61 protein-coding genes, 3 tRNA genes and 5 pseudogenes (2 of these 69 running past the window's edge) are annotated in these 57,308 nt (G+C 35.9%); 43 read left to right on the top strand and 26 right to left on the bottom strand.

The window, feature by feature from the left end; translation table 11 throughout:
• The 6 genes from AAGD76_RS05490 to radA all read left to right on the top strand — a co-directional run.
• Window positions 1–411, top strand: the 3' portion of a protein-coding gene (locus AAGD76_RS05490) for a CADD family putative folate metabolism protein (protein WP_155969607.1). The gene continues 246 nt to the left of window position 1, outside the view; only the last 411 of its 657 coding nucleotides appear in the window; its start codon lies beyond the left edge, outside the window; it ends in the stop codon at window positions 409–411.
• A gap of 39 nt (window positions 412–450) precedes the next feature.
• On the top strand, window positions 451–837 hold the full coding sequence (locus AAGD76_RS05495) for a dihydroneopterin aldolase (protein WP_007548841.1): 387 nt from the start codon (window positions 451–453) through the stop codon (window positions 835–837).
• On the top strand, window positions 834–2,114 hold the full coding sequence (gene folP / locus AAGD76_RS05500; protein WP_341820506.1) for a dihydropteroate synthase: 1,281 nt from the start codon (window positions 834–836) through the stop codon (window positions 2,112–2,114). Before AAGD76_RS05495 ends, folP begins: the two co-directional genes overlap by 4 nt.
• Window positions 2,111–2,590, top strand: coding sequence for a dihydrofolate reductase (locus tag AAGD76_RS05505; protein WP_341820507.1), 480 nt, complete (start codon window positions 2,111–2,113; stop codon window positions 2,588–2,590). Before folP ends, AAGD76_RS05505 begins: the two co-directional genes overlap by 4 nt.
• A gap of 1 nt (window position 2,591) precedes the next feature.
• The gene (locus tag AAGD76_RS05510) at window positions 2,592–3,347 is read left to right on the top strand and encodes a putative folate metabolism gamma-glutamate ligase (RefSeq protein ID WP_264329633.1); all 756 of its coding nucleotides are present in this window, start codon (window positions 2,592–2,594) and stop codon (window positions 3,345–3,347) included.
• Window positions 3,348–4,246: 899 nt separating this feature from the next.
• A complete protein-coding gene (radA, locus tag AAGD76_RS05515; RefSeq protein WP_264723993.1) occupies window positions 4,247–5,590 on the top strand; it encodes a DNA repair protein RadA in 1,344 nt (447 codons plus the stop codon).
• Here radA and ftsY read toward each other — a convergent pair.
• The gene (ftsY, locus tag AAGD76_RS05520) at window positions 5,577–6,488 is read right to left on the bottom strand and encodes a signal recognition particle-docking protein FtsY (protein WP_010962907.1); all 912 of its coding nucleotides are present in this window, start codon (window positions 6,486–6,488) and stop codon (window positions 5,577–5,579) included. The two genes, radA and ftsY, sit on opposite strands and share 14 nt — an antisense overlap.
• Before the next feature lie 191 nt (window positions 6,489–6,679).
• On the opposite strand from ftsY, the gene iscU reads away from it, so the two are divergent.
• The 4 genes from iscU to hscA are packed head-to-tail and all read left to right on the top strand — an operon-like array spanning window position 6,680 to window position 9,666.
• Window positions 6,680–7,063, top strand: coding sequence for a Fe-S cluster assembly scaffold IscU (iscU, locus tag AAGD76_RS05525; protein ID WP_007548853.1), 384 nt, complete (start codon window positions 6,680–6,682; stop codon window positions 7,061–7,063).
• A gap of 12 nt (window positions 7,064–7,075) precedes the next feature.
• A complete protein-coding gene (locus AAGD76_RS05530; RefSeq protein ID WP_038199190.1) occupies window positions 7,076–7,489 on the top strand; it encodes a HesB/IscA family protein in 414 nt (137 codons plus the stop codon).
• Window positions 7,482–7,940 (top strand): iron-sulfur cluster co-chaperone HscB C-terminal domain-containing protein, encoded by a 459-nt coding sequence (locus AAGD76_RS05535; protein ID WP_209473383.1) that lies wholly within the window; start codon window positions 7,482–7,484, stop codon window positions 7,938–7,940. Before AAGD76_RS05530 ends, AAGD76_RS05535 begins: the two co-directional genes overlap by 8 nt.
• Entirely contained in the window at window positions 7,918–9,666 is a 1,749-nt protein-coding gene (gene hscA / locus AAGD76_RS05540; protein WP_341820508.1) for a Fe-S protein assembly chaperone HscA, read from the top strand. The genes AAGD76_RS05535 and hscA overlap by 23 nt, the downstream gene beginning before the upstream one ends.
• A gap of 7 nt (window positions 9,667–9,673) precedes the next feature.
• Here hscA and lepB read toward each other — a convergent pair whose 3' ends face one another.
• From lepB to AAGD76_RS05560, 4 genes are all read right to left on the bottom strand, one after another.
• Entirely contained in the window at window positions 9,674–10,420 is a 747-nt protein-coding gene (gene lepB, locus AAGD76_RS05545; RefSeq protein WP_010962911.1) for a signal peptidase I, read from the bottom strand.
• A 772-nt stretch (window positions 10,421–11,192) separates the two neighbouring features.
• On the bottom strand, window positions 11,193–11,324 hold the full coding sequence (locus tag AAGD76_RS05550) for a hypothetical protein (protein ID WP_255317428.1): 132 nt from the start codon (window positions 11,322–11,324) through the stop codon (window positions 11,193–11,195).
• 44 nt (window positions 11,325–11,368) lie between these two features.
• Window positions 11,369–12,256 (bottom strand): aspartate carbamoyltransferase catalytic subunit, encoded by an 888-nt coding sequence (locus tag AAGD76_RS05555; RefSeq protein ID WP_006280416.1) that lies wholly within the window; start codon window positions 12,254–12,256, stop codon window positions 11,369–11,371.
• Between the two features lie 203 nt (window positions 12,257–12,459).
• Window positions 12,460–13,485: an extracellular solute-binding protein gene (locus AAGD76_RS05560; RefSeq protein WP_341820509.1), complete on the bottom strand. Its 1,026-nt coding sequence runs from the start codon at window positions 13,483–13,485 to the stop codon at window positions 12,460–12,462.
• A gap of 497 nt (window positions 13,486–13,982) precedes the next feature.
• On the opposite strand from AAGD76_RS05560, the pseudogene AAGD76_RS05565 reads away from it, so the two are divergent.
• Window positions 13,983–14,526 (top strand): annotated as a pseudogene (locus tag AAGD76_RS05565) (DUF6444 domain-containing protein); the annotation flags it as partial.
• Window positions 14,527–14,533: 7 nt separating this feature from the next.
• Here the strand turns inward: AAGD76_RS05565 and AAGD76_RS05570 are convergent.
• Window positions 14,534–14,941: pseudogene (locus AAGD76_RS05570) on the bottom strand (IS4 family transposase); the annotation flags it as partial.
• A 216-nt stretch (window positions 14,942–15,157) separates the two neighbouring features.
• Between AAGD76_RS05570 and AAGD76_RS05575 the strand changes: the two are divergent.
• The gene (locus AAGD76_RS05575; protein ID WP_341820510.1) at window positions 15,158–16,105 is read left to right on the top strand and encodes an IS110 family transposase; all 948 of its coding nucleotides are present in this window, start codon (window positions 15,158–15,160) and stop codon (window positions 16,103–16,105) included.
• 193 nt (window positions 16,106–16,298) lie between these two features.
• Here AAGD76_RS05575 and AAGD76_RS05580 read toward each other — a convergent pair.
• A pseudogene (locus AAGD76_RS05580) lies at window positions 16,299–17,281 on the bottom strand (IS4 family transposase); the annotation flags it as partial.
• A gap of 107 nt (window positions 17,282–17,388) precedes the next feature.
• On the opposite strand from AAGD76_RS05580, the gene AAGD76_RS05585 reads away from it, so the two are divergent.
• The 6 genes and pseudogenes from AAGD76_RS05585 to AAGD76_RS05610 all read left to right on the top strand — a co-directional run.
• Entirely contained in the window at window positions 17,389–17,541 is a 153-nt protein-coding gene (locus AAGD76_RS05585) for a hypothetical protein (protein ID WP_155975182.1), read from the top strand.
• A gap of 104 nt (window positions 17,542–17,645) precedes the next feature.
• Complete coding sequence (locus AAGD76_RS05590) at window positions 17,646–18,482, top strand: IS5 family transposase (protein WP_341820511.1); 837 nt, start codon at window positions 17,646–17,648, stop codon at window positions 18,480–18,482.
• 7 nt (window positions 18,483–18,489) lie between these two features.
• A complete protein-coding gene (locus tag AAGD76_RS05595) occupies window positions 18,490–18,828 on the top strand; it encodes a hypothetical protein (protein WP_231115842.1) in 339 nt (112 codons plus the stop codon).
• 12 nt (window positions 18,829–18,840) lie between these two features.
• Window positions 18,841–19,113 (top strand): 30S ribosomal protein S15, encoded by a 273-nt coding sequence (gene rpsO / locus AAGD76_RS05600; RefSeq protein WP_006279944.1) that lies wholly within the window; start codon window positions 18,841–18,843, stop codon window positions 19,111–19,113.
• 14 nt (window positions 19,114–19,127) lie between these two features.
• Window positions 19,128–21,401: a polyribonucleotide nucleotidyltransferase gene (gene pnp, locus AAGD76_RS05605; RefSeq protein ID WP_095742791.1), complete on the top strand. Its 2,274-nt coding sequence runs from the start codon at window positions 19,128–19,130 to the stop codon at window positions 21,399–21,401.
• A gap of 205 nt (window positions 21,402–21,606) precedes the next feature.
• Window positions 21,607–21,990: pseudogene (locus tag AAGD76_RS05610) on the top strand (IS66 family transposase); the annotation flags it as partial.
• A 28-nt stretch (window positions 21,991–22,018) separates the two neighbouring features.
• Here the strand turns inward: AAGD76_RS05610 and AAGD76_RS05615 are convergent.
• Entirely contained in the window at window positions 22,019–22,447 is a 429-nt protein-coding gene (locus AAGD76_RS05615) for an IS630 family transposase (RefSeq protein ID WP_255322255.1), read from the bottom strand.
• Between the two features lie 42 nt (window positions 22,448–22,489).
• The gene (locus AAGD76_RS05620; protein WP_007549224.1) at window positions 22,490–22,870 is read right to left on the bottom strand and encodes a helix-turn-helix domain-containing protein; all 381 of its coding nucleotides are present in this window, start codon (window positions 22,868–22,870) and stop codon (window positions 22,490–22,492) included.
• Window positions 22,871–22,994: 124 nt separating this feature from the next.
• On the opposite strand from AAGD76_RS05620, the gene AAGD76_RS05625 reads away from it, so the two are divergent.
• Window positions 22,995–23,827 (top strand): IS5-like element ISWpi1 family transposase gene (locus AAGD76_RS05625; RefSeq protein WP_341820157.1). Its coding sequence is split into 2 segments (ribosomal slippage): window positions 22,995–23,364 and window positions 23,364–23,827, totalling 834 coding nucleotides; the frame shifts between segments, so codons are not numbered across the junction.
• 35 nt (window positions 23,828–23,862) lie between these two features.
• Entirely contained in the window at window positions 23,863–24,363 is a 501-nt protein-coding gene (locus AAGD76_RS05630) for a Smr/MutS family protein (RefSeq protein WP_264329445.1), read from the top strand.
• A 348-nt stretch (window positions 24,364–24,711) separates the two neighbouring features.
• Here the strand turns inward: AAGD76_RS05630 and AAGD76_RS05635 are convergent, their stop codons facing one another.
• Both AAGD76_RS05635 and AAGD76_RS05640 read right to left on the bottom strand, forming a co-directional pair.
• Window positions 24,712–24,843, bottom strand: a complete 132-nt coding sequence (locus tag AAGD76_RS05635; RefSeq protein ID WP_255356250.1) for a hypothetical protein — start codon at window positions 24,841–24,843, stop codon at window positions 24,712–24,714.
• A 402-nt stretch (window positions 24,844–25,245) separates the two neighbouring features.
• Window positions 25,246–26,280 carry an aspartate-semialdehyde dehydrogenase gene (locus AAGD76_RS05640; RefSeq protein WP_341820512.1) on the bottom strand — a complete coding sequence of 345 codons (1,035 nt, stop codon included), beginning with the start codon at window positions 26,278–26,280 and terminating at the stop codon, window positions 25,246–25,248.
• Between the two features lie 140 nt (window positions 26,281–26,420).
• Between AAGD76_RS05640 and AAGD76_RS05645 the strand changes: the two genes are divergently transcribed.
• The 3 genes and pseudogenes from AAGD76_RS05645 to AAGD76_RS05655 all read left to right on the top strand — a co-directional run bounded on the left by AAGD76_RS05645 (window position 26,421) and on the right by AAGD76_RS05655 (window position 28,154).
• Window positions 26,421–26,873 carry a hypothetical protein gene (locus AAGD76_RS05645; RefSeq protein WP_015589289.1) on the top strand — a complete coding sequence of 151 codons (453 nt, stop codon included), beginning with the start codon at window positions 26,421–26,423 and terminating at the stop codon, window positions 26,871–26,873.
• A 320-nt stretch (window positions 26,874–27,193) separates the two neighbouring features.
• Window positions 27,194–27,578, top strand: a pseudogene (locus AAGD76_RS05650) (IS110 family transposase); the annotation flags it as partial.
• A 186-nt stretch (window positions 27,579–27,764) separates the two neighbouring features.
• A complete protein-coding gene (locus tag AAGD76_RS05655) occupies window positions 27,765–28,154 on the top strand; it encodes a transposase (protein ID WP_305037058.1) in 390 nt (129 codons plus the stop codon).
• A gap of 213 nt (window positions 28,155–28,367) precedes the next feature.
• Here the strand turns inward: AAGD76_RS05655 and AAGD76_RS05660 are convergent, their stop codons facing one another.
• Window positions 28,368–29,642 carry an APC family permease gene (locus tag AAGD76_RS05660; RefSeq protein ID WP_010082345.1) on the bottom strand — a complete coding sequence of 425 codons (1,275 nt, stop codon included), beginning with the start codon at window positions 29,640–29,642 and terminating at the stop codon, window positions 28,368–28,370.
• A gap of 135 nt (window positions 29,643–29,777) precedes the next feature.
• Here AAGD76_RS05660 and AAGD76_RS05665 point away from each other — a divergent pair, with 135 nt between their 5' ends.
• The 6 genes from AAGD76_RS05665 to AAGD76_RS05685 all read left to right on the top strand — a co-directional run bounded on the left by AAGD76_RS05665 (window position 29,778) and on the right by AAGD76_RS05685 (window position 33,879).
• Window positions 29,778–31,223 carry a hypothetical protein gene (locus AAGD76_RS05665; RefSeq protein WP_341820513.1) on the top strand — a complete coding sequence of 482 codons (1,446 nt, stop codon included), beginning with the start codon at window positions 29,778–29,780 and terminating at the stop codon, window positions 31,221–31,223.
• A 404-nt stretch (window positions 31,224–31,627) separates the two neighbouring features.
• Window positions 31,628–32,794, top strand: a complete 1,167-nt coding sequence (locus AAGD76_RS05670) for an aspartate kinase (RefSeq protein ID WP_155969028.1) — start codon at window positions 31,628–31,630, stop codon at window positions 32,792–32,794.
• A gap of 91 nt (window positions 32,795–32,885) precedes the next feature.
• Window positions 32,886–33,089: an IS5 family transposase gene (locus AAGD76_RS05675; protein ID WP_007549940.1), complete on the top strand. Its 204-nt coding sequence runs from the start codon at window positions 32,886–32,888 to the stop codon at window positions 33,087–33,089.
• 33 nt (window positions 33,090–33,122) lie between these two features.
• A complete protein-coding gene (locus tag AAGD76_RS05680; RefSeq protein WP_255324781.1) occupies window positions 33,123–33,257 on the top strand; it encodes a hypothetical protein in 135 nt (44 codons plus the stop codon).
• Window positions 33,258–33,282: 25 nt separating this feature from the next.
• Complete coding sequence (locus tag AAGD76_RS06460) at window positions 33,283–33,504, top strand: hypothetical protein (RefSeq protein WP_022626388.1); 222 nt, start codon at window positions 33,283–33,285, stop codon at window positions 33,502–33,504.
• Between the two features lie 162 nt (window positions 33,505–33,666).
• On the top strand, window positions 33,667–33,879 hold the full coding sequence (locus AAGD76_RS05685; protein ID WP_065094389.1) for a hypothetical protein: 213 nt from the start codon (window positions 33,667–33,669) through the stop codon (window positions 33,877–33,879).
• Window positions 33,880–34,033: 154 nt separating this feature from the next.
• Here the strand turns inward: AAGD76_RS05685 and AAGD76_RS05690 are convergent, their stop codons facing one another.
• Together AAGD76_RS05690 and AAGD76_RS05695 are read right to left on the bottom strand one after the other, a co-directional pair.
• Window positions 34,034–35,950: an ATP-dependent helicase gene (locus tag AAGD76_RS05690; protein WP_264338041.1), complete on the bottom strand. Its 1,917-nt coding sequence runs from the start codon at window positions 35,948–35,950 to the stop codon at window positions 34,034–34,036.
• A 127-nt stretch (window positions 35,951–36,077) separates the two neighbouring features.
• Complete coding sequence (locus tag AAGD76_RS05695; RefSeq protein WP_010082321.1) at window positions 36,078–36,506, bottom strand: hypothetical protein; 429 nt, start codon at window positions 36,504–36,506, stop codon at window positions 36,078–36,080.
• Between the two features lie 212 nt (window positions 36,507–36,718).
• Here AAGD76_RS05695 and AAGD76_RS05700 point away from each other — a divergent pair, with 212 nt between their 5' ends.
• Genes AAGD76_RS05700 through ccmE form a run of 8 tightly spaced genes read left to right on the top strand, consistent with a single transcriptional unit; the run spans window position 36,719 to window position 43,672 of the window.
• Complete coding sequence (locus tag AAGD76_RS05700; RefSeq protein ID WP_010962952.1) at window positions 36,719–37,306, top strand: NADH-quinone oxidoreductase subunit J; 588 nt, start codon at window positions 36,719–36,721, stop codon at window positions 37,304–37,306.
• Entirely contained in the window at window positions 37,297–37,605 is a 309-nt protein-coding gene (gene nuoK / locus AAGD76_RS05705; protein ID WP_010962953.1) for an NADH-quinone oxidoreductase subunit NuoK, read from the top strand. Before AAGD76_RS05700 ends, nuoK begins: the two co-directional genes overlap by 10 nt.
• 4 nt (window positions 37,606–37,609) lie before the next feature.
• Complete coding sequence (nuoL, locus tag AAGD76_RS05710; RefSeq protein ID WP_022626390.1) at window positions 37,610–39,457, top strand: NADH-quinone oxidoreductase subunit L; 1,848 nt, start codon at window positions 37,610–37,612, stop codon at window positions 39,455–39,457.
• A 3-nt stretch (window positions 39,458–39,460) separates the two neighbouring features.
• Window positions 39,461–40,903, top strand: a complete 1,443-nt coding sequence (locus AAGD76_RS05715; protein ID WP_010962955.1) for a NuoM family protein — start codon at window positions 39,461–39,463, stop codon at window positions 40,901–40,903.
• The gene (locus tag AAGD76_RS05720; RefSeq protein ID WP_209472428.1) at window positions 40,900–42,285 is read left to right on the top strand and encodes an NADH-quinone oxidoreductase subunit N; all 1,386 of its coding nucleotides are present in this window, start codon (window positions 40,900–40,902) and stop codon (window positions 42,283–42,285) included. The genes AAGD76_RS05715 and AAGD76_RS05720 overlap by 4 nt, the downstream gene beginning before the upstream one ends.
• Before the next feature lie 4 nt (window positions 42,286–42,289).
• Window positions 42,290–43,162: a biotin--[acetyl-CoA-carboxylase] ligase gene (locus tag AAGD76_RS05725; RefSeq protein ID WP_341820514.1), complete on the top strand. Its 873-nt coding sequence runs from the start codon at window positions 42,290–42,292 to the stop codon at window positions 43,160–43,162.
• Entirely contained in the window at window positions 43,159–43,296 is a 138-nt protein-coding gene (locus AAGD76_RS05730; protein ID WP_209472432.1) for a hypothetical protein, read from the top strand. Before AAGD76_RS05725 ends, AAGD76_RS05730 begins: the two co-directional genes overlap by 4 nt.
• Window positions 43,280–43,672, top strand: a complete 393-nt coding sequence (gene ccmE / locus AAGD76_RS05735) for a cytochrome c maturation protein CcmE (protein ID WP_174515681.1) — start codon at window positions 43,280–43,282, stop codon at window positions 43,670–43,672. Before AAGD76_RS05730 ends, ccmE begins: the two co-directional genes overlap by 17 nt.
• Window positions 43,673–43,742: 70 nt before the next feature.
• Here the strand turns inward: ccmE and AAGD76_RS05740 are convergent, their stop codons facing one another.
• The 4 genes from AAGD76_RS05740 to AAGD76_RS05755 form a co-directional block, all read right to left on the bottom strand.
• A complete protein-coding gene (locus AAGD76_RS05740) occupies window positions 43,743–44,177 on the bottom strand; it encodes a hypothetical protein (protein ID WP_209472434.1) in 435 nt (144 codons plus the stop codon).
• 99 nt (window positions 44,178–44,276) lie between these two features.
• Window positions 44,277–44,582: a hypothetical protein gene (locus AAGD76_RS05745; RefSeq protein WP_264329450.1), complete on the bottom strand. Its 306-nt coding sequence runs from the start codon at window positions 44,580–44,582 to the stop codon at window positions 44,277–44,279.
• Between the two features lie 82 nt (window positions 44,583–44,664).
• Window positions 44,665–46,065, bottom strand: coding sequence for a magnesium transporter MgtE N-terminal domain-containing protein (locus tag AAGD76_RS05750; protein WP_341820515.1), 1,401 nt, complete (start codon window positions 46,063–46,065; stop codon window positions 44,665–44,667).
• 315 nt (window positions 46,066–46,380) lie between these two features.
• Window positions 46,381–46,456 (bottom strand) — tRNA-Ala (locus AAGD76_RS05755).
• Window positions 46,457–46,797: 341 nt separating this feature from the next.
• Between AAGD76_RS05755 and AAGD76_RS05760 the strand changes: the two genes are divergently transcribed.
• Window positions 46,798–46,870: transfer RNA gene (locus tag AAGD76_RS05760), tRNA-Lys, on the top strand.
• A 19-nt stretch (window positions 46,871–46,889) separates the two neighbouring features.
• Complete coding sequence (gene nuoF / locus AAGD76_RS05765) at window positions 46,890–48,143, top strand: NADH-quinone oxidoreductase subunit NuoF (protein ID WP_010962959.1); 1,254 nt, start codon at window positions 46,890–46,892, stop codon at window positions 48,141–48,143.
• A 28-nt stretch (window positions 48,144–48,171) separates the two neighbouring features.
• Here the strand turns inward: nuoF and infC are convergent, their stop codons facing one another.
• From infC to nuoI, 5 genes are read right to left on the bottom strand one after another with little or no spacing between them, the layout of a single operon-like run.
• On the bottom strand, window positions 48,172–48,690 hold the full coding sequence (infC, locus tag AAGD76_RS05770; RefSeq protein ID WP_006279610.1) for a translation initiation factor IF-3: 519 nt from the start codon (window positions 48,688–48,690) through the stop codon (window positions 48,172–48,174).
• A 12-nt stretch (window positions 48,691–48,702) separates the two neighbouring features.
• Window positions 48,703–50,604: a threonine--tRNA ligase gene (thrS, locus tag AAGD76_RS05775; protein ID WP_010962960.1), complete on the bottom strand. Its 1,902-nt coding sequence runs from the start codon at window positions 50,602–50,604 to the stop codon at window positions 48,703–48,705.
• Window positions 50,597–50,884: a hypothetical protein gene (locus AAGD76_RS05780; protein WP_010962961.1), complete on the bottom strand. Its 288-nt coding sequence runs from the start codon at window positions 50,882–50,884 to the stop codon at window positions 50,597–50,599. Before AAGD76_RS05780 ends, thrS begins: the two co-directional genes overlap by 8 nt.
• Complete coding sequence (locus AAGD76_RS05785) at window positions 50,878–51,000, bottom strand: hypothetical protein (protein WP_255322257.1); 123 nt, start codon at window positions 50,998–51,000, stop codon at window positions 50,878–50,880. Before AAGD76_RS05785 ends, AAGD76_RS05780 begins: the two co-directional genes overlap by 7 nt.
• Entirely contained in the window at window positions 51,000–51,482 is a 483-nt protein-coding gene (gene nuoI, locus AAGD76_RS05790; RefSeq protein ID WP_341820516.1) for an NADH-quinone oxidoreductase subunit NuoI, read from the bottom strand. The genes AAGD76_RS05785 and nuoI overlap by 1 nt, the downstream gene beginning before the upstream one ends.
• A gap of 131 nt (window positions 51,483–51,613) precedes the next feature.
• Between nuoI and mnmE the strand changes: the two genes are divergently transcribed.
• The 4 genes from mnmE to AAGD76_RS05810 all read left to right on the top strand — a co-directional run bounded on the left by mnmE (window position 51,614) and on the right by AAGD76_RS05810 (window position 55,220).
• On the top strand, window positions 51,614–53,140 hold the full coding sequence (mnmE, locus tag AAGD76_RS05795; RefSeq protein ID WP_010082336.1) for a tRNA uridine-5-carboxymethylaminomethyl(34) synthesis GTPase MnmE: 1,527 nt from the start codon (window positions 51,614–51,616) through the stop codon (window positions 53,138–53,140).
• Window positions 53,141–53,187: 47 nt separating this feature from the next.
• Window positions 53,188–53,275 (top strand) — tRNA-Ser (locus tag AAGD76_RS05800).
• 168 nt (window positions 53,276–53,443) lie between these two features.
• Window positions 53,444–54,460 carry an NAD(P)/FAD-dependent oxidoreductase gene (locus AAGD76_RS05805; protein WP_341820517.1) on the top strand — a complete coding sequence of 339 codons (1,017 nt, stop codon included), beginning with the start codon at window positions 53,444–53,446 and terminating at the stop codon, window positions 54,458–54,460.
• A gap of 613 nt (window positions 54,461–55,073) precedes the next feature.
• Window positions 55,074–55,220 (top strand): hypothetical protein, encoded by a 147-nt coding sequence (locus tag AAGD76_RS05810; protein ID WP_341820518.1) that lies wholly within the window; start codon window positions 55,074–55,076, stop codon window positions 55,218–55,220.
• On the opposite strand, the gene AAGD76_RS05815 is transcribed toward AAGD76_RS05810, so the two are convergent.
• The 3 genes in view from AAGD76_RS05815 to rpmF are tightly spaced (at most 10 nt apart) and all read right to left on the bottom strand, a layout consistent with a single transcriptional unit that may run on beyond the window.
• A complete protein-coding gene (locus AAGD76_RS05815) occupies window positions 55,173–56,183 on the bottom strand; it encodes a beta-ketoacyl-ACP synthase III (RefSeq protein WP_182321005.1) in 1,011 nt (336 codons plus the stop codon). The genes AAGD76_RS05810 and AAGD76_RS05815 overlap by 48 nt on opposite strands.
• Complete coding sequence (plsX, locus tag AAGD76_RS05820) at window positions 56,176–57,213, bottom strand: phosphate acyltransferase PlsX (protein ID WP_341820569.1); 1,038 nt, start codon at window positions 57,211–57,213, stop codon at window positions 56,176–56,178. Before plsX ends, AAGD76_RS05815 begins: the two co-directional genes overlap by 8 nt.
• 10 nt (window positions 57,214–57,223) lie before the next feature.
• Window positions 57,224–57,308 carry the 3' end of a 50S ribosomal protein L32 gene (gene rpmF, locus AAGD76_RS05825; protein ID WP_010962967.1) on the bottom strand. Its footprint extends 98 nt past the window's final position, so only the last 85 of its 183 coding nucleotides appear in the window; its start codon lies beyond the right edge, outside the window; it ends in the stop codon at window positions 57,224–57,226.

The following is a 57,308-nucleotide window of genomic DNA, read 5'->3' on the forward strand; positions in this document are numbered from 1 at the left end:
CATCCAGAATTATGGCAACGTTTTGCTGAAGGGCTTGGCGTTGCGCGATCTGATCTTCGTGAAAGTGCACAGATTAAAGAGACACAGGAGTTAGTTGATGGTTACTTTGATATTGTAAGATCAGGTTTTGCGGCAGGTCTTGGAGCCTTGTACGCTTACGAACGTCAAACTCCAGAGGTTTCCAAGTCTAAAATTGAAGGTTTAAAAAAACACTATTCAATAAGTGATGAGCGTTCTCTTCAATTTTTTACGGTCCATATGCATGCTGATGAATGGCATTCTGAGGAATGTGCAAATCTTATTGAAGATCTAGATGAAAAAGAGCAAGATAAAGTTATGCAGGGTGCTCAAAAGGGAGCAAGGCTCTTGTGGGGTTTTCTTGATGGAATGATGAATGCTAGCGTGTGTTAGTAGTTGTAAGTAGCTTAAACTCAGTGATGTTGGAATGCAATGTCTGCATGTAATCTTCTTATATCTGACTTACGGCTTTGGGTTCATTTAGGCTATAGTGCAGAAGAGAAGTATCATTCTCAATTAGTTAGTGTTAATATTGATTTTACCTTTAAATCTCCCCCTTTAGGACTTACAACTGACCGGCTTGAGGATACTATATGCTACTTGGAGGTAGTTCAGAGTATTCAATCTCTCGTTCAAAGCAAGCAATTCAACTTAATCGAGCATTTAACTCATGATATATACAGGACCATTAATAACCTTGTGATGCAAAAAAAGCTTATTATTTCTTCTATAGGCGTAACTATTCACAAAGTTGCACCACCTGTCCCCAGTGTGCATGGAGGTGTTTTCTTTACTTATCGTAATGCGTTGCAAGAATGATTTACATTTCTATTGGCTCAAATATGGGGAATCGCTTTTCCCATTTACAAAAGGCTGCTCAGTTACTGCAGGAGCGCTATTTTAAAAATTTAAAATCTTCAATTATTCTGGAAACTAAGGCTATTTTACCAAATGATGCTCCACCTCAGTGGAATAAGCCATTTCTAAATATGGTTGTGTATGGAAGTTGTTCTTCTTCTCCTGAAGAGCTGTTAAAGGGCCTTAAACAAATTGAGTGTGACATTGGCCGCCCGCAGGTCTATGAAAAATGGGCACCTCGCATTATTGATTTGGATATTTTGTTATGGGATAACCTGACACTTGATACATCCTACCTTAAGATTCCTCACCCAGAATTGATAAACAGACCATTTTTGCTTCACTTGATGGCAATGCTGAGTCCCATGGCAGTAGTTAACAAAACGTTTGGTACTATTAACCCTAACATTAAGGATTGCTTTTTAAGGAGTTTTACGCTTTCACCAGAGCTTGTAGGTATTGTTAATATTACTCCTGATTCATTTTCAGATGGTGGTCTTTATTATGATGCAGATCAAGCAACCAAGCAGGCACTGCGGCTGTTATCAGATGGTGCAAGCATAGTTGAACTTGGTGCTCAATCAACAAGACCTGGCTCCTCAATACAAACTCCAAAAGCAGAATATGCACGCTTAAAACCAGTGCTTGATGACCTTAATCAATATATGAAAGTTGGTGACATTAAAGTCAGCATTGATAGCTTCTGGTCAGACGTTATTTTAAATGTTTTGGAACACTACAACATTGCCTGGGTAAACGATCAGAAGGGAGACCTAGATGATAATACCTTAAAAGCGATTGCTAGCAGTGGATGTAGTATCGTTATTATGCATTCACTCTCCATACCACCACATAGTGACAACATTATCCCAAGTGACATTGATCCAATTGATACCATAAATAATTGGGCAGAAAAGAGCATTAACAGGTTACTTGCCCTAGGTTTTGATCAAAGCTCGATCATTATTGATCCTGGTATTGGTTTTGGCAAATCTATGTACCAGAATATCCAGATTTTACGCAGTATAGAAACGTTACAAAATTTTGGCTGCAAAGTTCTGGTTGGTCATTCTAGAAAGTCATTTATTTCTTCTTTTTCTACAGAACCTGTCTTTAACCGAGATTTAGAAACAATTGCTTTATCATCTGCATTGCACAACAAGGTTGATTTCCTTCGAGTGCATAATGTGCGTGATCACATGCGATTCTTTGTAGCTCAAGCTGCTTTACAGGGATGATAGTTATCGGAATTATGGCTGTTGATCCCAAGGGGGTAATTGGAATAAATAATGGATTGCCCTGGCATTATCCAAGTGAGTTAGATCATTTTCGTCAGGTGACTGACAAACAAGTTATTGTTATGGGAAGAAAAACATTTGAAACTATGCCTCAAAACATATTGAAGGATCGTATCCCTGTTGTTTTTTCTCGTAACAAATTAAATTCTTGTTTTAACAGAGGAGTAAAATGCACTATTATTTCTTCTATGCAAGAGTTTTTGTCAATCCAAAGTAATTCTAAAGTCTTCATGATTGGTGGAGCACAAATAGCGCATCTTTTTTTGGAGTATGATCTAATCTCAGAATTTATCATAACAGAAATTCACAAACCCTATAAAGGTGATGTATATTTCAACTTAACACTTCTTGATGGATGGCATAAAACTATTCTCACCAAAACGAAAGATTATACTATATGTAGGCTAATACGTTAATATGCATGTTAAAGCAATTTATACCCACCGCATTGAATGTGGGGAAGTATTAGAGCAGGTTCTTGATCGCTATGTTTCAGAGTTGCTAGGAGAGGAAGTTGTTCTTGCTATCACATCAAAAATCATTTCTATTTGTCAAAAACAAGTGGTTTGCAAAACTGCTTGTTCTAAAGAAGAGCTAATCAAAAGAGAAGCTGATGCAATTGTTGATGTAGACCATAATTCTTACGGCATCTATTTAACAATCAAAGACAATATCTTAATTCCATCTGCTGGTATTGATGAATCAAATGGTAATGAAATGTATATTTTATACCCAAAGGATGTTCAGAAAACAGCTCTATCAATATGGAACTATCTCAAGACAAAACACTGCATAAAACATCTTGGTATTTTGATTACAGATAGTAACATAACACCTATGCGCCTTGGGGTTACGGGCGTTGCTCTTGGTTGGTGTGGATTTGAACCATTTTATTCCTATATAGGCAAGCCAGATCTTTATGATCAACCACTGCAAGTAACACAAGTCAATCTTCTTGATGCGTTGGCAACGTCTGCTGTTTTAGTTATGGGAGAAGGGGCGGAGCAAACACCAATGGCAATAATTAGTGGCGCACCAAAGATTCACTTTCTTACTCGTCCGCCAACTACAGAAGAAGAAAAAAGTGTGAAGATATCTATGGAAGAGGACCTTTACTCTCCTCTCCTCATGCGAGCCCGCTGGTTAAAGAGAAACTTAAAAATTTGCTATTAGACTTCTTGCATAACCATATAACATTGGGAATAGAAACAAAAAACTTGCTTGACACCCTTCGCCAGCCCCCTTATCATAAAACTGAAGCTATTGTATTTGCTTTCGCCAATCTGCAGATTAAAGGGTAAGGATTACTTAATGTATCGGCGTCTTATGTTTAATTTTTTGCAGTACATAGATACTGTATGTCTTTACAAAACTTCATCTACATCTAGATTTTTATCTAAATAAGCTGAACGCGCTTATAAAGCGTTACAAGACATCAAAAAATGCCAATACTCGACAGAGATAGTAAAAGACTAGCTAACTCGGGGATTCTTTGTCTTTTTTTCTGCTTAGTAAACTTCTTAAACATTTGCAGCGTAAGTTAGTTGCAATTAAAAGCAGCTTAATCTTGCTTGTCAAGCGTTTAAAACATAAAAAACGCCAATATTTTAAAGCGGATAATAACCCCAGGGCTTCTTTTGCCTTTTTTTTCATTTGGTAAATTTCTTAACGTTTGTAGCTAAACGACAACCGTCATCCCGCTACGTGTTAGCGGCTAAGAGATACCGCGGCGGTATGACGGTTTGCGGCGGCATGACCTCGTCATTCCCCTACGTGTTAGCGGGATCTAGAGATACCGTGACGGTATGACGGTTCGCGCGGTGGCATGACCTCGTCATCCCGCTACGTGTTAGCGGGATCTATGCTTTGAGATACCGCGAATGAATCGCGGTATGACGGTTCGCGGCGGCGTGACGATAAGCTCGTCATCCCGCTACTTGTTAGCGGGATCTAGAGATACCGCGAATGAATCGCGGTATGACATAGGGAACCCTTTCTTGGGTTAGCTATAGATTTACTTCGCATATTCAGCTAATTTTTATTACAATTACAACAAAATAATTTTGGCTTTGATGAAAACTGTATATGTATGTCAATCCTGTGGTCATAGCACTGGCAGGTGGGTAGGGAAGTGTATTGCATGTGACAATTGGGATACAGTTGTTGAGGAAATAGCAGTAAAAACGAGCAAAAGAAGTATATCTGCACCAATTTTAATAAAGACGTTATCGGGTAGCGAAATTATCACTCCAAGTCGTTTTTTAACAGGAATAGAAGAATTAGATAGAGTTTTTGGTGGGGGTATCGTTCAAGGTGCTAGCATTTTAATTGGTGGCGAACCTGGAATTGGGAAATCCACCCTTTTGCTTAGAATTGCAGCTAATGTTGTGCAACTTTCCTCTTTTGAATGTCTTTATGTATCTGGCGAGGAATCTTTAGAGCAAGTGAGTCTCAGAGCAAAGCGTCTTAAGATAAATGAACCTAAAATTAAGCTTTTATCTACAGTGTCTTTAACTGATGTAGTAGCAACAATAAAGGAAAATAAAAGTATTAAATTCTTAGTAATTGACTCTATACAAACAATGTATGATAGCAGAATTACATCAGCACCAGGAACTGTAACTCAGGTCCGCACTTGCGCACATGAATTAACCATTCTTGCGAAACAATATGGTATTTCCCTCTTAATAGTTGGCCATATAACTAAGGATGGACAAATAGCTGGACCTAAAACTTTGGAGCATATGGTGGATACGGTATTATATTTTGAAGGTGAAAATAGCAATCAATACCGCATTTTGCGTACTATTAAGAATAGATTTGGCCCTGCAAATGAAATTGGTGTTTTTGAGATGTCTGAAGCAGGACTTGTGCCTGTTGATAACCCATCATCATTGTTTCTGATGGCCCATGACAGAGAAGTAGTTGGCAGCGCCGTATTTGCAGGAATTGAAGGTTCAAGACCAATTTTAATGGAAGTGCAAGCATTAATAGCAGGAACTAATATGGCAACCCCAAGAAGGGCAGTAGTTGGGTGGGATATTAATAGATTGGCTATGATCATCGCAGTGCTAAATGCTCGTTGCAAAATGTTTTTGCATGATAAAGAGGTATACCTAAACATTGCAGGGGGACTCAAAATACAGGAACCATCGGCTGATCTTGCTGTTGCTGCTTCCCTTATTTCAAGTGTAGTAAATTTACCGCTGCCAACTTCTTCAATAATCTGCGGTGAAGTTGCACTTTCAGGAGAAATTAGGAATGTCTCGCATGCTGATCTCAGACTAAAAGAAGCACAAAAGTTAGGATTCAAAAAAGCAATTATGCCTAAAAATGGTAATTACTCTTCTCACGATATTGAGATAATTAAGCTTGGTCACGTAAGGGAATTAAGAGAAATTTTTAATTACAATTAAATAACGCTTCAGCAAATTCTTTGCTAGTAAACTCCCTTAAGTCCTCTATATTTTCGCCAATTCCTATAGCATGTAACTTTATCTTATAAGCTTCTGCAAGTCCAATTACCACTCCACCCTTAGCAGTGCCATCTAGCTTTGTTACGATTAGCCCGGTAACATTAACCATTTTGCTAAATGCTTCTAATTGGCTATAAGCATTTTGGCCGGTAGTTGCATCAAGAACTAAAATAACATCATGAGGGGCAGTGTCATCCAATTTCTTTATCGTTCTATATATTTTTGATAACTCCTCCATAAGGTTCACATTATTTTGCAGCCTTCCTGCTGTGTCAATTAGAACAACATCAACGTTATCTTTTATAGCTTGACTTACAGCTCTGTATGCCACACTTGCAGAGTCGCTACCGTACTCTCCAGTAACAATTAAGCAATCAGAACGTTCTGCCCAAATGTTTAATTGCTCACTAGCAGCCGCTCTAAATGTATCGCATGCAACAAGCATAACGGATTTTCCCATTTCCTTATATTTATATGCAAGCTTACCTATAGTTGTGGTTTTACCGTTACCGTTTACTCCGCATACCATTATTATATGTGGTTTTTTGTTTAAAATTAGCGGTTGCACAGCAGGGTTCAATATCGATTCTATTTCGCTCATTAGCTGCTGTGTGATGGTATTATACTCAACTTCCTTGTCAAATTTGATGCTTGTGAGCCTATCGATAATCAACTTGGAAGTTTTATGACCAATATCCATGCTAATTAGCAATTCTTCTAATTCATCTAAAAGCGACTGATCTAATTTTTTTTTGCCAGAAAAAATACTTTTCACCCCGTCGCTAAAGCGAGAAGAAGTTTTTAACAGGCCCTGATAAAGGTTACTAAACAAACTCAAGGGATACTCCTTTTTAAATTATAAACTTAATTACAATATAAAGAATGACATGCACTACGTGAATTTGTAAAGTAAAATGCACTCAAAAACTACAATTTTACCTTACAAAAATTACACTTTTTGAGTGCATTTTACTTTAGTTTTTAACCTAAATATGTTATAATGTAGAATAGCGGTTCACAGGTAATTTTATGAGTTATAATGAGAAAATTTTAGATCATTACGAAAATCCAAGGAATGTTGGCTCTCTGGATAAAAATGATCCAAATGTTGGTACTGGCCTAGTTGGTGCACCATCGTGCGGTGATGTAATGAAATTGCAGATAAAGGTCAATGACAAAGGTGTTATTGAAGATGCAAAATTTAAAACTTTTGGTTGTGGTTCTGCCATTGCTTCAAGTTCCTTGTTAACAGAGATGATAAAGGGAAGAACCATCAGTGACGTTACACAGATAAAGAATACTCAAATAGTGGAAGAGTTGTCTTTACCTCCAGTGAAGATACACTGTTCGGTACTTGCTGAAGATGCTATAAAGGCTGCTATTCATGACTATCAAAGTAAACAAAAGAATTAAGAAGCTACGAACATGGGTGAATATCAAGAAGTAGGCGGAGGTGAAACTGTAAAAAAGAATAAAAAACTTATCACTATAACTGCGGAAGCAGTAGAAAGGATAAGGTATTTATTGGACCAAAAGAAGCATACTAACCTTGAGAAACCGGAAGAAGCAATAGGAATAAGAGTGCTAATTAAGCAAAAAGGATGTTCTGGTTTAAAATATGATATTGAATATGCATATGATACTCGTCCTTTAGAGTCGGTAATTGAAGAAAACTGTAGTGATGGCCAAAAAGTTAAAGTGTTGATCGACCCAAAATCCGTCATGTTTATTCTTGGCTCTGAAATGGATTATGTAGAAGAAAAATTTTCATCGGGTTTTGTTTTCAAAAATCCTAATGAGAAAGGAAAATGTGGTTGTGGAGAGAGTTTTCATGTCTAGCAACTATTTTGCATTGTTTGAAATTGAACCAGCTTTCAATATCAGCTTTGATGAGTTAGAGAAAAAATATATCGAGCTAAGCAGGACTGATATAAATGAAAGACAGTCCCAAAACATGGAAAATATTAACAGAGCTTATCAGATACTAAAGTCACCGCTAAAGCGTGCTGAGCATTTGCTGGATTTTTTTGATGTGAAAAGCCAAAAGGACCACTTAAATTCTGAAATATTAAGTGAATCAATGGAAATAAGAGAGTATTTGCTGGACTGCGACGATCTACAATTTGCAAGCAGGATGATTGATGAAAAAATAAAAGATTGCGTTAAAAACCTAATTAACACTTTTGCTGTAAAGAATTTTGATGGAGCTGCTACACAAGTCTTAAGATTGAAATATTTATATAAGTCATTTGAGGAGGTGAAAAAGAATGCAACCAATTCAAATTTCTGAACCAAATTCAAGTGAAGTAGTTTTTGGTATAGACCTTGGCACCACCAATTCTTTGATTGCTATGGTAAATAAAGCTGGCAACGTGGAGATATTTAAAGATGAACAAGGAAGAGAACTGCTGCCTTCTGCTCTTTCATATGAAAATAATACATTGAAAACTGGCTACGATGTCGGTCAAAATGCAATCTACTCAATAAAGCGTTTAATGGGTAAAAGTGTTGAAGAATTAAATAAAGAAGGCGTCAATTTTGAAATAGATCATGAAAGCGAAAAAGTTATTAGAATAAAATGCGCAGAGGAAAAGTATCTTACTCCTATTGAGATTTCTGCTGAGATATTAAAAGCTTTATGTGAGAGGGTAAAAAAGTCTAAGGGGCTGGAAGTAAAAAAAGCAGTGATTACTGTGCCAGCTTACTTTGACGATTCAGCACGTAACGCAACCAAATATGCGGCAAAATTAGCTGGAATAGAAGTTCTTCGCCTCGTTAACGAGCCAACCGCTGCAGCGCTTTCTTACTCCATTGAAAAGAACAATAGCAGTGGAATATATGCAGTTTATGACCTTGGTGGCGGAACGTTCGATATTTCGATATTGAAATTGCACCAAGGAGTGTTTCAAGTCCTTGCGGTTGGTGGTGACACCAAACTCGGCGGTGATGATTTTGATCATTTGCTGAGTTCAATTGTGATTGATAAGTATAGAGAAAAGACGGCTAAGCAACTAAATTCCTTACTTATCGAATCACGCTCTGTGAAAGAGTACCTAAGCAATCACACTATAGGTATCTTTGAATTTAATGTTAACGGCAAGCCATTTGAGTGCGAAATTACCAGAGAAGAATTCGAGCAGGCAATCAGTTCTTTGGTCAATAAGACTATCAATATAGTCACTCGTACTATAAGCAACATAGATCTTAAAATTGATAATATAAAAGGAGTAATTTTAGTTGGTGGTGCAACTAGAACACCATTGGTTCAAAATTCACTAGTCAAACTCTTTGGAAATAAAGTACTAAATGACGTGGATCCAGATAAAGCAGTTGCCATTGGGGCAGCTCTGCAGGCTCATGATTTAACTTCGAGCTCAAAAGATAGGAATATTCTCCTGGATGTTCTACCTTTATCACTTGGCATAGAAACTATGGGAGGCATAGTTGAAAAAATCATACCAAGAAATACACCACTACCAGTTTCAGAGATAAAAGAGTTTACAACTTATATTGATGGGCAAACAGCAATGAAAATTCATGTTTGTCAGGGAGAACGTGAAATGATAGAGGATAACAAATCTCTAGCGCAGTTTGAACTAAAAGGTATACCTCCACTGCCTGCAGGTTCTGCAAGAGTTGAAATAGAATTTACAGTTAACGTTGACGGAATCTTGACTGTTACTGCAAGAGAAAAAACTACTGGAATTGAGCAGACAGTTAAAGTAAATTCAAGTTTTGGCTTGAGTGAAGCTGATGTTCAAAATATGGTTAACCAGTCAATAAACAGTTTTGACGAAGATATGAAGGCTCGTTCCCTTGCAGGTGCTAAAATTAATGGAAATAAACTCATACACTTGGTTGAAAACAATAATAACCTTTCCACTGATCAAAAGTTGAAAAACCTATTACAAAATGCAAAAAACGCTTTACAAGGCAATGACTTGAATGAAATTAACAACACTATCGCCGAGTTAGAAAATTCTTCTTTAGAGTTGTGTGAATTAACAAATAGGTAGAAAAAGCTTACACAACCTTGTGCAATACCCTATTTAATCTCAAAGCAACAGGTAACCTGAAATTAAATGGTAACCAATCGACCTTTCCTAATTTAAATGATAAACCAACTATGCTTACACGCCCAATGATATTTTCCATTGGTACAAAACCAACTTCAGGAAACCTACTATCTAAAGAATTATTTCTATTGTCTCCCATAACGAAAAATTGATCGTTAGGTACATAATAAACCGGAGTGTTATATGATAGCTTATTAGAAATGTCATCTACCAAAATCTCATGTTCCTTGCCACTTAAAAGCGTTTCTATATATCTTGGTATGTTACGATTTGACTCATAATCAAAAAAACTTTCAATTTGCCTTCGCTCTACTTTCTGATCATTTAGGTATAATTCTCCCTCTATCATTTGCACTTTGTCACCTGGTGTTCCTATTACTCGCTTAACAAACCTGATGCTGTCATTTCTTGTGGGTTTGAAAACTACTATGTCGCCACGCTTTGGAGGGGTATAAAAAATCCTGCCGCTAAAAATGTTTGGAGAAAATGGAAAGGAGTGTTTACTGTAACCGTATGAATATTTACTAGTAAAAATGTAATCCCCTTCAAGTAGGGTGCTTTTCATTGAACCAGAAGGTATATGAAATGGCTCGAATAAAAAACTACGTATTGATAGCGCAATCAACAGTAAAAAAAACAATGAAGATAAAAATCTTCCCGTTCTTATCACCCAGTTTTTGCTTAGTTCTTCCAACTTTTCCAACTTTGTTTTTCTTATAGATTAAGCTTATTATAATACATAAATTAAAAAATGGTAATATGAAATTTTACTTGTGAATGTTATTCCTCTATTCAAAACAATTTTGAAAAGGCGGTTCATTTCTTTCAACGGTGTCATCCAAGTAGCGTGACACATAACTGTACGAACATTGCAATTTGCAGGTGGCAGATGAAAGTAGCTGATGCACATCTGTACGAACATTTGCTTTTGTTAAGGTAATATGGTGTTATAAAAGTAGCTGACACTGGAATGGCTTTGTTGCATCGCTACTTATGAAAGGCTAACTATAGTTAGGATTATAAGCAACCTATTGAAAATCTTGTTTTTTTGCAATCAATCTGATCAAATTTAAGAATAGTAATTTGTTATTTATATTAATAAATTTAATTCTATTGAAAATAGCTAAAGCATTGAAATTCTTGAATTTTAGCCGGATTGGTAAATGGTAGTGAAATTTCTTTTACTCAAATTTAGGTATTCATTGACCGTTCTTGTTATAAATACCAGAATAATAAGCTACTGATATTCCCTATCTTTTTTATCTTTAATCCATCATAGCTAGCGATGCAACAAAGCCCACTGGAATCTAGGTTGTAACCGTTCACGGATTGTGAGAATGAATAAAGAACTAAGCAGTCGTAACTTTTGGAAGGGATTTTGGCCATTGAGACGTGATGTCAAAAATATCGACAACATTCTTTCCACAAATCTTTCTCCATGTTCCGACCAGGTGAAAAAGCTGTTTTTACGATAGCCGTCTAATTTGCCGTTCTGCAAGGTTGTTGATTGACTTCAGGCTTTCGTAAAAACTTCCACACCATATCCTCGGCCTTAACATCTTAATGGCCATTCTCAAACCATTTACAAGCCTTGTCATTTCATGCCCCCCTTTTTGCATTAGTTGTGTAGCATCTTTTAATATTAGCAAGGCCTATAATAGTGCAACACTGCCTTACGTATTGCCAATCCAAATTCTACTTGCTGTAAAATAACACAATCTGCTACATCGCTGCTAATCTCAATCCCTCTGTTTATTGGCCCTGGGTGCATAACAATCGCATCTGGTTTTGCGTATGATAGCTTTTGTGAATCAAGTCCATACAAATAAAAATATTCTTTCTCTGAAGAACTATTATTCATGCGCTCTTTCTGCAATCTCAAAAGCATAATTACGTCAGCATCCTTTATACCTTCAATTAATGAATAATGGACTGAATCTACTTCAGGAAAATGCTTACAAATCAAAGTTGGTGGTGCGACCAAGTTTATCTCTGCTCCAAACATTTTTAGCAATCTTATATTTGATCTTGCAACTCTACTGTGCAGAATATCTCCACATATCACAACTTTGAGGTCCTTTATTTGCTTTTTGTGATTGCTGATTACAAGATAGTCTGCAAGAGCTTGAGTTGGATGTTCACTACTTCCATCGCCTGCATTGATTAGCGAGCAGTTAACATACTTTGCCAGTGTATTAATGATACCACTACTTTTATGCCTGATTATTATGTAATCAGGATTCATTGCATTTAATGTTTTGATCATGTCTTTTAGATCTTCTCCCTTGTTAATAGAAGAAGATCTTATTGGCAAAGTTACAACATTTGCTCCAAGGCTTTTTGCTGCTATTTCAAAAGACGCAAGTGTACGCGTTGAATCTTCAAAGAATAAATTTATTACTGTCTTATTTTCCAAGATATGACTATTTGCAACTTCTTTTTTAAGGTACTGGTTGGCCAACTTAGTTATATTTTCTACATCATCGACTGTAAGGTCTGAGATGTTTAACAAATTCCTTCTCTTGTTCATAGTTTCCTTTTCAACTACTTGAACCTATTCTACTTTCTTATTACCTTTTTTCAATAGACTTCTTGTGCAGCAATTGTTTTGGTGAAAGAACGGAAAAAGATAGTAAAGTCAAAATTAAGTTAGAAGGAAGAAAAAGTTCAGCGAGTCAAGAGTAAGGTATATTAGCATAAATCTTTCATCCCAATGTTTAGTGGCGCTGGGGATTACTTCCACTTACACTCATCCGCTATCATAACAGCCTCAAAAAGATGCTTCTCAAGTTCACTTAGAGGCAAATCACTTTGTGAATAATTTCCCCAAGATTTTAGTATATCGGAAGTTTCAACGCCTTCAATAATAGGATATTCTTGGTTTTTTTTAGCGTATAACTCTTGAGCCTGCTTGCTTACTAAAAATTCCAATAAGACTATAGCATTTTCCCTGTTTTTTGCGTTTTTTGTTACTGCTGCACCACTGATGTTTACCATTACACCGTGATCGTTGCGATTAGGAAAAAAAGCCCCTAGCTTGTCTGCAACATTCTTTTTATTTTCTGATGAAAGAATTCTCGCAAAGTAGTAGCTGTTTACTATTGCAACATCTCCCTCACCCGCTGCTACGGCGTAAATTTGATCAGTATCACCACCACTTGGTTTTCTTGCCATATTGCTCACAATTCCGCTTACCCATTCTTTCGTCTTTTCAAAACCATTATTTGCAATCATAAAAGCAATTAACGATCTGTTATATGGACTTGTAGAAGAACGCACTAATATTTTTCCTTTCCATTTTTCACTTGCTAAATCTTCATAAGTACTTAAGTCCTTAGGGTCTACTGACTCTTTATTGTAAACCAATATCCTAGCTCTTTTTGTAAGACCAAACCAATAATCTTCACTGTCTCTAAATCTTGCAGGTATAACACTTTTTAAAACCTCTGAATCTACTTGAGATAAAAGTCCTCTTTTTTTTGCTAGAATTAAGTTGATTGCATCAGCAGTCAAAAATAAGTCAGCTTCACCACCGTTTTCCATTCGTGAAAGTAGCTGAGAATAATCATCAATGATGTAACGTACTTTAATACCTGTATTTTTCGTGAATTCATCAAACAAAGTACGTACTAATTCTTCTTTGCGCGATGAATAAACATTTACCACTTGTGAGTCATTAGTTCCGTCGTTTCTGTATAAATAAGTAATAACTATCAATATAATTGCTATTAAGGATGTGAATATAAAGGCTTTTTTCATATTGGATAAAAAATAACTTCTTTCAGTTAAAGTTACCAAGATGGTACAACTTTAGCAAGTGTAAAGTTCGTTAGATAAATCATAAAAACTTCCTTGACAAGCTTCGCCAGCCCCCTTATTATAACACTGAGGCTATTTATTTATCTTCGCAATCTCTGCAGTGGATTAATGACAAAAAACTTAATGTATTTGGCGTAAATCATGCTTAATTTTTTGCACTATGTGCACCTTATGTCTTTATAAAATTTCTAGGTTTTTACCTAATATAAGCTGAAATGCGCTATTTAAAACATTAAAAAACGCCAACTTAAAAAATGGATAGTGAATAACTAGCTACCCTAGGGTTTCTTTTGCCTTTTTTTCTGTTTAGTAAATTGTATCCGTTCAGCGGAGTGGTAGAATAAGGTAGACAAAGCAAGATAATAAAGATAATCATAGAGCAAAAGTGAGGTAATGTGGTAAACCTTTGAGAACTTTGCAAAAATTTACAGCAAAAAATAGAAAAACTGAAAGCAGAGATAGAAAACTTAAAAGCAGAAAATAAAGCTTTAAAGATAGAGAACGCTGAATTAAAGGAAAGGCTCGGTTTAAATTCAAAAAACTCATCCCTGCCCAGCTCAAAAGAGCTATACAAAATAAAAAAGGACAAGCCAAAAAGCGAAAGGAATGTTGGCGATCAGGTTGGGCATAAAGGAAATTTTCATGCCACAATGGAAGCGGATAAAGTAGTAAAAATAGAGTTGCCTAATATTTGCGAATGCGGAGGAGAGCTTGTAATATGCGAAAAACCTTATGTTCACCAAAAAGTTGATCTTCCGGAAATTAGGCCTTATGTAGTAATTGGAACATGGTCGTTGTTGGAGATGCAGAAAAAGAAAAAGTAGCAAGTTACCAGAAGGTGTTACGCCAGATACATTTGGTCCAAGGGTTAAGTCTATAATTGCAGCACTCAGCGGATTTTACAAAAACTCAAAGCGTGAAGTGGCTAGTATCATAAATGACATTTTTAATTTGAACATAAGTGTTGGCAGCATATCAAATCTTACTATTACCCACAAATATGAGGTTCGTGAGCAAGTCGCCATCCTTCTGCTAAATCAAAGAGACGTTTATATCCTTTCCAAAGAGTAATTGGTCCTGGTTTTGGGTCATTTTTTCTTGCTAAATGGCCTCCAAGTTCATGAAACAGCTTCTTTTATGTTGGGAACTACACTTGGACATGGTTTTCTGTGTATTTTAACGTATAAAACTTTCCATTCTTCTTCAGCTAATAAGGTAGTACATGGTAATGTTGGGTTAGCTCTTGCAATTGATGTAATAAAGAAGATCCTCCAAGCAATAATACTCATAACTGTTAGATATCTCATTAGTCTTTCTGCTATTCCAAGCCTACATTCTTCAACTTTGAGACCGGATTTAAAATTTTATGTAATATCTCTATTTTCCATCTAAGGCAATTGTAAGTTAAAAACGTGATATAAAAGAGATAAGAGAGAAAGATAACCCTGCTCACTAGGAATAGCGGGCGTGCGCGACCGAAAGGAAATTGGTATTACAACCGTTGGTATCAAGGTACGCTAGCCCTATCTCTCGATACGTTTGAATAGTTGCTTGGGACATATATATGCACCCGTTTACAATCTTAAATTAACTAAAACTATCGAGGTTTATTATGGTTACATCTTATCAAAATTTTATTGGCATTGACATCGGAAAATTTAAAAATGTCGTTGCAATTCACAAACAGAAGAATGCTGTCGAATTTGATAATAATGCTTCTGGTTGGCAACAATTATTTCAAGAGTTTTCAGATATTCTACCTAATGCTTTAGTGACTTTAGAAAATACAGGGAAATATGAGCTTGGCTTATCACATTTTCTTACCGACAAAAATATTGCCGTGCATCGAGCTAATACTCGTAAAGTAAAAAGCTTTATTTTATCTCACGGAACTTTAGCAAAGTCTGATAGATCAGATGCAAGAGCTCTTGCTCAATATGGATTTGAACGCCATAGAACTATCTCTCTATTTGTACCTACCTCTACAGAACAATCAACTTTGGCTGCACTTTGTCAACGTCGTGATGATATTACGCAAATGAGAACTCAAGAAAAATGCAGACTTGAAGCACTGGAAAATGATCATATAAAAGAAAGCTGTCAAAAGACCATTGAGTTTTTCGATAGTCAAATAAACGAACTCAATGATACTATACAAAAGATTATTGATGAAAGCCGCGAATTACAACAACGCCAAAAAATTCTTAAAACAGTTCCTGGAATAGGTAAAAAGTTATCACAAGATTTTTTGTGTTTAATGCCAGAGCTTGGTTACTTAAATAGAAAAGAAGTAGCAAGTCTTGCCGAAGTTGCACCGCATCCAAAAGAAAGTGGTAAAGCTGTTGGTTACCGAAGGATTACAGGTGGTAGAAGTAACGTTCGTTCAAAGCTCTTTACAGCCGCTATGGCTGCTACAAGGTCAAAATCTATACTTGGCGCCTTTTATTCTAAGCTTGTTGAAAGTGGTAAGAAGAAGATGGTGGCTATAACAGCCCTAATGCGTAAAATTATAGTAATTGCTAATACAAGACTTAAAGAAGCAATTAATTTGCATACTTAAAAATCTTCACAACGGTAACTGAAATTGGCTAATGAATATGTGCGTCCACACAGACTTAAAGCACATATTCATTAGCTTAAGCAGAAATTGCTGTGGTAGCTGTTTGATATAAAATTCTATTTCTATGACAAACGGGTTTTTATTGCCCATATAATTTGCAAAATTACACAAATAAAAAAATTTTTAAAAAACATAGTTGATACCAACTAATTTTTTCAACAGCTTCATCGAAAGTATTAACTGAAAGATTCGTTAATAGCATCCATTCTAGCGGTTTTTTTTAAGGGAAGGGGAGTTTTCTCAACAACATAAACTGCATAAAGTGGTAATTTAGGTAGTTCTTCCGTCTTATGCCTAATATTATTCTTAGATGGATTCATCATAAACTTTCCAAATCTAACTTCCAAACGTGCTGTTCTTTTTGGCTTATTATCTTTTACAGGAACTTCAACTTCTACCGTACCTGCACAATGAGAGGATTTAATAAATGCCCATAACTTCTGCTCACCTTTTTCAGGATATCGAGATTTTCTATTTACTGCTCTATCTCTGCATGCTCTAACTAGCACTGCCGAATTAAGATTATGTGCAAGCTCAAAAAAGTCATATATATCTGCTTCTCTATCGCATACAGTTATAGTCTCAGTTTGAGTTGGATCAATAATATTATTTGTTTTTCTTAAAGTTTCCAACCACTTTACGCTTTCTTTATCTTCAATGCGATCGCTCTTTTTTTTAAGGTTCTCAGTTTCTTCAGGTCTTGAATAAACTTTTTGATCTAGTATCCCTAGTACCAAACCTTCTATACTAACGGCAAGAGCTGTATGCATTATAATACCTTTTGCAGTATCATAACTGGACAAATTTGCTAATCCGCTTGTTTTTTTATGGTTATTATATACAATGTAACTGGTATCTTGAATGACAAGAACCCTCTTGTGAGCTTTTGTTCTCTCAACCGTCTTATTAATATGTGTAGCTAAAATATCACTTTCTTTTACATTCTCATTTTGAAAAAAACGTTATGCTGTTTTTGCTTCTGACCAACTTTCACATGCTTGATTAATCTAACTTTCAGGTAATTTTGTCAAACATATCAGCAATCTTTACTAATCGCTCAGTTAACCTTTTATCTCCAAATTCATTTTTAGCCCATTCACTACTTTTACTTGCCATTTTACACCCTCAATATTTGCAAACTTTAATATTGTAATATTTTACTTTTTAGTCCATTTATATTTGTGGGTAATAGTAAGGAATGACACCGTCTTGGATGGAAACCAGTGTCAGCTACTTTCATGACACCATCACAAGGTGAAACTGGATCCCAGTGGGCTTTGTTGCATCGCTCAAGTGAAAAGAACTGGCAGTTACTGACAAAATTCATTATAAATAGCCATTTAACTGTTGAAGAAAAAATATGCCACAAAAAATGAGAGTCAGTAACTGCCATGAATATAACAAATTTCTCCAAGAAAGAGGAAGCATTTTTTGTTATATCAATGACGCCATAGAAAATTAGTACGAGAATTGTCCAAAAATGCAGGGCGGCAACTATATTTATAGTGATAAAGTTGTGATTTTGGTGCATATAATCGTCAGTTTCTTTAGAATTGGTTTAAGACAAACAGTCGGGTTTATAAAAGGGTATTTGCAACAAATAGGAAGAGATTTGGCAGTTATCAGCTATTCACAAGCATCAAGAAGGTTTAAGAAACTTAATATTAAGATAAATGATTGCAGAATTGATAAAAATAATATGGAAGATATCGAAATTGCTATAGACAGTACAGGAATTAGTATATACAACAACACTCCTGGTCACAGCAAGGAAAATAGCACTGACAGAAAATATCGTGGCTATGAGCAAACGAGAAAATTGCACGTAATGTTGAATATAAACAACAAAAAAGCCATAGCTGTAAAATACAGTAACGGTGTCTACTCTGATCACTATGGAGCTTGTGATTTGCTAAAAGAAGTCGATTTTCAGTATGTCATAAAAGTACTATATGCAGATAGGGCATATGACAGAGAAAAGCTCTATAAGCTGTGTAATCAATATGGTATAAAAACGAAAATTCCTCCGAAAAACAACGCAGCAGAGCATCCAAAGTTAGACTATATGGCTGAGAGAAATTCTGCAGTCAAGCTCATAAAGTCATATGATGAAGATGGTATAAAGAAGTGGAAAAAAGAGATGAGTTATGGAAAAAGATCTTATATAGAAAGTTTTTTCTCGCGACTGAAACAAACATTCGGGTTTAGTTTTAGGAATAAATCTGAGACAAATAGAGAGAAGGAACTACTTGTTAAATGCTATTTGCTCAATAAGTTCACTGATATTGGTATGGCTAAATTTGAGATAGCTTCATAAATTTATTGTGCGTTACCTACTATCCGAAGAGCGATGCAACAAAGCCATCCCAGTGTCAGCTACTTGGATGACAGAGGGGGGTGGGATGACAGAAGATGATGGAGTGACAGGGAGTAATACAAAAAGTTTCGTCATCCCCATTGAATCGGCTTTAAAATCGATGTTCAAAGTTGAAATTTCCCTAGAAGATGCGGGGAAAATCAGAAAAGGTCAGGAAGTTGTATTAAATAACTTGCGTAATTTAAAGAATCATGATATTTGTTGTACGGTGGTGGGTAGTGTACCTATTGCAATCTGCAGTTTTATTTATGGTTGTGTGAAACCTATTCGTGTTTTTAATATTTAAAATGAGGTTTAGATGTCGATAACATCCGAAAAGAAAAAGAGTTTGATAAATATATATGCAATTAAAGAAGATGATACAGGTTCATCTTTTGTACAATGTGCAATTTTGACCGAGAGGATCAGTAACTTAACTGAGCATTTTAAAGTGCACAAGCATGACCATCACTCTAAGCGTGGTTTACTTATATTGATAGGTAGAAGACGCAAGCACTTAAATTATATAAAGCGTAAATTTGGTAATGAAGCCTATCAGGAATTAATAGAGAAGTTAGGCATTAGAAAATAATCGAGGAATTTAATATGTTTAAAATTATAAAAAAATCTATAGAGTGGGGTGGTCGTGCCTTATCTTTAGAAACAGGAAAAATAGCACGCCAAGCTCATGGTTCAGTAGTTGTAAATTACGGTGATACTTCTGTTTTAGTAACTGTTGTACGTAAAAAGAAGGAAGAAAGCGTTGATTTCCTACCTTTAAATGTGCAGTTTATCGCAAAAAGCTATGCCATGGGTAAGATCCCTGGCGGGTTTTTTAAAAGAGAAGGCAAGCCATCTGATAGAGAAACTTTAATCTCAAGAGTAATAGATAGAAGTATAAGACCACTATTCCCAGAAGGATTTCATGATGAAATTAGTGTGGTGTGCAATCTATTAACTTATGATACAGTCAATCCTCCTGAAGTGCCAGCATTGATTGGTGCTGTTGCAGCTCTTGCAATTTCTGGTGTTCCCTTTCACTTTACTATAGCTGGAGTGATGGTTGGTTGTGATGAAAATAATAACTATATACTCAACCCTTCTGTTCAAGAGATGAAAGCAAGCAGCTTGGATCTGTTTTTGTCTGGTGATGAAAATTCAATTTTAATGGTTGAATCAGAAGTGAAAGAGCTCTCTGAAGAAAATGTTTTTAATGCAATAAAATTTGGCCATGAACACCTTAAGCCTGTCATTAAGCTCATAAAAGAGTTTGCTGATACAATTGGCAATAAACCTGAGAGCTTTGCCCCTATTGATGCATCAGATATAACACAAGAGCTCGAAAAATACGGTAAAGATTTTGAAAAAGCATATTCGCAAACAGTAAAACAAGAGCGAGTTCAAGCTCTAGAAGCGATCAGAGAGAATATATTGAATACTCTTAAAGAAACTGGAAAAGACGAAAAGTTAATTACGTATGCAGTAAAAAACTTTGAAAGATCTTTAGTACGTGAAATAATTAGGAAGAAAAGTGTAAGGATAGACGGTCGTAAGCATGATGAGATACGTCAGATAGAAGTTGAAGTTGATATTCTGTCCAAAACTCACGGTTCTGCACTATTTACAAGAGGCAATACTCAGGCACTGGTTGTTACTGCTCTTGGCACCACTCAAGATGAGCAAATTGTGGATGATATTGAAGGGGATAGACGTGAGCATTTCATGTTGCATTATAACTTTCCCTCATTTGCTGTTGGAGAAACTTCTGCTGCGCGTGCACCAGGAAGAAGAGAAATCGGTCATGGCAAACTTGCTTGGAAAGCAATTCATCCTGTTTTACCCGATAAGTCTGAATTTCCTTATACAATAAGAGTAGTGTCCGAAATTTTGGAGTCTGATGGTTCTTCTTCTATGGCAACAGTTTGTGGGACTTCTCTTGCTTTAATGGATACGGGTGTGCCAATAAAGGCCCCTGTTGCTGGAATTGCTATGGGTCTCATCAAAGATAAAGACGAGTATGTAATACTTTCCGATATACTTGGTGATGAAGATTATCTTGGTGATATGGACTTTAAAGTAGCAGGAACTAGTGAAGGGGTTACGGCGCTACAAATGGACATGAAAATTTCTGGTATAAGCTTTGAAATTGTTGAAAAATCTTTAGAACAGGCAAAAGCTGGAAGATTACATATTTTAGAAAAAATGAATGCAGTGATTTCAGAACACAGTGATGATGTCAAAGACCATGCACCAAGGATGTTATCATTTTACATAGATAAAGACAAAATTTCTGCTGCTATAGGTTCTAAGGGGAAAAATATACGCAGTGTGTGTGAAAGAAGTAATGCAAAAATTGAAATAGGAGATGATGGTAAAGTTTCTGTTTTTGCTACGAGTGGCACTGAAGCTGAAATTGCAAAGAGTATGATGATTGATTCAATAACAGAACTAGAACAAGGTTCTATAGTTGATGTCAAGGTTGTAAGAATAGAGAAGTCTATTGTAGAGCTTGAATTTCTTAATGGCAGAAAAGGAAAAATGCACATAAGTGAAGTAGCTAATGAACATATAGATTCTATAGAGAGCGTACTTAAACAAGATGATACTTTCAAAGCACTAGTAATTGACTTCGAAAAAGGTGGGTGTCCAAAGTTGTCAAGACGTCGGGTTGATCAAGAGACGGGAGAGTTTTTTGAAGGTGAGCTTTACAACGAGGAAAGGAAAGATGGTCCAAATGACAGGGATAATTATTACAATAATTCATTTAGTAGAAAACCTGGAGGAAGTCACCATAAGAGGCCTCCTCGTCCTCGTTCTGGTTTCAGCAACAGAAATAGGCCGAAATTTGGTAATAATGATTCATCATCAGGTTTTTATTAAGAGTAAACTTCTTGCGTTACCTCTCGTCATTCCAGTGCTTAACACTGGAATGACACCCTTTCTGGTGAAGGTTGTTCTCAAATCACAATGTTAGTACAATTGTGGTGTTAGCTATAGCTAACCCAAGGTATCCGTTCAGCGGAGTGGTAGAATAAGGTAGACAAAGTGATCTAAAAAGATAATCATAGAGCAAAAGTGAGGTAATGTGGTAAACCTTTTAGAACTTTGCAAAAATTTACAGCAAAAAATAGAAAAACTGAAAGCAGAGATAGAAAACTTAAAAGCAGAAAATAAAGCTTTAAAGATAGAGAACGCTGAATTAAAGGAAAGGCTTGGTTTAAACTCGAAAAATTCATCTCTACCGAGCTCTAAAGAATTGTACAAAACAAAAAAGGACAAGCCAAAAAGCGAAAGGAATGTTGGCGATCAGGTTGGGCATAAAGGAAATTTTCATGCTACAATGGAAGCGGATAAAGTAGTAAAAATAGAGTTGCCTAATATTTGCGAATGCGGAGGAGAGCTTGTAATATGCGAAAAACCTTATGTTCACCAAAAAGTTGATCTTCCGGAAATTAGGCCTTATGTAGTATAGCATTTCTCATAATAGTCCGAACAGGTCATAGGAAGGCAGAATCAACAGCACGACGAAAGGATTCGAATAGAGGAATGTTTTTCCTGGCTCTGTTTTTTATAGCAAACCAATGATGCTCAATTTTGTTGAAATCTGGAGAATAAGGCGGCAGATACAAAATTTCTGCACCAACCCCTTTAGCAAGCTCGATAATCTTATCAGACTTATGAAAAGTAGCATTGTCAAGAATGACAGTCTGTCCAGGTTCCAAGATCGGTGTCAAAAATTGCTCAAACCATCCATTAAAAACATCCATATTACAGTGGCCTTCAAAGGTTAACGGAACAACTATCTTTCTTCCACTTAAGGCTGCAACCATACTGATTCGTTGAGTTTTCTTTCCAGATTTTAAGGCATAAAACCGCTGTCCTTTCTGGCAATATCCGTAGTTCGGTGTTATCAATGCCAGACTCATCTATATACACTAAGTTTTTAGGTTCTTTTGTCGCTATAATTTTCAAAAATTCAGCACGTTTTTCTTCGTTTCTTTCCTTGTATCCATATGTCTTTTTTTGCGCGTAAATCCAATTTTTTTAAGGGCTCGATAGATCGTTTGGATACTAACGTTGTTCCAAAGTTTAGCCATTTCCGATAGAGTCTTTCCTCCGTGTTCTCTGGCAAATTTGGCAAAGGTATCCCAGTCGGTAATTTTGTGATTGTAACCCCCATTTCCAAGTTTTTTTGATTGAAAGTCTCCTGTTTCTTTTCTTCTTTGCTGCCACTCCCATAAAGTAGTTCGTCCAATCTTAAATCTTGCTGCCACTGTTTCTCTGCTTTCTCCTTCGTCTAGCGCTTCCATTGCTTTTTTTCTTAAATCATAACTATATGCTGCTGGCATTCAACCTCCTTATCATCATCTACCCTTATCCTATCACATCCGGACTTTTATGGAAAGAGCTATAAGAGGTTGTCCGGAAACAAGTAAAAGGCTATAATATCTGAAATTTTAGTACGGGGTAAAGATGAGAAAAAAGTATCCAACAGATCTAAGCGAAAGGGAATGGGCAAGAATAGAAAAACACTTCAGAGTATCATACAAGAAAGGAGGAAGGCCGCCAAAGTATAGCAAAAGAGAAATATTAGAAGCAATTTTCTATGTATTGCGTACAGGGTGTCAATGGCGGTATTTACCAAATGATTTTCCGCTATGGAAGACTGTGTATGAGCAGTTCAGGCAATGGAAGAAGCAGGGAATTTTTGAGAAAATGAATTATGAAATTACAAAATATAGTAGAAGAAAAATAGGAAGGAATGAGCAGCCGAGTGCCTGTATAGTAGATAGTCAATCTGTAAAGACTACAGAAAAGGGGGGATCAAAGGCTATGATGGAAGTAAAAAAGTAAAGAGTAGAAAAAGGCATATAATTACAGACACTCAGGGTTTTATACTAGGTTGTTACGTAGGCGCTGCTAACGAAAATGATAGAGATGGTATTAAAATAGCATTAAACAATATGAGAACAAAATATACTAAAGTTAAAAAAATGTGGGCTGACATGGGATACCAAGGAAGAAATTTAAAGAATCACATAAAGGAAGAATATGACATAGATATTGAAATTGTTAAAAGGCCTCCATGTAGATTTTGGGTGCACAAAGATACGCCACCTGAGCTACTACCAACAAGAGAACAAGGGTTTAAAGTACAGCCAAGAAGATGGGTTGTAGAAAGGACTTTTGCTTGGGTTAATAGGAATAGAAGGCTATCGAAGGAGTATGATTTACTCACAACATCCACTGAGAATTTCATATACCTAGCTATGAGTAGGGTTATGTTAAAGAGGGAATATGCTTGAATTTACTAGTTTCCGGACAACCTCTTAATGCGTTTATGTCAGACGATGAGTTGGATTGGCAAAAAAATGTTAAGCCAATAGAATGTAGAAAAGTTACTTTGAAAGTTGATCATAAAGTAAATATAAAGTCTATGGTTGATAAAGGTACCTCCGACTTACAAGGGAATTTTCTTAATACCAATAATGGTAACTCATCATTTTGTCTTGACTACAACACAAAATCAAAGATTGATAGGGGTAAATATTTTATAAGCGATAAGCTCGATTTGCATGGCTATAATATAGAGGATGCTTACTGTAAATTGATAGATTTTATTATCAAAAATTATCGAGCAGGAAATAGATGTTTATTGGTAATTACGGGATACGGCAGTGCAACAAATAAAACAGACACTATAAAGAATAACTTAAATAAGTGGTTAAATGATACTAAAATCCAGTATATGGTTCTATACTACCAACAAGCTACGAAAAAACATGGTGGTAAAGGGGCTTTTTATGTTTTATTAAGAAGGAATAAAAACCTTGAGTCCTGATACTTAAAATTCCTTTTAAGCCTTAATTTTTCTTGTATAACCATACAGTGTTCGGCAGCGCGTGACGCACAACTGTGCGAACATTGTGATTTGGGTCTACCAGGAAGGATGTCTCCCAGTACCTCTTTTCCCGTCATCCCGCTACGTGTTAGCGGGATCTCATTTCACTTTATGAGGGTGTCATCCGAGTAGCCCCTTTCTCGTCATCCCGCTACGTGTTAGCGGGATCTCATTTCACTTTATGAGGGTGTCATCCGAATAGCTTGACTACTTGGATCCAGATTGGATACTGAGTTGGTGAGTATAAAAGTATAGCTTCTACGTCATACCGCCGCGGTATCTCAGCCGCTAACAAGTAGCGGGGTGACGAGTTACTATACCGCTGCGAACCGTCATACCGCGATTTATTCCATAGCTGTACGAACATTCATTTTTGAAGGTAAACTGCACAGCAAATGGTGTCATTCCAGTGCTTGACACTGGAATCCAGCCGGCTTTGTTGCATCGCTAGCTATGATGGATTAAAGATAAAAAAGGTGGAGAATATCAGTAGCTTATTATTCTGGTATTTATAACAAGAACGGTCAGTGAATACCTAAATTTGAGTAAAAGAAATTTCACTACCACTCACTAATCCGGCTAAAATTCAAGAATTTCAATGCTTTAGCTATTTTCAATAGAATTAAATTTATTAATATAAATAACAAGTTACTATTCTTAAATTTGATCAGATTGATTGCAAAAAAAACAAGATTTTCAATAAGTTGCTTATAATCCTAATTATAGTTAGCCTTTCATAAGTAGCGATGCAACAAAGCCATTCCAGCGTCACGCGCTGCCATGTGATATACAATTTCCTTCGAATTACAACGTACGTGCGCTCTATATGCACTTGATTGACAAATGCTCTCTTATCAAAATCTCAAGAATCTGCACTATATTTAATGCTGCGCCTTTGCGCAGGTTGTCAGCCACTATCCACATATTTAATCCGTGCTCAACAGTATTGTCTCTTCTAATACGCGATACATATACAGCATTCTCCTGTACAACATCAATTTGAGTTATGTATTCACTATCTTCACGCCTGTTGTACACTAAAACTCCACTATCTTCGGCTTCACTTAGCACTTCACGAGCTTGTTCTTCAGTGATATGTTGATCAAATTCCACATTTACTGCCATAGCGTGACCGATAAAGACGGGTACCCTTACACAAGTTGCAGTAACTTTTATATCTTCCTCTAAAATTTTTTTTGTCTCCTCTTGCATTTTCCATTCCTCTTCTGTAGAGCCATTTTCCATGAATTCTCCTACATGGGGAATGCAATTGAATGCTATTTGCTTAGAGAATATCTTGGGTTTTTTAGCTTCGTTCATAAAGATTTTTTTTGTCTGGTCATAGAGCTCATCCATTGCTGCTTTGCCTGCACCAGAAGTTGATTGATAAGTTGAAGCAACGATTCTCTTTATTTTTGCTTTTTGGTGTAATAGATGTAGTACTAGCAGCATCTGTATTGTAGTACAGTTTGGATTGGATATTATGTTGTGGTTTTTATGTTCCATAATTTTTTCTTTATTAATCTCTGGAATAATGAGTGGCACACCCTCTTTCATTCTAAAATGGGAACTGTTATCTATCACGATGCATCCAGCCTGTGTTGCAATTGGTACATACTCTTCAGAAACATGAGATCCAGCACAGAAAATGGCTACATTAGTTCCAACGAAGTCATAATCCTCAAGGCATAAAACTGTTAACTCTTTGTCACCAAAGCTCACCTTCTTCCCTTCTGATTTTTTCGATGCAAGTGCAATAACGCAATCTATCGCCTCATCTTGAAATTCAGCAAGCGTGCTTAATACCTCACGCCCTACTCTTCCGGTTGCTCCAATAACAGCAATTTTGTATCTCATATAGATGAACCTCTAATTTTAAAGTTCTATTATATTTTTACTGACAAAATTTACAATTGTTTTAATATTTTTACCTTGCAATTAATTGTAATTTAGCTATTATTATGCAATATTAGTAATATTACATAATGAAATGAAAGATGAGTAAGGAATACGATGAAACTAAGGTTAAACCTGCAATGTCTACACCTCAAGGGCCTGAAGGAACCAATGGATCAAAGGCCCAAAGTGTTCTTTCGAATAAAAGAAAGCCTACAATAAATTTTGATGATAAAAAGTATGGTGTAAAAACCTCTAAAATAGACCAACAGTCTCTAAACAAAAGACAAGAATCTTCAAAGCTAAGAGATCTCTTAAGGTCAATACCAATAATAAGGAGATTTTTAGCAAGGATTTTCACACCTGAAAAAATAGAAATCATCAGTAACCCTATATATGACAACATGGAAGCATATAAAAAATCGCAGGAAGATTACCCTAGTAAGATAAAAGATGAAACTAGTATAGATGATGAACACACAAAAGAAGTAGATAGTAAACTTGAGAAGGGTAATGTTGAACAAGTGGACAACAAGAAAAGTCGTAGTTCATAAATATCAATCATTTAAAAATTATCTCTAGTTATAACATTGTATCTGTTCAGATGCATGGCTCATGTACAAATATTGAAACAAAAATTCCAGTGCTCCTTTCTCGTCATCCCAGTGCGTGACACTTGTATCTTTATGATGTGAGGCATTAGAGCTAAAATACCTCACAGGGAGGGTGAAGCTGATGCGACACTAATGCCATTAAGCCAGATTTTGCTTCCCTCCCATAGAGTTAAAGACTGAACAGTATCTTTTGGAATTATATCCCGTATTACAAGGTTAGTCTAAACTCTCAGTTTATTTATAGTCTTGGAGGCAATTTTATGCAAGTAAATGCTATTTTGGGTGTGGATATTTCAAAAAAGAAATTTGATGTTTGTTTGTTAGTGGACAGTAAAAAACGACACAAAGTCTTTCAAAATAATCAAGATGGTTTTGCAAAACTTGTAGTTTGGTGCAATGGCCATGGAGCAAATCTTACTCATTTATGTCTTGAAGCAACTAGTTGGTATGGAGAAGATTTGGCTACTTTTATGCACGATTTAGGACATAATGTCAGTATAGTAAACCCAGAAAGCTTTTGGCAAAAGTGAGCTGCTCAGAAATAAGACAGATAAATCAGATGCAGCTATGATAGCTAGATTTTGTATCGCCAACAAACCTGCTCTTTGGAAGCCCATTGCACCTGAAATGAGGCATTTGAGGGAGCTTTACCGTTGCATGCAATCGCTAAAAGATGATAAGGTGCAACAGACAAATCGCTTGGAAAACAAAAATATGCATTCCAGTTGCAAAGAAGCTATATCTAAAGTAATTTTGGCAATAGAGGAGCAAATTATTGTTCTCGAAAAAGAAATTAATGAGCATATAAATAACTATCCACATCTAAAAAATATGGTGGAAAACCTTAAGACTATAAAAGGTATAGGATATCTTACTGCTGTTGCTGTTGTCGCAGAAATGCCATCAGTTGATAACTTTGACAATGCTAAACAATTTACAGCTTTTGCTGGTCTAAATCCAGGACATTATCAATCGGGATCGTCAGTAAGTAAGAGAAGTTGCATATGCAAAATAGGATCTGAGCGTATTCGAAAAGCTCTTTATATGCCAGCTATAGTAGTCAAAAACCATAATAATCATTTTCAAAAGTTTTGTCAGCGTCTAGCAAGTAAAGGCAAATGTCCAAAAGTCATAGTTCTTGCGTTAATGCGAAAATTAATGCATGTCTTTTTTGGTATTCTTAAAAATAATCAACCATTTAATTGTAATTTTGTTGGATAATTTGTTTGACAGCAGAGACAGTATCTGGGATCCAGATTGGGCACTAAGTTGGTAAACACGAAAGCGATTAATCCTTTACAACGTTTTTGATGGAACTGCGCGAAAGAACTGGATGCCAGTGTCACGCACTGGCATGACACCCATTTCTTCCTATAGTTGTCTTTTCTCGTCTACCTTATTTTGCCACTCTGCTGAACAGATACATAACATTTGCTATACAGAAACTCTGCGATACCAAAATAAATAAAGAGGTACGCCACTTGCAGTGAATAAGCTTGCGATCAGCAAGGTATTCACAGAAGTTTCAAATATTACCCAGCAGCAAAAGGTTGTTGCTATACTGCCAATTAAAAATTTGTAACAACTCTTTTCTTGCACAATAACTTTGAGAAAAGCAAGACTGCATGCAAGGTAAACAAATAAAAATGAAACTACAGAAAAGTCGATAATTGATGTGATCTGCTTAGCAAAATTGTTGCTTGAAGTGAGGATTAGTAAAGTTGCAGTTCCAACTGAGCTAGTTGTTATGCCCCAGAAAGGAGAACCGTGCTTGTTTCTTTGAGCAAAAAACTGTGGCATCAGTTTATCTTTTGCAAGGCCAAGGGCCACTTGTCCACTAGCTAGTACCCAAGCGTTTAAAGTACCAACACAAAAAATGAACGCAGTTATAGAAATAATCAAGTGCCAATTGCCAGAGGCCATAATTTTTATTGCGTCAACATATGGTGCTCTTGAACTTGCTAAATCATTGCCATTTATTAATCCCATAATTGCAAGATTGTTGATAAAATACACAACAGCAACAGAGATTGTTCCAAGTACCACAGCTCTTGGTATTGTTCTAGCTGGATTATCAACTGACCCTGCAGGTGCTGTTGCCAATTCAACTCCAATAAAACCCCATAGAGTAATAAGTGTAGAACGGGCAAGAATCTGCGATGTTGTAAGATTTGATATTTCTTCACTTATGATGAAGTTATTTCTATCAAAAAAAAACAATGCTGCTATAGGTATTACAAGCAATACAGAAATTTTTATCACCGTCAATAAAAACTCAACACGTCCAGCAGTAGCTACTCCTCTAAAATTTATTAGTGTAATAATTGTAAGTAATAACATCTCTAAAAACAGATGTACGTTTTGAATATCTTCATGGAAAAATGGTGTAAGATAACCAACACCCACAACTATTACGGCTGTTGTGCTAACCCATGAGATCACCCAATACGTCCAACCAACAAAAAAAGCTGCAGCAGGGCCAAAAGCATGCTTTACATAGACGTGAGGGCCACCCGTTTCCGGAAATTTTGCGCAGAGTGAGGCAAAAACTAAAGCAAGAGATATAGCACCAAGCCCTGATATTATCCAGCTTATAAGGCTATACATGCCATATGGAGCAAGGCTAATTGGAAGCATAAAAATTCCAGAGCCAATTTGGCTGCTAATCACTAAGGCAAAAATAGCCCAAAAACCTATTTTATTTGACACAATAATTCTTATCTAAATAGATTAACAATATACCCTAAACTCAGAAATTTCAATTGATCTTTTAACATAAAAACTTGCATTTTTTTCAATTTATTCCTAAAATAGATTATATTAACAGATTATTAAGAGGGGGTTATGAATCCGAGATTAAAAGCATTTTTGGTTGTTTGTAGTATTATTGCATTTTTGATTGCACTTTTGTTTCTCGTGTATTATTTAAATCTTCTTGTTAACTATATCCTTGACCCGATTCTAGTTCGTCCCTTTGAAAGATTATACAAAAACTTAATTGTTGATGGTCTTTATGCCTATTTATCTACAAGCACTTCTAGCCCTGCACTAGCATTTTTGGCTACAGGTTTTATTGTTATTGCTGCGTTTATTTGCCTGAATAAAATGCTTCTTCCCTTGCAAGAGAAGATCATAAACAACTATACCTCCTTTAAAAACAACAATATTGATAGCAATAGCATGTTGTTTGAGGTTTATAAAGATCCAACAATAAAATTAAAGGACAAAATATTATTCTTCAGTATACACTTGATATATTACCTACAGCTTCCATTTTTGTATATTGCATCAAAGGTATCAGCTCTACGTGGGTTTCTTATATTTAATTTTGGTTTATTATTGTTAAATTATGCACTGCTAATTCCAGTAGCACTTCTTGAGTTAATAAAATATCCATCAGTAAAACTCTTTTCACCTTTGGGTTTGAATGTAAAGCAGCTAAGCTTTTTGTTTAATGTAAGTGATGTGGGCACTGGTAGTCAAAGTGTTCATACTAGAAGTTTTGAGGAAAGTGTCATAAACTGCGCTGAAGAACTAAAACAGAAATTTGGAACTCAACCAAATGTACTCAATAAAGAGTTTGAAGACTACATAAATAATTCAGATGAGCTTACAACTGAGCAAAAAGAGCAATTAAAACTTTATCTTAACTTTAATGGTTCCAATGAAGCAGCTTGGCAAGAATCAAAAACTGGACTAACTCTCACACAAGCTGCAAACTTAGTTTCAACTGCTGCTAAGAATCAAAAATCAGATGTGAATTCACTATTACTAATGAATTTAAAGGATGGACTTGGTTTATGTACTCTGGGAATGTTCGATCGTATTATTTATTCGCTTAGTTGTCTTGAAGCGAAAAATAATTTCTTGGTTCAAATAAATGGAGCAGTGAACGTATTAACACCTAAATTTACTGAAAGATTTTTAAAAGAATATTGCAATTATAAAAAATTAAAAATTTTGGTAGACAAGTTTGAAGATCTTTACTCCGAAGATTATGCGGATAAAAATAATATAAGCGATGAGGTGAAGAGCAACATTAACCAATCAATAATAGAAATAAGAGAATTTGTCTTTAAAGAGCTTTACATAAAATTTTACGAAGAGTATGGAAAAAGTATTCAAAGAGGTGCCATAAAGCAAAAATTAAGGGAATTAGTTACAGATGATAGTATAAAGGAAGCAGTGTATTATTCAATGTATAATATAGAAATCCCTGCAGAACCACCTACTTATCTTGAAAGAGTAAAAGCATTTTTTGGAGGTCATGCAAGGTCTCCTGCTGCTTAGTGGTGGGCTCATGTCATGGTAGAAAATTTTGACTTTAGCTAAAAAAATTACTTCCGCATACTTGAAACCTCATTATAATGACAATTAGAGATGTTTCTCGAGCTCAAAATTTGTCTCCGTCTGCAGACTTTTCATTTAAATCTCAGTTAAAAATGTGGCGTATCTTCTTCAGTGTATGTGGGTGCACACGCATACTTAATCTCTGCCCAATGTGCGTTGCATTTTTTCTGAATCTTGTTCATATGGGGGATTCTATGCCTAAAATTCCAGACACTTGACTTTAGCTAAAAACCAACTGGCGCCTATGGTTTTTTATAGTTTTATCTTCCCTTTTCTGAATGGCTTGCAAGCTGCTATCTCTACAAAAACTATGTTTTTCTTCAGAAGAGAGTTATATTGTAACTATGGACAAAATAATCATAAAAAAATTTGGTGGGACTTCGCTAACTGATTTAAACCGAGTTGCAAATTTGATAAAAAACGATATTGAGAAAGGTTGTAATGTAATCGTTGTTGTATCTGCTGTTGCAGGATTTACTGACCAAATGGCTTTTCAGGCTAGGCAAATCTCAAATTTAAGTTGCAGACAAGAGTTATCAGAGTATGACGTTATGCTTTCAGCAGGAGAACAAATCTCTTGCGGTCTATTAGCTATCACTCTCCAATCGATCGGAGTTAATGCTAAATCGTGGCTTGCCTGGCAGTTACCAATTGTAACTGATGATTTTTATTCTGAGTCTAAAATAAAAACAATAAAGATTGACCGTGTGAAAAGATCTTTTGCTGAGGGTTATACTGCTGCGATCATTGCTGGTTTTCAGGGTATAAATGATGATAGAATCACTACTTTTGGAAGAGGAGGCTCTGATATATCAGCAGTTGCCTTCGCGGTAGCCTTTGGTGTTAGAATTTGCGAAATTTTTACTGATATTGATGGAATATATACAGCAGACCCGAGAATTGTTCCAAAGGCACGCAAGCTCAAATTTATCTCTTACGATGAAATGTTGGAAATGTCGTCATCTGGTGCTAAAATACTGCATAATCGTTCAGTACAACTTGCAATGAAACATAACATTAAAGTGCAAGTGCTATCCACTTTTAAGGAAGTAGAAGGCACCACAGTGCTACACAAAAGGGATGTACTAGAGAGATACTTAATTACTGGAATAACTTATAGCACTAATGAAGCTCTTGTAACTTTCACTAACCTTGCAAATAACTTGCGTACTTTAAGAGATATAGCAGGAGCAAACGTTAAAATTGATATGATACATGGGTCAAGTTTTGTTATCTCCAAATTTGATATTGATTTAATGGAAAAGTTACTGAATAAGAATGAAAATTATGCTATAAACGATAATGTAGCTAAAATTTCAATAATTGGTATTGGTGTTATGTCTAACACTGAAGTGATGCACCGCACACTCAAGGTTTTAAGCGAAAAAAAGATAGAAATACTTGCTATCACAACATCTGAAATCAAAATCAGTATAATTGTTCAAAAAGAATGCGCTGTAGCTTTAGTCAAAGATTTACATACTGAGTATGAGCTTGATATGCAGCACTAGGATAGGCTTGACGTCCAGTTGTCTAAGAGTATGTCTTGAAAAGGAATGAGGAAAAAAATATGATAGTGTAAGTAAAAAATAGGAGGGAAAATTGTATCCAAGTGATATAAGTGATAAGGAATGGGAAATTTTGGAGCCACATGTTGCACAAGGAAAGATAGGGAGGCCAAGAAAGCACAATATCAGAACAATTATTAATGCAATAAGGTATATAATGAGAGGTGGTTGTCAATGGAGAATGCTGCCGAAAGATTTTCCTCCATGGAAGACGGTGTATGACTATTTTCTCAGGTGACGTAGTAATGGCAAATTGGAAAAAATACATAATATGCTAGTAAAAGAGGTAAGAAAAATGTTTGGTAAAAATGAAACACCTTCAGTAGGAATAATTGACAGTCAATCAGTAAAAACCACTCAAAAAGGGGATCCAGAGGATATGATGCTGAAAAAAAATAAAGGGTAGAAAACGTCATATTGTTGTAGATACAGTGGGCTTAATTATTGCGGCTGATGTTCATAGTGCAAGTGTTCAAGATCGTGATGGTGCTCTAAATCTTTTCACTCAAGCTAAATACAAGGCTCCAACTTTACGTAAGTTTTTTGCTGATCAAGGATACATAGCAAAACCGCTGTTTATTGGAGACAGGATACGATTACCAAGAAAGCTGTTGATGTTACAGGATTTTTCGACAATCTGGACCACAATTTAGCACTGCAGGCTATCAAGAAGCACACAGACTGCAAATGGGTCATACTGTATGTTGAAAGGTGGATGAAATCCCCTATTCAGCAAGCAGATGGCAGTAAGGTAGTTAGGGAAAAAAGGAGTTCCGCAAGGAGGTTCAATAAGCCCAATCATTTCAAACATATTTATGCACCATGCATTTGATATATGGATGAAACAAAATCACCCAACAGTACCATTTGAAAGATATGTGGATGATGCGATAGTGCACTGCAGAACTAAAAGACAGGCAGAATTTATGCGAGCAGCAATTGAAGAAAGATTGGCACAATGTAAGCTAAAATTGCAACCTGATACCAATGCCATTCCAAAACTCCATCATTATACTGCCTTAGTATAACCTTCTCACTTCTATTGTCTATTTGTTTGTTATGTAATAGAAATTGGTATGAGATTGAAGAATTAAGTGTGAACGGTTACAGAATTTTTGCCAGGAGAAACATATAGTTAAAGTAATTCAGATTTGTAAGATATGTTTATCTGCAATTATAGCTTCAACAGTAGGCAATGTTGCTTTTAATTACCTCAACATTTTCTCTTGGCAATTCTTTAATGAACCGAGAAGTGCGCATCGGTTGCCACTGGTTGTTAATTTCCCTCCTATCTGCACATGAAATGATTAACCTTTCTTTGGCTCTGGTTATGCCAACATATGCGAGTCTCCTTTCTTCTTCTAAAGCTTTACCACTTTTGTCATCAAAAGATCTTTGATGAGGAAATAATCCCTCTTCCCAACCAGGTAGAAACACGCACGGGAATTCAAGTCCTTTGGCTGCATGAAGAGTCATAACATATACGGTGTCATCGTTATTCATATTATCCACTTCCATCACCAGACTTATATGCTCCAAGAAAGTTGTGGCATTATCGAAATTTTTTAAAGATGAGATGAGCTCTTTAACATTTTCTATTCGTGCTAAGCCTGTTACCTCCTCATTTTCAAGCATTTCAATATATCCTGATTGGTTTGCTACGATTTTAACGAATTCATGCAGTGGTTTTACGCTTACTATTTCTTCCCAAGCTTTAATTTTATTTAAAAAATCGTTGAGTGAGAGTTTAATTCTTTCGGTTACCTGATTACTATTAACTAATATTTTTGCTGCCTCAAAAAAAGAAATTTTGTTATCCTGAGCAGTCGTGTATATTTTCTTTAGAGTTGTAGCTCCTATGCTTCTTTTTGGCCGATTTACTATCCTTTCGAAAGCTAAGTCATCGTTATTGTTTGTAACAAGTCTTAAATATGCAATTATATCCCTGACTTCCTGACGTTCGTAGAATTTTACGCCACTTATAATCTTGTAGGGAATTGAATATTTTATAAAATACTCTTCGAGAACTCTAGTTTGAAAAGTGGCCCTTACCAGCACTGCAATGTCACTAAATCTGTATTTATTGAGTTTCAATATCTGTTCGCTTATGAACCTTGCTTCAGCTTTCCCATCCCATAATTTTATTAGATTTACCTTTTCCCCTTCAATGTTTGTTGTCCACAATTTTTTTTCTAAGCGAGTCTTATTGTGATTGATAACATATGACGCAGTTGCAAGTATGTGGGATGTTGACCTGTAGTTACACTCTAGTTTAACGGTTTTTGCATTTTTAAAATCATCAGAAAACTTCAAAATATTTTCAACTTCTGCACCACGCCAACTATATATCGACTGGTCATCATCTCCTACACAGCAAATATTTGAGTGCTCTTTTGCAAGGTATTTTAGCCAAAGATATTGTATCGCATTTGTATCTTGATATTCATCTACCATAACATATTTAAACTTGTTTTGGTAGTAGGACAGAACTTCGGTCTTTTGATTAAAGAGCTGTATGTTATATAGCAATAAGTCACCAAAATCGACAGAATTAAGGAATTTCAACCTTTCCTGATACTGGTGATAGACTTTGAGTGCAGTTACATATACTGGCCTAAATGATTGAATATCTTCCACTTCAGATGGCAATAAGCACTTCTCTTTCCATTGCTGAATAATATTCATAATGGTCTTACATTTTTCTGATAGGTAATCAGGATTTATTTCATTGATAATATTTTTTATTACCTGTAATTGGTCATCCACACCAATGATTGTAAAATTGGGGTTTAAGCCCACAATTTCTGCGTGCAGGCGCAAGATTTTTGCTGCAATTGCATGGAAAGTGCCAAGCCATGGTATGTTTGTGCCCGTTAGCTCAAGTACCCTTGATACCATCTCATTTGCTGCTTTATTTGTAAATGTAACTGCTAATATCTCATCAGAATAAGCGTGACCGTTTCTAATTATGTGTGCTATTCTTGAAGTAATCGTTCTTGTTTTTCCCGTCCCGGCTCCTGCCAGTATCAAAACTGGTCCATCTATGTTAGTTACAGCTGATTGTTGTTCTGGATTTAGCAGTGAGAGATAATCGTTCATCGTAGCCCTATAGATTATAACTTCGTAAAGTTAAACCTATGATTGAAATATTGTAAAGGTTTTATTGAATAGAACAGTTAAAGAATGCTTCACTCAAGTACTACATATTTAAACGTAGGTTTTACATCTATTTTGTTTTAGTAGTTTCAGGTGTATGTCGAGTAACAACAACTTGATTTGAGGTATTGGCACCAGAACTTCTGCTTGTTGGGTGGATAAGTGGAGTTTGGAATGGCTTATATGTACGGTTTAGTTCCTTCATTTCTATTTCTTCAACTTCAACAAGGGGTTTTTCTTTTGGGGTATAGCGATTATGCGTTGCAGGTCGTTCAGTGAGATTTTCATATGTTTCTTTCAACCAAGTTCCGATATCATACATAAATCCATACGCTTTTTCTTTAAATTCTCTCAATGATCTACTGAAACTTGCTAGTGTGTTATTAAAGTAAATTGTCATATAGTCTCTTGTGGTGTATTGATAACTTTCTCCATCTAGTCTGCTACTTTGTGCGTTAGAACTATTGTTGCTTTTAAAATAACCAAATATGTTGTACATTTTGAGCCGCCATTAATTACTAACATACACATATTATATATTGATAAATTAAGGACTTAGTGTATTGATTAAGCACTTAGAAAGCGCTCTGTATAATAATTTAAAATGGAGCTGGAGCTTTGTAGTACAATGTTTTCAAACGTTTAATATAATATTGACTTTACAACGATAGTCACTTTAAATTAGTAACTATTGTTGCAGTTAAAGTATCAATGCCTTTTTTCTTTTATTTTTTTGCAATTCTTAGCATTTTATCTGCTGTATGCGTAATTAGTGTAAGAAATCCTGTGCATGCAGTATTATTTTTAATTTTCACCTTCGTTAACTCTGCAGTGCTTTTCATTCTCCTTGGAGCTGAATTCATCGCTATGATGGTACTGATAGTATACATCGGTGCAGTTGCAGTGTTGTTCCTCTTTGTAGTTATGATGCTCGATATTGACTACATAAGATTGCGCCAGGGTTTTGCGAAGCATTTCACTCTTGGTGCTATATTGTGTGGTGTGTTTTTTTTGATTATCAGTTTTGTAATCCGCAGCTCAACGCTGAATATAAGTAATGTTATAAACTATAATGCCAATAACGTGAAAGCTATCGGTAATTTGCTCTACACTGACTACATGTACGCTTTTCATCTTTCTGGAATTTTGCTACTTGTTGCAATTGTCGGTGCAATTGCTCTTACTTTGCAGGACAAGAAAAAAGGAGTTAAAAAACAGAATGTATTAAAGCAATTGACGCAATCTTCATCTGTAAAATTGGTTAAGGCTAAATTTGGAAAAGGAGTGGAATGGAAATAGGATTAAATCATTTTTTGATAGTTGCTGCTATTTTGTTCACTGTTGGGGTGTGCGGTATTTTCATCAACCGTAAGAGCATAATCAATATATTGTTATCAATAGAAATATTATTGTTGGCGATTAACATCAATCTAGTTGCTTTTTCTGCCTTTATGAATGATATAGTTGGGCAAATTTTTGTGATGTTTGTGTTGACTGTTGCGGCAGCAGAGTCAGGAGTTGGGCTTGCAATATTGGTTGTATATTATAGAAGCCGTGGCAATATAGATGTTGAACAAGCAAATTTAATGAAAGAATGAAAGTATGATGGATATACTGAAATTAATAGTATTTTTGCCACTTTTTGGTTCGCTATTTGCAGCACTTTTTAGAAAAAGTCAGTTAGTTACAACGGCAGGGATTGGAATATCTGCAGTTTTATCTTGGTATGTTTTTCTCACCTTCTCTGAAAATTATCACTTGAGTTTATTTCCTTTGTTTTCATTGAGCATCTTAAAAGTAAATTGGGCAATTAGTGTGGATGCTCTCTCATCCTTAATGCTTATTGTTATTACCACCGTTTCACTGGTAGTACATCTCTACTCTATCGGTTATATGGAGCATGATAAGGGGAAGTCGAGGTTTTTTTCTTACCTATCGCTATTTACGTTTTGCATGATTGTGCTGGTTGTAAGCGATAATTTCGTGCAGCTTTTTTTTGGCTGGGAAGGGGTTGGCCTATGTTCTTATTTACTCATAGGATTTTGGTTCCAAAAATATTCTGCAAATAATGCAGCAATTAAAGCATTTGTTGTGAATAGGGTAGGAGACTTTGCACTATTGATTGGAATCTTTCTTATTTATTATACATTTCACTCTTTGAATTTTACTGAAGTTTTTGACACAACTGATCTTCTTGGCACGCAGAACATTAGGGCATTCTGCTGTGAATTCAAAGTAACTCATATAATATGCATATTACTTTTTATTGGCTGTATGGGTAAATCTGCACAGCTTGGTTTACATGTTTGGTTGCCAGATGCAATGGAAGGGCCAACTCCTGTTTCTGCACTTATTCACGCAGCAACGATGGTAACAGCAGGTATATTTTTAGTAGCAAAGTGTTCTCCATTGTTTGAGTTATCAAATGTGGCACGAGAATTAATAGTTATCGTTGGAGCACTCACTGCTTTTTTTGCAGCCACCGTTGCAATTACTCAGAACGATATAAAGAAAATAATTGCTTATTCAACCTGCAGTCAACTTGGTTATATGTTCATGGCATGTGGGCTTTCTGCTTACAATGTTGCTATTTTTCATTTAATGACACACGCTTTTTTTAAAGCTCTACTATTTCTTGGTGCTGGCAATGTGATTCATGCAATGCATCATGAGCAAAACATTCAGAAAATGGGAAATTGCTGGAAGAAAATCCCTTGCACTTACGCTCTCATGTGGATTGGATCTCTTGCGCTTTCTGGGATATTCCCATTTGCAGGTTTTTATTCAAAGGATTTGATAATTGAACATGCTTATAGCACGGATAGCTTTGCTTTTGTAATAAGCTTAGTTGTTGCATTCTTCACAGCGTTTTACTCTTGGAGGTTATTGCTTCTTGTGTTCCACAGCCAAAAACAAAGTAAAATTAATATACATGAGGCACCAAAGATTATGCTTATACCATTACTGATACTCGCTTTTGGATCAGTATTTTCTGGAATATGGGGAGCAAATATTTTGAACATAACTAGTAATGCGTTTTGGAAATCAAGTTTAGTGATGATTGATGAGCATGGAGTTCATAATTTCTTTATAAAACTACTGCCAACCTTAGCAAGCCTAAGTGGAATAGCACTTGCGTACCTAATTTACCAATATCAAGTAATTAGGCAAATTAAGAGTAAATTTTTACTTAAGTTTTTGCAGAATAAATGGTACTTTGATGAGGTGTATGAGTTTGTTATAATTGCACCGATAAGGTTTATATCTAGGCTTCTATGGAAGTTTGATGTTAAGGCTATTGATTCATTTGGACCAAATGGTGTTGTAAGGTTGGTTAATGAATGTTCAAAAAGTTCTATAAAGTTACAAACTGGTTATATATTTGATTATGCATTTATTATGTTTGTTACTCTAATAATCGGTGCTTTATATATTATTGGAATTAAATAGAAGGTGTTGTTACTTAGTATATTCTTGCTTCCACTGATAGGAGCGTTGATTTTATCCTTAATCAGGATTAATCATCAATCTATACACTTAAGATTCCTTGCTCTATTTTTTGCTGTACTTCCATTTTTGCTTAGCATTGTAGCTTGTATAGAATTTGATTATAACAATGCGGACTTTCAGTTTGTCAGCTACCCAATTAGAAATGTTGGAATAGGGATAGATGGTATATCGTTGCTTTTCCTTCTGCTTACAACTTTCTTGTTTGTAATTTGTATACTCTACAACTGCAAAATGAGTTATACGACCCTAAAAGCCTATATGGCATTGTTTCTACTGCTTGAGAGTTTTGTAGTCGGTTTTTTCGTTTCACTGAATGCTATAAGCTTTTATGTGTTTTTTGAAGCTGTTTTAATACCAATGTTCTTTATTATTGGCATCTGGGGAGGAAAACACAGGGTATATGCAACGTTTAAGTTGTTTCTTTATACATTAACTGGCTCATTATTATTTCTACTTGGATTGGTTTACATCTATAACATTTTTGGAACGTTTAATATACAAAAATTAGCTACATTAGTGCCAAGCCTTGATCTTGAAGTGCAGTCATTGCTGTGGATTGCATTTTTTATTTCTTTTGCAATAAAAGTACCGATGTTTCCATTTCACACTTGGCTTCCTGATGCACATGTGCAATCACCAACTTCTGGATCTGTGATTTTAGCTGGCTTGCTTATTAAAATGGGGGGATATGGATTTTTAAGGTTTTCTATTCCAATGCTTCCTCAGGCAAGTTTGTATTTTTCAAATTTCGTTGTTGTGCTGAGCATTATTGCGGTGATATATGCTTCTCTAGTTGCGTTTGCTCAAGATGATATAAAGAAGTTAATAGCTTATTCTTCAATAGCACATATGGGGATCGTTACTGCTGGCCTCTTTTCATTTTGTGAGGAAGGAGTACTGGGTAGCATATTTCAAATGATTAGTCATGGCCTTATTTCTGCTGCTTTATTTTTATGTGTTGGAATGCTATATACTCGAACTGGAACTTTGGAGATTGCAAAATATTTTGGCATAGTAAACACAATGCCAAAATTTGGTTTTATGTTCATTTTATTTTCAATGGCTTCAATAGGGCTACCTGGAACATCTGGGTTCGCAGGTGAGTTTTTGGCTATGGTTGGAATGTTTAAGAGCATAGGGTTTTTTACAGGATTTATCGCACTTGGCACTATTTTAAGCGCAGTTTATATGCTGAATTTATGTAAGCAAATAATATGGGGGGTTAGCTATTCTAAATTATTAAATAACCGTTTGGATAGCATAGAATTTTCTGTCTTAATTCTGCTTGCAGTGTTTGTTATTTTGCTTGGATTTTACCCAACCCTTGCACTGAATTATTTGAAGCCATGTATGGCAAATTTGTTAGTCAAATATAATGCGCTATGAATTATATACAGATATTGCCGGAAACGTTCTCTATTATCTCCTCGTTAGTGTTGCTGCTGCTTGGGATTATATTTAACCGCAGAACTATCAACTTATTAGCACTTGGCTGCACAGTGGTAACTTTGATTATTTTAATTCTTTCGGCAGAAAACAATGAAATTTTTCTCTTTAATTCGTTGTTAAAACTCAATTTATACATCAGGTCAGCCCAAGGGTTAATTCTCAGCACAGGAATTTTAATACTTTTGATGCTGAATTTATCAAAATATGACTATAAGTATGAATTTTCAATGCTGATTCTTTTTGCGCTATTTGGCATGATAACTTTGGTTTCAGCAAATAGTCTGATTTCTTTTTATTTAGCTTTTGAGTTGATGAGTATATCTTTGTATGTTCTTGCGAGCTTTAATAAAGATTCGATTTATTCATGTGAAGCAGGAGTGAAATATTTTACACTCAGTGCATTATCTTCCTGCATTATGCTATATGGAATGTCGCTGCTTTATGGATATACAGGACAAGTCAATTTCTCTGAGCTCGGTTCATTCTTGCAAAACCATCAGATAACTTATGGAATAGTTTTTGGGTTAGTCTTTGTCCTAATTGGTTTGTGTTTCAAGCTTGCTATTGCTCCTTTTCATATGTGGGCTCCAGATGTCTATCAAGGTGCACCTACCATAGTAACTGCGTTTTTTTCTACGGCCCCAAAAGCTGCACTTGTAACATTTTTAATTCGATTGATGAATGAAGAGTTAGTAAATGTAAAAAGTTATGTTCAGCCTATTTTCTTATACGTTTCAGCATTGTCTGTGCTTATCTCAGCTTTTGGGGCCTTACGTCAGCAAAACTTAAAAAGGCTGCTTGCTTACAGTTCAATTGGTCACATTGGTTTTATATTTGCTTCACTTTCTATTTTTACACAAGCAGGAACAGATAGTGCCTTAATGTATCTGGTGATATATATCATCACAAGCATAGGGCTATTCTCATATCTCGTACAAATTGACGATGACGATTGTGATATTGCAAATTTATCTGGTATAGGGAAGAAACGCCCAATTGTAGCATTTCATCTTTCTGTGCTGTTACTCTCAATGTCGGGAATACCTCCACTTGCTGGGTTTTTCGCTAAATTTTTTATATTCAAAAGTTTAATAAATTCTGGCTTTATCAGCCTGTCCTTGATCCTTGTAATAGCGAGTGTGATATCATGCTACTATTATTTAAATATCATGAAAGTTATGTATTTTGATAAAGCTAGTGGTAATAAGGTTGCTTATTCTAAGGGTCTATTCATTATCACTTCAGTGGCTTCACTGATCAACCTCGTTCTTTTCTTGTATGTAGAAGATCTTTACTCACTCATTGAACTAAAGGGCTGACAAGGTGATCCCTGAGGGCTTTCATATTCATCATTACAAAGAAGTTTCAAGCACTAATAAAGAAGCGTTGGATTTAATTGATAAAGGAATATCAAATGAAACCGTTATTATTGCCGATAAACAAACAGAAGGCAGGGGGCGCACCGGAAAAAGTTGGGTTTCTCCAGAGGGTAATTTTTATGCGAGTTTGGTGATAAACCTCTTTAACGATTATCTGAATGAAAGCCAGCTTTCGGTGTCATTCCAGCGCGTGACGCTGGAATCTAGAAAAAAAGAAGAATGGATCCCAGTGTCAAGCACTGGGATGACATCAGAGGGCATTGGGATGACAGAGAAGGGTTTGGTGAATAAAATTGCGGATGTTAGCAAATTAACAGAATTGACTTTTGTTACTGCTCTTGCTGTTGGAAATACTATACTGTCATTTATAAATGGTCTAAATCTCCAGTATAAGTGGCCAAATGATGCCCTTATTGATGGCAAGAAAATAAGTGGAATATTGCTTGAAAAAAGATCCAATTCGAATTGGCTCATTATAGGAATTGGAATTAATGTCAGTCATGCACCACTTCCAGGAACAACGTGCATTAGCAATTACGGTGAGTCTGTGTCTAACATAGATCTGTTAAAGGAATTAATAATAAATTTTAATAAGCTAAGAAAGCAATGGCTATTTGATGGGTTTTATGCTATAAGAGGAATGTGGTTAAAAAAAGCATTCAAAATGAATGAGCAAATCAGTGTAAAGTTAGCTGACAAATTGTATGAAGGAATTTTTGCTGATATAGATAAAAGTGGTAAATTGGTGTTGCAGCAAAAGGATGGAAGCTTAATTTATTTTGATGCAGGTGAGTTATTTATTGGCAGTGCATTATGAATACATATGTAATTTTTGCTTACCTTATTAGTTTCACGCTGATTGTTGGAGAGCTAATTTTTACCATTTCTTGCTATACTAAAAGTAAAAAAATTCTAGAAAGCCTGAAAGATAATAATGAAGAAGAAACATAAGCGATTACTTATAACTTCAGGAATTTTCTGCTTTTTAAGCTGCATAGTCTTTTTTATTTTAACAACGCTCAAAGAAAATATCTCATTTTTCTATACAGTAAGTGAGGCAATAGTTTTACCAAATAGTCAAAAGCCAATCCGTGTTGGTGGAATGGTTGTTGAAGATAGTGTGATACGGAGCGAAAGTGAAGTAGTTTTTCAAATGACAGATTTTAACAAAAGCGTTGTGGTAAAATACCAGGGAATACTTCCACCGATGTTTTCAGAAAAAAGTGGTGTTGTTGTGCAAGGTAAAATGTCTGATAATAATACCTTTCTTGCAGATACGGTGTTTGCAAAACATGATGAGAACTATATGCCGAAAGTTTTAAAATAGATTCCTTAATCTGGCTATATTGAAATAGTATGTAGAGAGAGTAACAGCCTGCTAGCAAGCTGTGACTTTCCTAACTACTACAATATATCAGAGTGAGTTGGTGCTTCCCATTCATCATATTATCACCACCAATTGTTCCTGTTTTTAATTTTTCAACCTCTTCTTTTAGGTTGTTAAGGTTTCCTTCCAAAATTTTATAATCCTTCTCAGCCTCTATAGCTATCATCTCAAGCCTATCTAAATCTTTATACAATAGATCCACTTCATCTTGACGATCCTTCAGCTCATTATTCAATTTAGGAACAAATGTGTCGTTTAAATCTGCGATTAGTTTATCTAGAATTTTGTGAACGTAATTGACCGATGCATTCTTTTCTTTATCGCTCTCAAAAGATTTAGGCTTAATTTTGACCTCTATGTCGTCTATTACTCTAGGGTTATCTCCGCCTATTTCGCTTATTAATTCAAAGTTGCTTTCGCTTTCTTTTACACTGTAATTACTCATATTAACTTCTATAAAAAATTATACTTTTAAAATCAACTCAGCTACATTGAAATGGTATGTGGAGAAAGTAATAGCCTAGAGACTATTACTCTTTCCAGTTTAACCCCAATCTGGTTCACTAGTGGTATTGTCTTCTAATTCTTTTACTCTTGTCTGTAAGTTATTCAGGCTCTGTACTAAACCACTATCTACATTACCAACGTCTTCAATCAGTTGATTGACTTTTTCTTGTTCTCCATGCAAGTTAGTATTTACTTGCACAACAAGTCCGTCATTCATACTTTCAATCAGTTTATCAATAACACTATGAGTATAACTAACTTTCGCATTTTTATCTTTATTCGTTTCGTAATTTGTCGGTTTTGCAAGGGTAACTTTACTTATAATTTTTGGTTCATTGGCCATATAAACTACCTCATTAAAATTTAAAATTTCAAATAAAATCAACTATAGAAATATAAAAAGCTCTTTTCAAACCCATAAATATTTAGCTCAACAATACTTCGTATCCAGTCTGAAAGTACTCTTCCATTACCATTAGTTCAGCATTGGCGTTTTGAAGAGGGCCCTCCCATTTAGGTTCATCAGCAGAATCTCCAAGTTTCTTAATCAGCTCAAGGATTTCCTTTTGTTTTTCATTTTGTTCATCAAGTTTCCCTTTTAATGCATCAATAATAGCTTTAGACTGATCTTGATTGCTGAGATCACCAATCACAGCTGTCACTTTCTCATAAGGCAGTTTGTGAATAATCTCTTTAAGCTCTTCTGCACCTACGTTATCCAAAAGTTCTTTAAACTGCTCATTAGACATATTGCGAGCAAAAGCTTGAAGTTTGTCTGGGTTATCAACTAAAGACTTAATGATAATCTGGATCCTATTAGAATCAGTTAAATCCTGAGCAATTGCTTCGAGTTTCTCAGGATCAAGCTTATTAACTAAGTCTTTCAGTTGGTCTTCTTGCAGACTATTTACTAAAGCTTTCAACTGATCACCTTCTAATTCTTTGGAGAGTATTGTCAAGTGGTGCTCAGCCAAGTCTTTTGCAAGCACTGTAAATTGCTCGTCATTTAAAGTTTTAATAAGTGCTTTGAACTGATCCACTTTTAAGTGAGGTAAAATTTCTTTTACTTGCTCTGAATTTAATTTTCTCACTAGAGCTTCAAGCTGAGTATCATTTAAAATAGGAACAATTATTTGTAACTTTTCTGGATTTAGTTCCTGAGCGAGGGTTTTTAGCTGGTGATTGGTTAGATGATCCACTAAAGCTTGGAGTTGTTCATCTGTTAAGTTCTCTGCTAAGGCCTGCAACTGGCTTGAGCTCAGTTCAGGAATTATTTTTTGCAGTTGCTCGTTACTAAGAGTATTGGCAAGAGTTTTTAGTTGGCCGTCTGTTAGGCCCTGAATAAAAACTTTAGTAAACGCGTTTGATAGCAACAGTAGCACATCTCTTATATGTCTCTCACCGTAGTATAACATAATGTCTTGTAATACCTCATTGTCAGGTGAATCGATTATATTTCCTGCCTCGTCTGAAAAATAATATTTATTGTTGCCAGTATCTGAATCTTCCCATGTTACATATTTGTATTCCAATTTTTTTGATTTAATAGAACTGCTACACATAGTTTTGAAAGGCTGCACAAGCTCTCTTGTATATGATAACTTAGCCAACTCATTACCGTAATATACAAATGTATGGTTACTTTTTACATAATCTAAGTTAGAATCACTTTTATAATCTTTGGCTACCAGATTTCCTTCATTTTCTTCCTCCAGACATATGTAACTGTCTAGGCAAGAACTGCTGCAAAGTTTTATAGGCAATAAGCCTAGTACTACATCGTTTTTATCATCCAGCGATACAAGCTCAACTTTTTTAATAGGCATTGTAGGATCATTACCTTCAGGCCACTTTATCCTTGTAGTCGGAGTTTTTCTAAACACCTACTTTTCCAGGTATCATCTTAAAAACATGCTTTTTTCCACTCATAGGCGTTACCAATAAATTAATTGTTAGTATTCTAACATTTATTGATTAATTTATTGTTAAGTTAGTATATATTACAATTGTAATAACCAACATTACTTGTGTAGAGAAAAGTTACGAAAAGAAATAGAGATTTTCAGGGAAATAGTATAAAATCCTCATAGATTAAAATAAGCTGCTTTGACAGGTTTTGTGGCGGCTAGAGCTGTATAGACTGGTGGAGGCAAGCGGGATCGAACCGCTGACCTTCTGCGTGCAAAACAGATGCTCTACCAGCTGAGCTATACCCCCAGGTAATTCTTGCTTAAAGCATAAATCACTCAGGCTGAAATGCAAGAAATATTTATCTATTAGGCTATTGCTAAATAGTGTACAAATTCTGCAGGGTGTACACACTTCTCTATTTTTTTGTCTCCTTAGCGTTATACGTCACACCATCCAAATAAATCTGTGAACTGAAAATTAACAAGAAGTTTTCCTTTGGAAATTTTTTTAAATTATTCATAGATTTTTTAACTAAATTATCACTAACGCAGTATATTATATAATTTATTTAACCACACATGAAAATTTTAGTTTGATTAAAACGGATAAAAACTGTATTGATGTTTAGTATAGCTGAAAAATGAAATGATCCCGTAGCTCAGCCGGTAGAGCAACTGACTTTTAATCAGTGGGTCACGCGTTCGAATCGCGTCGGGATCACTCACAAATTTTGAAAAACATGCTAAAAGAACAAGACAAAATATTCACCAACCTAAATGGTAAAGGAACTCCACTACTTGAGGGTGCAAAAAAACGTGGTAGCTGGCAAAAAACAAAGGAATTACTGGATTTAGGATCAGAAAAGATCATTGATGAAGTAAAGAAATCTGGTTTGAGAGGTCGAGGGGGTGCAGGATTTTCCACCGGCCTTAAGTGGAGCTTTATGCCCAAAAATCTCCCAAAAGCATATTTAGTAGTCAATGCAGATGAGTCAGAACCTGGTACATGTAAAGATAGAGATATATTGCGATATGAGCCACATAAGTTACTTGAGGGAATTCTCCTGGCCGGCAAAGCGATCAGCGCATCAGTTGCATATATTTATATCAGGGGTGAATTTTATAATGAATATTTAGTTCTAAAAAAAGCACTTGAGGAAGCCTATAAAGAAGGTTTAATTGGAAAAAATGCCTGCAAATCAGGTTATGATCTTGATGTGTTTATCCATAGGGGCGCAGGAGCTTACATATGTGGGGAAGAAACAGCTCAACTCGAATCAATTGAAGGAAAAAAGGGCTTTCCTCGCATGAAGCCTCCATTTCCCGCAGGTGTTGGACTTTTTGGCTGCCCAACCACAATAAACAACGTTGAAACTATAGCCATGGTTCCAGATATTCTGAATCGCGGAGGAGAATGGTTTGCATCTCTTGGTAAACCAAATAATACTGGTACCAAGGTCTTTTGTATTTCAGGGCACGTAAACAACCCGTGTAATGTTGAAGAAGAGCTCGGAATTCCATTACGTGAATTAATTGAAAAATACGCAGGTGGAGTGCGAGGAGGTTGGGATAATTTACTTGCTGTAATACCTGGTGGGTCTTCAGTGCCATTAATTCCAAAATCTATATGTGATACTATTGAAATGGATTTTGATTCATTAAGAACTGCACAATCAGGGCTTGGTACTGCTGCTGTAATAGTGATGAATAAATCAACTGATATAATAGCTGCAATAGAGAGGTTATCACACTTTTATATGCATGAGTCCTGTGGACAATGCACACCATGCCGTGAAGGTACTGGATGGATGTGGAGGATTATGAAGAGGATGGTGGCAGGAGATATTAAGCCTGATGAAATAGATAAGCTGCTTGACCTTACAACTCAAATAGAAGGACATACAATTTGCGCACTTGGCGATGCTGCAGCTTGGCCGATTCAAGGATTAATAAGACATTTTCGCCATGTTATCAAAGAGAGAGCGATAATTTAACTTTACTTATACTTCTTAAGCCGTTTTGCTACTTAGCAACCAGAGCTAAAAAATATTGATTCCCTTCTCTTTTAGGTGCCAATTCTACCTTTGCGATATCTTCAGTGTCTCGAATTAGCCGTTCTAATTTTTCCAGTCCAACTTCAGTGTTTATAAGCTCTCTCCCTCTAAATCTCATTGTGACTTTAATTTTATGTCCGTGGGCAAGTAAGTCTCTTGCTTGACGCAATTTTGTTCCGTAATCGTGATCACCAATATTGGGACCCAGTTTAATTTCTTTTATAGTTAATGTTTTTTGTTTCTTTTTTGCTTCACTTGCTTTCTTTTTTATATCATACTTTTGCTTGCTATAATCCAGAATTTTACATACTGGAGGGGTTGAATCAGGTGCAATTTCCACCAAGTCTAAACCAACACCCTGTGCAAATTCCAAAGCTCGTTCTATTGGCACGATTCCGACCATTTCACCACTATGATCAACTAAGCGTACCTCCTTAGCTGTGATAAATCCATTAATTCTGTTTTTATTGTTCTTTTTAACTTGCAAACTTTAACTCCCTTAATTCAAATTAATACTTTTTAACAGCGATTCATTAGCCTTTTCCAAAGAAAAAGACTCCTGTCTTTCCGATCCTAAATTTCTTACTGACACAGTTTTACTTGTAACTTCATTTTTGCCTACAATCCACAATATAGGAACCTTGTTTGAACTATGCAAACGTATCTTATAACTAATTTTTTCATTGGTCAAATCAGTCTTGACTCTCACACCTTGTTCTTTTAAAATATTGCTAATTTCTGTGGCGTAACCGTCAGCTTCATTTGTAATGGTCAGAATAGCAAGTTGCGTTGGAGCAAGCCAAACTGGAAATTTTCCTGCATAATTTTCTATCAAAATTCCGATAAAACGCTCAAAAGTCCCAAGAATTGCCCTATGTAACATGACAGGGTGATGCTTGTGCCCATCTGCCCCTATATAAAAAGCTCCCAGACGTTCTGGTAAAATGAAATCAACTTGTAATGTTCCACATTGCCAATTTCTGCCTATTGCGTCTTTCAAAACGAACTCTAACTTTGGACCATAAAATGCACCTTCACCAGGGTTAAGTTTATAACTCAAGCCCGCTTCTTTAACGGCTTCAAGCAGCGCTTTTTCAGCTCTATCCCACACTTCATCATTACCTGCTCTAATATCTGGACGGTCTGAAAATTTCACAGAAATTTCATTAAATCCAAGCTCTGAATATACTTCTTTTAAAAGGTCACAAAACTTTATAGTCTCAGAATTCACTTGTTCTTCCATACAAAAAATGTGTGCATCGTCTTGCGTAAAACCACGCACTCGCATCAGTCCGTGCAATGAGCCTGAGCTTTCATTTCTATGGCATGTGCCAAACTCTGCCATACGTATTGGTAAATCACGGTAGCTCCTGGTGTGAGAATTAAAAATCTGCACATGACAAGGACAATTCATGGGTTTTATTGCTAACTTTTTATTCTCAGATTCGTCAACAATAAACATATTTTCACGAAACTTATCCCAATGTCCAGATCTTTCCCACAGCTCTTTACTTACTAAAATAGGAGTTTTTACCTCAAAATAGCCATTATTTATTAGCTTCTTTCTGATGTAAGACTCAAGAACATTATATAGAATATATCCTTGTTCATGCCAAAAAACCTGCCCAACAGCTTCCTCTTGAATGTGAAATAAATCCATATCCTTAGCAATTTTGCGGTGATCACGTTTTTCTGCTTCTTTGAGGCACTCAAGGTAAGCGTTTAATTCATCCTTATTTCCCCATGCTGTGCCATATATTCGCTGCAACATTGGGCCCTTAGAATCACCACGCCAGTATGCACCCGCTACTTTCATAAGTTTAAACGCTTTAACTCTACCGGTTGATGGTGAGTGCGGACCACGGCATAGGTCAACAAAATCACCTTGCCTATAAACAGTTAGGTTTTCACCCTCTGGTATGGATGAGATAATATCAACCTTATATTTTTCGCCTATACCACTAAAGAAATCAACTGACTGCTTGCGAGTCCAAACTTCTCGAACAAATCTGTGGTTACTTTTTACAATCTCTTTCATTTTCTTTTCTATTGCGGTAAGATCGTCCGTAGTGAAGGTACGATCTGTAGCAAAATCATAGTAAAAACCGTCCTGAATTGTTGGGCCGATAGTAATCTGAGTATTAGGAAATAGCTCTTTCACTGCCTGCGCCATTATATGAGCAGCATCATGCCTTATTATATCTAAACCCACTTCGTCACTCAGTTGTATCACCTCTATCTCTGCATCAGCTTCAATTTCACGTGAGAGGTCATATAGCTCACCATTTACTTTCAATGCAACTACTTCTTTCAAAGCATCCGGTTGTAATATATCAAAGCCAGTGACTTTACCACTGTATTCTTTTACTTTTTGTTCGGTTGAAAAAGTAACCCTAACCATAAATAAACCTATACGGACATGTAGCTTGAAGGCGGTTTGCTTCTTCCAACGGTGTCATCCCAGTGTCACGCACATAGCCATACGAACATTCATTTTCGAAGGTAAATTGCACAGCAAATGGTGTCATCCCAGTGCTTGACACTGGAATCCAGCTTTTTTGTAATTTCATTGAAAATGTTGCATAGTGTGCTTGTTCACAATCAATTTTACTGGATCCCAGTGTCAAGCACTGGGATGACACCTTTGTGTTTGAGGCAAAACAGGCTATAACATTTAACATACTGCCCTCGCAAACAAATGTTCGTACAGTTGTGTATCAGCTACTGGGATGACACCACCCCTAGTGGGCACTGCCCCTAAATCATAATGGATAACAGGGTTATAAGCTCTGAACATTAATAATAAGGCCTATTCTTTTTTAACCTGAGTGCAATTACGTCTTCCCAAACTTCACCATTACGCAATAACTTTTCTTTATTGTACATTAGCTCCTCTCTTGTTTCAGTAGCAAATTCAAAGTTAGGACCTTCAACAATTGCATCAACTGGACATGCCTCTTGGCAAAGTCCGCAGTATATGCATTTTGTCATATCAATATCATAGCGCGTGGTGCGGCGACTACCGTCTTCTCTTTCCTCTGCTTCAATAACTATTGCTTGAGCAGGGCAGATAACTTCACATAATTTACAAGCTATGCATCGTTCTTCACCGTTTGGATACCTACGCAACGCATGCTCACCACGAAACCTTGGACTTAAAGGGCCCTTCTCCATAGGATACCTCAAAGTAACCTTTGGCTTAAACATATATTTTAATGTAATAACAAACCCTTTAATTAACTCTACAAAAGACCAGTACCAAGCTAATTTCTTGAGCATAAAATATTTAAAACTTGTGTCAGTCATTATAAATCATATTATCAGTTTTCAAAATAAATATTTTCACCTGGGTGACTTTTTAGGTATTTTGGTTTCTTAAGTGTAATATTGCTAAGTAGTTTATATAAATAATGACAAACACAAATGAAACTATTTTCGCTTTATCGACCGTATTTGGTAAGTCAGGAGTTGCAGTAATCAGAATTTCAGGCAACTACGCGCTTAAAGCTTTAAATCATTTTCATATTAAGAAAGAAATTAAACCAAGATTTGCTACTTTAGTTGATCTATATGATGATTCCAGTCAATTGATAGATAATGGAATAATCATCTATTTCCCTGCTCCAAACAGTTTCACTGGCGAGGACGTTATAGAGTTACAAGTGCATGGAAGCAAGGCAGTTATAAAAATCATCTTGGAGGAATTATCAAAAGTTTTCGTTATGGCCAAGCCTGGAGAATTCTCACTTAGGGCTTTTCTAAATGGTAAATTTGACTTAACGCAAATAGAAGGGATTGCAGACTTAATTGATGCTGAGACGAAAATGCAAGCTAAACAAGCGATTAAGCAGATATCAGGAGAATTGGAGAGACTATACAGCAATTGGAGGCAAAGATTAATAACGATACAATCCAAAATCGAAGCATATATAGACTTTCCAGAGGACATTTGGGCAGAAAAAAGTGAATTGGAAAAAATTAATAATGAAGTGCAATCTCTCGTGCAGTTGATACAAGAGCATTTAAATGATAATAGACGGGGCGAAAGGTTGCGTGAGGGTTTACATATTGTAATAACTGGTGAACCAAATGTCGGTAAATCAACTCTGTTTAATTTCTTAGCCAAGCGTGATATTGCTATTGTTTCTGAATATGCAGGCACAACAAGAGATATACTTGAAGCTCATATTGACATTGGCGGATACCCAATCATTCTCTCTGATACTGCTGGAATTCGTGAAAGTTCAGATCCAATAGAATTAGAAGGTATAAGTCGAGCGAAAAAGAGGTCTTTTGAAGCTGATTTAAGAATAGAGCTATTTCCTTTTGAACAACGACACGATGTCAATTATCAAGCCACAGGCAATATACCATCTGTCGTTGACACACAACTATGCAAATATTGTAATCAACAAACGGTGTCATCCCAGTGCTTGACACTGGGATCCAGATATAAAAATACTTGCAAATTATGCAATAGACAATGGATTCTAGAAACATGTGCTGAAAACAATGTTCATAGCTGGATTCCAGTGTCAGCTACTTGCATGACATCAGACCAAAATGACACCATTTATGTATTGAGCAAAGCTGACGATGTTATCAATAATCACAATATAAAAATTAATGGCATAGATCTTTTACCCATTTCTATTCTAAAGGAAATAGGTACAAACAAGTTGATCTCCCTCATAAAAGAGAAGGCAGAGGAAAAATTTGGGCATGATAGAGACACTCCTGTGATTACTCGGCAAAGACATAGGAATCACATGAAGAAAGCACTGGAACATTTACAACGTTTTAATATCGATAATCCAATTGAGTTGATATCTGAAGATTTGAGGCTTGCTGCATTTGAACTTGGTGCGGTGATTGGAATTATTGATGTTGAGGAAATATTGAGTAGTGTGTTTAGCAACTTTTGCGTGGGCAAGTAAAGCTTTTATAGATTGCTTAAAATCAAATGTTGTGATAGAAAAGAAATGGACGGATGGCCGAGCGGTTTAAGGCACCAGTCTTGAAAACTGACGTACGTGATGAGCGTACCATGGGTTCGAATCCCATTCCGTCCGCACAGCATCTCGCTATGCTAGCTGATTTTTAGAGCTTATTTGGACTATGTGGTTCATAACGCTGGAAATCTTGTCTAATCTAGCCACATCTTTTAAAAATACATCCCTTTGTAAATTGACCTTGTTAGCAAAGAAAGCTAATATCTATAAATAGATCACCATCTGAATATGAAAACCGATATAGTAATAATAGGTGCAGGACCTGTTGGAATATTCACTGCTTTTCAAGCGGGAATGCTTGATATGAGATGTCATATAATAGATGTTTTGGATCAAGCAGGAGGACAATGCACAGCTCTTTACCCAGAAAAGCCAATATACGATATACCTGGTTATCCTGTAATTACTGCCCAAAAATTAATTGAGCAGCTAATGGAGCAAGCTTCGCCATTTAAGCCTATTTACCATTTAAGTCAAAAAGTAGAAAAGATTTCAAATAACGAAGGTGAAAACTTTACTATCATAACGAGCATAGGTACAGAGGTAAAATGTAAGGCTGTTATTGTTGCTGCAGGTAATGGAATGTTTGAACCTAACCGTCCACCCTTAAGTGGTATATTAGAATATGAAAATAAATCTGTATTTTACAGTGTAAATAAAATTTCTGATTTTCAGGATAAAACTATAGTCATTGCAGGGGGGGGTGATTCTGCGGCTGATTGGACTGTAGAACTTTCTAAAGTTGCAAAGAAAATTTATGTGATACATAGGAGAAAGGAATTTCGCTGCACTCCTGAAACTAGAAATAAATTAGAATCACTTGAAATTGATGGAAAAATAGAACTGGTAGTGCCATATCAATTACACGAACTAGCAGGAGGTAATGGGCAGTTGAGCGCAGTGATAGTAAAAAACATTGCCTCTAAGGAAGAAAAAGAAATATTCGCTGATTTTTTGCTGCCATTTTTTGGATTGTCAATGAATCTTGGTCCAATAAACAATTGGGGTATACAGTTAGAACATAGCCGCATAGTTGTCGACCCAGCTACACTTAAAACCAGTAGAGATAGGATATATGCAATCGGAGATATAGCTATTTATTCAGGCAAACTAAAATTAATACTAAATGGTTTTGCTGAGAGCGCCATGGCTTGTTATGACATATACAAAGTAATCCACAACTCTCCAGTCAATTTTCAATATTCAACTTCAAAGGGAATTCACGGGAAAGAAAAACTTCCTTGACAAACCTCGCCAGCTCCCTTATCATGAAACTGAAGCTATTGTATTTGCTTTCGCCAATCTGCAGATTAAAAGGTAAGGATTACTTAATGTATCGGCGTCTTATGTTCAATTTTTTGCAGTATATAGATACTGTATGTCTTTACAAAACTTCATCTACATCTAGATTTTTATCTAAATAAGCTGAACGCGCTTACAAAGCGTTACAAGACATCAAAAAATGCCAATACTCGACAGAGATAGTAAAAGACTAGCTAACTCGGGGATTCTTTGTCTTTTTTTCTGCTTAGTAAATTTCTTAAACGTTTGCAGCGTAAGTTAGTTGCAATTAAAAGCAGCTTAATCTCGCTTGTCAAGCGTTTAAAACATAAAAAACGCCAATATTTTAAAGCGGATAATAACCCCAGGGTTTCTTTTGCCTTTTTTTTCATTTGGTAAATTTCTTAAATATTTGTGGCTAAACGACAACCGTCATCCCGCTGCTTGTTAGCGGGATCTAGAGATACCGCGAATGAATCGCGGTATGACGTAGGACTGCTGTCATTCCAGTGCTCCTTTTTTTGTCATCCGAGTAGCTGACACTGGGATCCAGGAAACTTAACTTTACACCAGGTGAATGCACAATAAGAACTGGATTCCAGACTGGAATGACACCGAAGGGGCTACTGGGATGACAAAAGGGGGCACTGGGATGACAGGAGGTAATGCAGGAAGTCTAATAGTGCAGCAACACAGAACCCCAGGTCAGGCCTGCACCTATTGAAATCAGCAGTACCAGATTTCCTGATTTTATTTTTGATTCTTGTATTGCATAGTCTAAGGCCAGTGGAATTGATGCCGCTGAGGTGTTTGCATGCTTATCAACGGTATTAATCACTTTCTCTATAGGAAAATCTAATTTCTTTACTACTGCTTCAATAATACGAATGTTTGCTTGATGGGGAATTAACCAGTCAATATCAGTGATTTTCAAATTATTGCATTTCAGAGTTTCCTCTACTGAGGCTGTTAACTTATCCACTGCATGTTTAAACACTTCTCTTCCATTCATGCATATTTTTCCAGAATCACCAGTTGAGGATATCCCTCCGTTCGTACATAGTATGTCCACATTGCCATCAGAATATAGGCTAGTTGAAATTATACCTTTTGTAACCCCCTTCTCTGCCACCCAAGTATCAGCATCATTTGTTGGAATGACGTTAAAATGACATGCTGATTTCATTATTACTGCACCAGCACCATCACCAAAGAGTACACAAGTTGACCTATTTTCCCAATCAACAATCCTAGACATTATTTCAGCACCTATAACCAATGCATATTTAATTCTATTGTTAGATTTTATGAGCGAATCAGCAACTGTAACTGCATATATAAAACCAGAGCATGCTGCTTGTACATCAAAAGCAAATGCGTTTTTACATTTTAACTTACTTTGTACAATCGTTGCACAGCTAGGAAAAGTTTTATCAGGAGTTGTTGTAGCAACTATAATCAAGTCAATTTCATCTACTGAAATTTTAGCTTTTTCTATAGCACTTTTTGCTGCATTCACAGCTAGATCTGACGTTAGTTCTCCTTCATCTGCTATATGCCTTTGAACTATTCCTGTTCTCTGCCTTATCCATTCATCGCTCGTCTCAACTATCGATGCAATTTCGTTGTTACTCAACATTTTTCTTGGTAGGTAAGATCCAGTGCTTAATATGAAACTTTTATTCAATATGACTTACCCCGTTAATTATCTTTTGATTTAAATTTTCACTAATTGCATCTACTGCAAATTTTATGGCATGGGCAAAAGAAATAGCATCAGAATTTCCATGACTTTTAATGATGATACCATTCAGCCCTAAAAACATAGCTCCACTTCTAATTTTAGGATTAAAACGCGTTAAAGCTTTATTTAGTTTGGATTTTAACAATATACCAACAAGCATTTTCGCTATCCACGAATTGAATACTTCCTGCTTTATTAGATTGATAAAGGTACTAGCGGTTGCCTCAGCCGTTTTGAGCATTACATTGCCAACAAAACCATCAGCAACAATCACATCTATATTACCCTCTAAAAATTCACTTGCCTCTATATACCCTTTGAAATTAATGCCTGGAGCGTTTTTAAGCAACTCAAAAGCGCCGCGCACTGAGTCATTACCTTTAACTTCTTCTGTGCCGATATTTAGCAAAGCAACTTCAGGATTGTCAATTTTTAATGCTATTTTTGCAAATATACTACCCATTAACGCAAATTGAAATAATGAGTCGGCATTACAATCAACATTTGCACCAAGGTCAAGCAAAGCGAAGCTTTTTGTCTTAGTTGGACAGATAGAGGCAATAGCAGGACGATAAATGTTTGGTAATGTTCCTAAAATAAATCTGGAAATTGCCATCAATGCTCCGGTGTTGCCTGAAGACACCACTCCGAAAGCTTTACCTTTTTTTACTGCCTCAATGGCAGCTTTCATACTTGAGTCTTTACGATGCCTCAGTGCAAAAGATGGCTTATCATTTGCAAGGACATTGTCAGAACAATGAGTAAATTCAGAATTGTTACTTACTTTTTTATATTTCAAAAGCAAAGGAGATACTTCTTCCTTATCTCCATAAATATGAAAAAAAACTTTAATGCCTGGGTCAACAAGGTTGTCTAAAAAAAAACCAGCACCCTGAATTACGGAAAGAGGCGCAAAATCGCCCCCCATAGCGTCAAGTGCAATAACTATATTATTATTGACCGTAGGTAACATATCATAATAGTCACTCTGCCTGTTGCTTGATGAAAACCCGTTTTCCTTTGTAACTGCCATCAACTGCTACGTTATGAGGCAACATGAATTCCCCA

Source organism: Wolbachia endosymbiont (group A) of Cydia strobilella (assembly GCF_964026745.1).
Taxonomy (GTDB): Bacteria; Pseudomonadota; Alphaproteobacteria; order Rickettsiales; family Anaplasmataceae; genus Wolbachia; species Wolbachia pipientis.

Coding starts and splice junctions, on each gene's coding strand:
- AAGD76_RS05495 (WP_007548841.1), top strand. CDS start 451: ATGTCTGCATGTAATCTTCTTATATCTGACTTACGGCTTTGGGTTCAT.
- folP (WP_341820506.1), top strand. CDS start 834: ATGATTTACATTTCTATTGGCTCAAATATGGGGAATCGCTTTTCCCAT.
- AAGD76_RS05505 (WP_341820507.1), top strand. CDS start 2,111: ATGATAGTTATCGGAATTATGGCTGTTGATCCCAAGGGGGTAATTGGA.
- AAGD76_RS05510 (WP_264329633.1), top strand. CDS start 2,592: ATGCATGTTAAAGCAATTTATACCCACCGCATTGAATGTGGGGAAGTA.
- radA (WP_264723993.1), top strand. CDS start 4,247: ATGAAAACTGTATATGTATGTCAATCCTGTGGTCATAGCACTGGCAGG.
- iscU (WP_007548853.1), top strand. CDS start 6,680: ATGAGTTATAATGAGAAAATTTTAGATCATTACGAAAATCCAAGGAAT.
- AAGD76_RS05530 (WP_038199190.1), top strand. CDS start 7,076: ATGGGTGAATATCAAGAAGTAGGCGGAGGTGAAACTGTAAAAAAGAAT.
- AAGD76_RS05535 (WP_209473383.1), top strand. CDS start 7,482: ATGTCTAGCAACTATTTTGCATTGTTTGAAATTGAACCAGCTTTCAAT.
- hscA (WP_341820508.1), top strand. CDS start 7,918: ATGCAACCAATTCAAATTTCTGAACCAAATTCAAGTGAAGTAGTTTTT.
- AAGD76_RS05550 (WP_255317428.1), bottom strand. CDS start 11,324: ATGACAAGGCTTGTAAATGGTTTGAGAATGGCCATTAAGATGTTAAGG.
- AAGD76_RS05555 (WP_006280416.1), bottom strand. CDS start 12,256: ATGAACAAGAGAAGGAATTTGTTAAACATCTCAGACCTTACAGTCGAT.
- AAGD76_RS05560 (WP_341820509.1), bottom strand. CDS start 13,485: ATGAAAAAAGCCTTTATATTCACATCCTTAATAGCAATTATATTGATA.
- AAGD76_RS05575 (WP_341820510.1), top strand. CDS start 15,158: ATGGTTACATCTTATCAAAATTTTATTGGCATTGACATCGGAAAATTT.
- AAGD76_RS05590 (WP_341820511.1), top strand. CDS start 17,646: ATGCAGGGCGGCAACTATATTTATAGTGATAAAGTTGTGATTTTGGTG.
- rpsO (WP_006279944.1), top strand. CDS start 18,841: ATGTCGATAACATCCGAAAAGAAAAAGAGTTTGATAAATATATATGCA.
- pnp (WP_095742791.1), top strand. CDS start 19,128: ATGTTTAAAATTATAAAAAAATCTATAGAGTGGGGTGGTCGTGCCTTA.
- AAGD76_RS05615 (WP_255322255.1), bottom strand. CDS start 22,447: ATGAGTCTGGCATTGATAACACCGAACTACGGATATTGCCAGAAAGGA.
- AAGD76_RS05620 (WP_007549224.1), bottom strand. CDS start 22,870: ATGCCAGCAGCATATAGTTATGATTTAAGAAAAAAAGCAATGGAAGCG.
- AAGD76_RS05630 (WP_264329445.1), top strand. CDS start 23,863: ATGTCAGACGATGAGTTGGATTGGCAAAAAAATGTTAAGCCAATAGAA.
- AAGD76_RS05640 (WP_341820512.1), bottom strand. CDS start 26,280: ATGAGATACAAAATTGCTGTTATTGGAGCAACCGGAAGAGTAGGGCGT.
- AAGD76_RS05645 (WP_015589289.1), top strand. CDS start 26,421: ATGAGTAAGGAATACGATGAAACTAAGGTTAAACCTGCAATGTCTACA.
- AAGD76_RS05655 (WP_305037058.1), top strand. CDS start 27,765: ATGGTGGAAAACCTTAAGACTATAAAAGGTATAGGATATCTTACTGCT.
- AAGD76_RS05665 (WP_341820513.1), top strand. CDS start 29,778: ATGAATCCGAGATTAAAAGCATTTTTGGTTGTTTGTAGTATTATTGCA.
- AAGD76_RS05670 (WP_155969028.1), top strand. CDS start 31,628: ATGGACAAAATAATCATAAAAAAATTTGGTGGGACTTCGCTAACTGAT.
- AAGD76_RS05680 (WP_255324781.1), top strand. CDS start 33,123: ATGCTAGTAAAAGAGGTAAGAAAAATGTTTGGTAAAAATGAAACACCT.
- AAGD76_RS05685 (WP_065094389.1), top strand. CDS start 33,667: ATGCACCATGCATTTGATATATGGATGAAACAAAATCACCCAACAGTA.
- AAGD76_RS05690 (WP_264338041.1), bottom strand. CDS start 35,950: ATGAACGATTATCTCTCACTGCTAAATCCAGAACAACAATCAGCTGTA.
- AAGD76_RS05695 (WP_010082321.1), bottom strand. CDS start 36,506: ATGTACAACATATTTGGTTATTTTAAAAGCAACAATAGTTCTAACGCA.
- AAGD76_RS05700 (WP_010962952.1), top strand. CDS start 36,719: ATGCCTTTTTTCTTTTATTTTTTTGCAATTCTTAGCATTTTATCTGCT.
- nuoK (WP_010962953.1), top strand. CDS start 37,297: ATGGAAATAGGATTAAATCATTTTTTGATAGTTGCTGCTATTTTGTTC.
- nuoL (WP_022626390.1), top strand. CDS start 37,610: ATGATGGATATACTGAAATTAATAGTATTTTTGCCACTTTTTGGTTCG.
- AAGD76_RS05720 (WP_209472428.1), top strand. CDS start 40,900: ATGAATTATATACAGATATTGCCGGAAACGTTCTCTATTATCTCCTCG.
- AAGD76_RS05730 (WP_209472432.1), top strand. CDS start 43,159: ATGAATACATATGTAATTTTTGCTTACCTTATTAGTTTCACGCTGATT.
- ccmE (WP_174515681.1), top strand. CDS start 43,280: ATGAAGAAGAAACATAAGCGATTACTTATAACTTCAGGAATTTTCTGC.
- AAGD76_RS05740 (WP_209472434.1), bottom strand. CDS start 44,177: ATGAGTAATTACAGTGTAAAAGAAAGCGAAAGCAACTTTGAATTAATA.
- AAGD76_RS05745 (WP_264329450.1), bottom strand. CDS start 44,582: ATGGCCAATGAACCAAAAATTATAAGTAAAGTTACCCTTGCAAAACCG.
- AAGD76_RS05750 (WP_341820515.1), bottom strand. CDS start 46,065: ATGCCTATTAAAAAAGTTGAGCTTGTATCGCTGGATGATAAAAACGAT.
- nuoF (WP_010962959.1), top strand. CDS start 46,890: ATGCTAAAAGAACAAGACAAAATATTCACCAACCTAAATGGTAAAGGA.
- thrS (WP_010962960.1), bottom strand. CDS start 50,604: ATGGTTAGGGTTACTTTTTCAACCGAACAAAAAGTAAAAGAATACAGT.
- AAGD76_RS05780 (WP_010962961.1), bottom strand. CDS start 50,884: ATGTTAAATGTTATAGCCTGTTTTGCCTCAAACACAAAGGTGTCATCC.
- AAGD76_RS05785 (WP_255322257.1), bottom strand. CDS start 51,000: ATGTTCAGAGCTTATAACCCTGTTATCCATTATGATTTAGGGGCAGTG.
- nuoI (WP_341820516.1), bottom strand. CDS start 51,482: ATGCTCAAGAAATTAGCTTGGTACTGGTCTTTTGTAGAGTTAATTAAA.
- mnmE (WP_010082336.1), top strand. CDS start 51,614: ATGACAAACACAAATGAAACTATTTTCGCTTTATCGACCGTATTTGGT.
- AAGD76_RS05805 (WP_341820517.1), top strand. CDS start 53,444: ATGAAAACCGATATAGTAATAATAGGTGCAGGACCTGTTGGAATATTC.
- AAGD76_RS05810 (WP_341820518.1), top strand. CDS start 55,074: ATGCACAATAAGAACTGGATTCCAGACTGGAATGACACCGAAGGGGCT.
- plsX (WP_341820569.1), bottom strand. CDS start 57,213: ATGTTACCTACGGTCAATAATAATATAGTTATTGCACTTGACGCTATG.